Origin of the sequence: Paenibacillus sp. MMO-177, from assembly GCF_037147795.1 — a bacterium.
Lineage (GTDB): Bacteria > Bacillota > Bacilli > Paenibacillales > Paenibacillaceae > Pristimantibacillus.
The window spans coordinates 1-57221 of sequence record NZ_JBBCUR010000009.1 but is presented as its reverse complement, the minus strand read 5'-3'; the positions used below and the strand labels follow the sequence as shown (position 1 = coordinate 57221).

General features: G+C 53.4%; 54 protein-coding genes and 2 riboswitches (1 of these 56 running past the window's edge). Of the genes, 38 read left to right on the top strand and 16 right to left on the bottom strand.

The features are described 5' to 3' along the window. From WFK81_RS23905 to WFK81_RS23895, 3 genes are all read left to right on the top strand, one after another. Positions 1-424: the 3' portion of a TatD family hydrolase gene (locus WFK81_RS23905; RefSeq protein ID WP_336789232.1), read on the top strand. The gene continues 362 nt to the left of window position 1, outside the view; the window shows 424 of its 786 coding nt (coding positions 363-786); its start codon lies beyond the left edge, outside the window; it ends in the stop codon at positions 422-424. A gap of 295 nt (positions 425-719) precedes the next feature. Continuing rightward, a complete protein-coding gene (locus WFK81_RS23900) occupies positions 720-920 on the top strand; it encodes a cold-shock protein (protein WP_127497351.1) in 201 nt (66 codons plus the stop codon). Positions 921-1007: 87 nt separating this feature from the next. Continuing rightward, complete coding sequence (locus WFK81_RS23895) at positions 1008-1214, top strand: cold-shock protein (protein ID WP_132312856.1); 207 nt, start codon at positions 1008-1010, stop codon at positions 1212-1214. A 38-nt stretch (positions 1215-1252) separates the two neighbouring features. Here WFK81_RS23895 and WFK81_RS23890 read toward each other — a convergent pair whose 3' ends face one another. Next, positions 1253-1549 carry a hypothetical protein gene (locus WFK81_RS23890; RefSeq protein ID WP_336789086.1) on the bottom strand — a complete coding sequence of 99 codons (297 nt, stop codon included), beginning with the start codon at positions 1547-1549 and terminating at the stop codon, positions 1253-1255. Positions 1550-1694: 145 nt separating this feature from the next. Here WFK81_RS23890 and WFK81_RS23885 point away from each other — a divergent pair, with 145 nt between their 5' ends. Then, positions 1695-2516 carry a (2Fe-2S)-binding protein gene (locus WFK81_RS23885; RefSeq protein WP_336789085.1) on the top strand — a complete coding sequence of 274 codons (822 nt, stop codon included), beginning with the start codon at positions 1695-1697 and terminating at the stop codon, positions 2514-2516. A gap of 61 nt (positions 2517-2577) precedes the next feature. Here the strand turns inward: WFK81_RS23885 and WFK81_RS23880 are convergent, their stop codons facing one another. Then, on the bottom strand, positions 2578-3507 hold the full coding sequence (locus WFK81_RS23880) for a LysR family transcriptional regulator (RefSeq protein ID WP_336789083.1): 930 nt from the start codon (positions 3505-3507) through the stop codon (positions 2578-2580). Between the two features lie 114 nt (positions 3508-3621). On the opposite strand from WFK81_RS23880, the gene WFK81_RS23875 reads away from it, so the two are divergent. The 3 genes from WFK81_RS23875 (at position 3622) to WFK81_RS23865 (ending at position 5551) form a co-directional block, all read left to right on the top strand. Continuing rightward, the gene (locus WFK81_RS23875; RefSeq protein WP_336789081.1) at positions 3622-4377 is read left to right on the top strand and encodes an SDR family NAD(P)-dependent oxidoreductase; all 756 of its coding nucleotides are present in this window, start codon (positions 3622-3624) and stop codon (positions 4375-4377) included. A 38-nt stretch (positions 4378-4415) separates the two neighbouring features. Beyond that, positions 4416-5159, top strand: coding sequence for an SDR family NAD(P)-dependent oxidoreductase (locus WFK81_RS23870; protein ID WP_336789079.1), 744 nt, complete (start codon positions 4416-4418; stop codon positions 5157-5159). A 113-nt stretch (positions 5160-5272) separates the two neighbouring features. Next, positions 5273-5551 carry a hypothetical protein gene (locus WFK81_RS23865; protein WP_336789077.1) on the top strand — a complete coding sequence of 93 codons (279 nt, stop codon included), beginning with the start codon at positions 5273-5275 and terminating at the stop codon, positions 5549-5551. Positions 5552-5616: 65 nt separating this feature from the next. On the opposite strand, the gene WFK81_RS23860 is transcribed toward WFK81_RS23865, so the two are convergent. Further along, a complete protein-coding gene (locus WFK81_RS23860; protein WP_336789075.1) occupies positions 5617-6870 on the bottom strand; it encodes a YibE/F family protein in 1254 nt (417 codons plus the stop codon). Between the two features lie 160 nt (positions 6871-7030). Between WFK81_RS23860 and WFK81_RS23855 the strand changes: the two genes are divergently transcribed. The 3 genes from WFK81_RS23855 (at position 7031) to WFK81_RS23845 (ending at position 12277) form a co-directional block, all read left to right on the top strand. Next, positions 7031-8140 (top strand): HupE/UreJ family protein, encoded by a 1110-nt coding sequence (locus WFK81_RS23855; RefSeq protein ID WP_336789073.1) that lies wholly within the window; start codon positions 7031-7033, stop codon positions 8138-8140. 171 nt (positions 8141-8311) lie between these two features. Then, a complete protein-coding gene (locus WFK81_RS23850) occupies positions 8312-10504 on the top strand; it encodes a metallophosphoesterase (protein WP_336789072.1) in 2193 nt (730 codons plus the stop codon). A 72-nt stretch (positions 10505-10576) separates the two neighbouring features. Next, entirely contained in the window at positions 10577-12277 is a 1701-nt protein-coding gene (locus WFK81_RS23845; RefSeq protein WP_336789070.1) for an S-layer homology domain-containing protein, read from the top strand. Between the two features lie 499 nt (positions 12278-12776). Here the strand turns inward: WFK81_RS23845 and WFK81_RS23840 are convergent, their stop codons facing one another. From WFK81_RS23840 to WFK81_RS23830, 3 genes are all read right to left on the bottom strand, one after another. After that, a complete protein-coding gene (locus tag WFK81_RS23840; protein ID WP_336789069.1) occupies positions 12777-13892 on the bottom strand; it encodes a PdaC/SigV domain-containing protein in 1116 nt (371 codons plus the stop codon). 94 nt (positions 13893-13986) lie between these two features. Further along, the gene (locus WFK81_RS23835) at positions 13987-14385 is read right to left on the bottom strand and encodes a VOC family protein (protein WP_336789067.1); all 399 of its coding nucleotides are present in this window, start codon (positions 14383-14385) and stop codon (positions 13987-13989) included. 459 nt (positions 14386-14844) lie between these two features. Further along, on the bottom strand, positions 14845-15000 hold the full coding sequence (locus WFK81_RS23830) for a hypothetical protein (protein ID WP_336789066.1): 156 nt from the start codon (positions 14998-15000) through the stop codon (positions 14845-14847). Between the two features lie 26 nt (positions 15001-15026). Between WFK81_RS23830 and bglX the strand changes: the two genes are divergently transcribed. Then, entirely contained in the window at positions 15027-17189 is a 2163-nt protein-coding gene (bglX, locus tag WFK81_RS23825) for a beta-glucosidase BglX (protein ID WP_336789064.1), read from the top strand. A 294-nt stretch (positions 17190-17483) separates the two neighbouring features. Continuing rightward, positions 17484-17671, top strand: a riboswitch (cyclic di-AMP (ydaO/yuaA leader). Between the two features lie 155 nt (positions 17672-17826). Then, on the top strand, positions 17827-19653 hold the full coding sequence (locus tag WFK81_RS23820) for an APC family permease (protein ID WP_336789062.1): 1827 nt from the start codon (positions 17827-17829) through the stop codon (positions 19651-19653). Between the two features lie 44 nt (positions 19654-19697). Here the strand turns inward: WFK81_RS23820 and WFK81_RS23815 are convergent, their stop codons facing one another. Continuing rightward, entirely contained in the window at positions 19698-20156 is a 459-nt protein-coding gene (locus WFK81_RS23815; RefSeq protein WP_127498721.1) for an Lrp/AsnC family transcriptional regulator, read from the bottom strand. Between the two features lie 302 nt (positions 20157-20458). Here WFK81_RS23815 and WFK81_RS23810 point away from each other — a divergent pair, with 302 nt between their 5' ends. The 6 genes from WFK81_RS23810 to WFK81_RS23785 are packed head-to-tail and all read left to right on the top strand — an operon-like array spanning position 20459 to position 27597. Beyond that, entirely contained in the window at positions 20459-21844 is a 1386-nt protein-coding gene (locus WFK81_RS23810; RefSeq protein ID WP_336789060.1) for an amidohydrolase family protein, read from the top strand. 22 nt (positions 21845-21866) lie between these two features. Next, a complete protein-coding gene (locus tag WFK81_RS23805) occupies positions 21867-23039 on the top strand; it encodes an ABC transporter permease (RefSeq protein WP_336789058.1) in 1173 nt (390 codons plus the stop codon). Then, positions 23036-23974: an ABC transporter permease gene (locus tag WFK81_RS23800; protein WP_336789056.1), complete on the top strand. Its 939-nt coding sequence runs from the start codon at positions 23036-23038 to the stop codon at positions 23972-23974. The genes WFK81_RS23805 and WFK81_RS23800 overlap by 4 nt, the downstream gene beginning before the upstream one ends. A gap of 12 nt (positions 23975-23986) precedes the next feature. Beyond that, the gene (locus WFK81_RS23795; RefSeq protein WP_336789054.1) at positions 23987-25510 is read left to right on the top strand and encodes an ABC transporter ATP-binding protein; all 1524 of its coding nucleotides are present in this window, start codon (positions 23987-23989) and stop codon (positions 25508-25510) included. A 34-nt stretch (positions 25511-25544) separates the two neighbouring features. Then, positions 25545-26579, top strand: a complete 1035-nt coding sequence (locus tag WFK81_RS23790) for a BMP family protein (protein WP_336789052.1) — start codon at positions 25545-25547, stop codon at positions 26577-26579. A 19-nt stretch (positions 26580-26598) separates the two neighbouring features. Beyond that, positions 26599-27597, top strand: coding sequence for an aromatic ring-hydroxylating dioxygenase subunit alpha (locus WFK81_RS23785; protein ID WP_336789050.1), 999 nt, complete (start codon positions 26599-26601; stop codon positions 27595-27597). Between the two features lie 198 nt (positions 27598-27795). Here the strand turns inward: WFK81_RS23785 and WFK81_RS23780 are convergent, their stop codons facing one another. The 4 genes from WFK81_RS23780 to WFK81_RS23765 form a co-directional block, all read right to left on the bottom strand. Continuing rightward, positions 27796-30000: an MMPL family transporter gene (locus WFK81_RS23780; RefSeq protein ID WP_336789048.1), complete on the bottom strand. Its 2205-nt coding sequence runs from the start codon at positions 29998-30000 to the stop codon at positions 27796-27798. A gap of 33 nt (positions 30001-30033) precedes the next feature. Beyond that, the gene (locus tag WFK81_RS23775) at positions 30034-30660 is read right to left on the bottom strand and encodes a TetR/AcrR family transcriptional regulator (RefSeq protein WP_336789046.1); all 627 of its coding nucleotides are present in this window, start codon (positions 30658-30660) and stop codon (positions 30034-30036) included. Between the two features lie 179 nt (positions 30661-30839). After that, positions 30840-31688, bottom strand: coding sequence for an aldo/keto reductase (locus WFK81_RS23770; protein WP_336789044.1), 849 nt, complete (start codon positions 31686-31688; stop codon positions 30840-30842). 156 nt (positions 31689-31844) lie between these two features. Beyond that, entirely contained in the window at positions 31845-33053 is a 1209-nt protein-coding gene (locus tag WFK81_RS23765) for an MFS transporter (protein WP_336789042.1), read from the bottom strand. A 160-nt stretch (positions 33054-33213) separates the two neighbouring features. Here WFK81_RS23765 and WFK81_RS23760 point away from each other — a divergent pair, with 160 nt between their 5' ends. The 13 genes from WFK81_RS23760 (at position 33214) to WFK81_RS23700 (ending at position 44558) form a co-directional block, all read left to right on the top strand. Further along, positions 33214-33600 carry a winged helix-turn-helix transcriptional regulator gene (locus WFK81_RS23760; protein WP_336789041.1) on the top strand — a complete coding sequence of 129 codons (387 nt, stop codon included), beginning with the start codon at positions 33214-33216 and terminating at the stop codon, positions 33598-33600. 156 nt (positions 33601-33756) lie between these two features. After that, positions 33757-34239: a DUF6530 family protein gene (locus tag WFK81_RS23755; RefSeq protein ID WP_336789039.1), complete on the top strand. Its 483-nt coding sequence runs from the start codon at positions 33757-33759 to the stop codon at positions 34237-34239. A gap of 112 nt (positions 34240-34351) precedes the next feature. Then, positions 34352-36136: an AAA family ATPase gene (locus tag WFK81_RS23750; RefSeq protein ID WP_336789038.1), complete on the top strand. Its 1785-nt coding sequence runs from the start codon at positions 34352-34354 to the stop codon at positions 36134-36136. A gap of 91 nt (positions 36137-36227) precedes the next feature. Continuing rightward, positions 36228-36959, top strand: a complete 732-nt coding sequence (locus WFK81_RS23745; protein ID WP_336789037.1) for an HAD family hydrolase — start codon at positions 36228-36230, stop codon at positions 36957-36959. A gap of 84 nt (positions 36960-37043) precedes the next feature. Next, a complete protein-coding gene (rbsK, locus tag WFK81_RS23740) occupies positions 37044-37991 on the top strand; it encodes a ribokinase (RefSeq protein WP_336789035.1) in 948 nt (315 codons plus the stop codon). A 66-nt stretch (positions 37992-38057) separates the two neighbouring features. Further along, a complete protein-coding gene (locus WFK81_RS23735) occupies positions 38058-38786 on the top strand; it encodes a polysaccharide deacetylase family protein (protein ID WP_336789034.1) in 729 nt (242 codons plus the stop codon). Between the two features lie 215 nt (positions 38787-39001). Next, positions 39002-39493: a hypothetical protein gene (locus tag WFK81_RS23730; protein ID WP_336789033.1), complete on the top strand. Its 492-nt coding sequence runs from the start codon at positions 39002-39004 to the stop codon at positions 39491-39493. Between the two features lie 225 nt (positions 39494-39718). Continuing rightward, complete coding sequence (locus WFK81_RS23725; RefSeq protein ID WP_336789032.1) at positions 39719-39979, top strand: hypothetical protein; 261 nt, start codon at positions 39719-39721, stop codon at positions 39977-39979. 382 nt (positions 39980-40361) lie between these two features. After that, positions 40362-41063 (top strand): GntR family transcriptional regulator, encoded by a 702-nt coding sequence (locus WFK81_RS23720; RefSeq protein WP_336789030.1) that lies wholly within the window; start codon positions 40362-40364, stop codon positions 41061-41063. Between the two features lie 31 nt (positions 41064-41094). Continuing rightward, a complete protein-coding gene (uxuA, locus tag WFK81_RS23715) occupies positions 41095-42168 on the top strand; it encodes a mannonate dehydratase (protein ID WP_336789028.1) in 1074 nt (357 codons plus the stop codon). Between the two features lie 2 nt (positions 42169-42170). Beyond that, positions 42171-43019, top strand: a complete 849-nt coding sequence (locus WFK81_RS23710; RefSeq protein ID WP_336789026.1) for an SDR family oxidoreductase — start codon at positions 42171-42173, stop codon at positions 43017-43019. Between the two features lie 115 nt (positions 43020-43134). Further along, positions 43135-44064 carry an aldo/keto reductase gene (locus WFK81_RS23705; protein ID WP_336789023.1) on the top strand — a complete coding sequence of 310 codons (930 nt, stop codon included), beginning with the start codon at positions 43135-43137 and terminating at the stop codon, positions 44062-44064. Positions 44065-44138: 74 nt separating this feature from the next. Continuing rightward, the gene (locus WFK81_RS23700; RefSeq protein WP_336789021.1) at positions 44139-44558 is read left to right on the top strand and encodes a hypothetical protein; all 420 of its coding nucleotides are present in this window, start codon (positions 44139-44141) and stop codon (positions 44556-44558) included. Between the two features lie 484 nt (positions 44559-45042). On the opposite strand, the gene WFK81_RS23695 is transcribed toward WFK81_RS23700, so the two are convergent. After that, the gene (locus WFK81_RS23695; RefSeq protein WP_336789019.1) at positions 45043-46029 is read right to left on the bottom strand and encodes a MerR family transcriptional regulator; all 987 of its coding nucleotides are present in this window, start codon (positions 46027-46029) and stop codon (positions 45043-45045) included. Between the two features lie 295 nt (positions 46030-46324). Further along, positions 46325-46424: riboswitch (purine riboswitch) on the top strand. A gap of 124 nt (positions 46425-46548) precedes the next feature. Between WFK81_RS23695 and WFK81_RS23690 the strand changes: the two genes are divergently transcribed. Further along, entirely contained in the window at positions 46549-47847 is a 1299-nt protein-coding gene (locus WFK81_RS23690; RefSeq protein WP_336789017.1) for an NCS2 family permease, read from the top strand. Positions 47848-47946: 99 nt separating this feature from the next. Then, positions 47947-48711 carry a protein-glutamine gamma-glutamyltransferase gene (locus WFK81_RS23685; RefSeq protein ID WP_336789016.1) on the top strand — a complete coding sequence of 255 codons (765 nt, stop codon included), beginning with the start codon at positions 47947-47949 and terminating at the stop codon, positions 48709-48711. Positions 48712-48964: 253 nt separating this feature from the next. Here WFK81_RS23685 and WFK81_RS23680 read toward each other — a convergent pair whose 3' ends face one another. Continuing rightward, the gene (locus WFK81_RS23680; protein WP_336789015.1) at positions 48965-49831 is read right to left on the bottom strand and encodes a helix-turn-helix domain-containing protein; all 867 of its coding nucleotides are present in this window, start codon (positions 49829-49831) and stop codon (positions 48965-48967) included. A gap of 90 nt (positions 49832-49921) precedes the next feature. On the opposite strand from WFK81_RS23680, the gene WFK81_RS23675 reads away from it, so the two are divergent. The 3 genes from WFK81_RS23675 (at position 49922) to WFK81_RS23665 (ending at position 52628) form a co-directional block, all read left to right on the top strand. Then, entirely contained in the window at positions 49922-51028 is a 1107-nt protein-coding gene (locus WFK81_RS23675; RefSeq protein WP_336789014.1) for a Gfo/Idh/MocA family protein, read from the top strand. Between the two features lie 3 nt (positions 51029-51031). Then, positions 51032-51928, top strand: coding sequence for a sugar phosphate isomerase/epimerase family protein (locus tag WFK81_RS23670; RefSeq protein ID WP_336789013.1), 897 nt, complete (start codon positions 51032-51034; stop codon positions 51926-51928). A 436-nt stretch (positions 51929-52364) separates the two neighbouring features. Further along, on the top strand, positions 52365-52628 hold the full coding sequence (locus WFK81_RS23665) for a hypothetical protein (RefSeq protein ID WP_336789012.1): 264 nt from the start codon (positions 52365-52367) through the stop codon (positions 52626-52628). A gap of 24 nt (positions 52629-52652) precedes the next feature. Here the strand turns inward: WFK81_RS23665 and WFK81_RS23660 are convergent, their stop codons facing one another. The 3 genes from WFK81_RS23660 to WFK81_RS23650 all read right to left on the bottom strand — a co-directional run bounded on the left by WFK81_RS23660 (position 52653) and on the right by WFK81_RS23650 (position 54431). Beyond that, positions 52653-53495, bottom strand: coding sequence for a 1,4-dihydroxy-6-naphthoate synthase (locus WFK81_RS23660; RefSeq protein ID WP_336789011.1), 843 nt, complete (start codon positions 53493-53495; stop codon positions 52653-52655). Further along, entirely contained in the window at positions 53492-54154 is a 663-nt protein-coding gene (locus WFK81_RS23655; protein ID WP_336789009.1) for a futalosine hydrolase, read from the bottom strand. The genes WFK81_RS23660 and WFK81_RS23655 overlap by 4 nt, the downstream gene beginning before the upstream one ends. Positions 54155-54215: 61 nt before the next feature. Next, positions 54216-54431, bottom strand: a complete 216-nt coding sequence (locus WFK81_RS23650) for a hypothetical protein (RefSeq protein ID WP_336789008.1) — start codon at positions 54429-54431, stop codon at positions 54216-54218. Positions 54432-54586: 155 nt separating this feature from the next. On the opposite strand from WFK81_RS23650, the gene WFK81_RS23645 reads away from it, so the two are divergent. Next, on the top strand, positions 54587-55657 hold the full coding sequence (locus WFK81_RS23645) for a lactonase family protein (protein ID WP_336789006.1): 1071 nt from the start codon (positions 54587-54589) through the stop codon (positions 55655-55657). A 116-nt stretch (positions 55658-55773) separates the two neighbouring features. After that, positions 55774-56706: an aminoglycoside phosphotransferase family protein gene (locus tag WFK81_RS23640; RefSeq protein WP_336789004.1), complete on the top strand. Its 933-nt coding sequence runs from the start codon at positions 55774-55776 to the stop codon at positions 56704-56706. The last annotated feature ends 515 nt before the right edge of the window (positions 56707-57221 follow it).

Sequence of the window (57221 nt, the reverse complement as noted above, 5' to 3'; positions counted from 1 at the left end):
GGCGCTTGAGCTGGATATGCCGATGTTCCTTCATGAACGGGAGGCGTCGGCGGATTTTATCGGGATGCTGAAGGAGTATGGTGTAAAAAATGCCGTCGTGCATTGCTTTACGGGCACGCTGCAGGAGCTGAAGGCGTATCTGGAGATGGGTTACCATATCGGGATTACGGGCTGGATTTGCGATGAGCGAAGAGGCAAGCATCTCCGGGATCTGGTGCGGATGATTCCGCTGGACCGGCTGATGATCGAGACGGATGCGCCATTCCTGACCCCGCGGGACTTGAAGGAGAAGCCCGCAAACGGAAGGAATGAACCGGCCATCCTGCCGCATATATTAAAGGCGGTGGCGGAATGTTTGGGGAAACCGGCCGATGAAGTGGCTCGGGCAACTACGCAGACGGCAAAAGCCTTTTTCCGCATCTAACGGAAGCTTCGCATCATTTTTTTTGTAGTTTTTTGGGGCGAAAGCCTTCTGCAATGCGGTATTTCTTGTGGCCGTCAGGCAGAATTCATATTTTTTTCCTAATGGGTTCCATTGGAATTAGCTATTTCCATTTAGATGTGCTATAATGAGCTTATACAAAAACGTGACCTGAATTCACATAACGTAGAGGGTTATTTTTTAAACGAAGGAAATAATCCTGCACGATATGTGAATTTTTTATTTTTTGAACAAAATAAGAATGTCATGTAAATCCTATATAAGGTGGTAATTGAACATGGAACAAGGTACAGTGAAATGGTTTAACGCAGAGAAAGGTTTTGGCTTCATCGAAGTTGAAGGCGGCAACGATGTATTCGTACACTTCAGCGCGATCCAAGGCGAAGGCTTCAAATCCCTTGACGAAGGTCAACGCGTTGAGTTCAACATCGTACAAGGCAACCGTGGTCCTCAAGCGGAAAACGTTGTAAAACTGTAGGATTGCCTTACGTTAAAAATGCCCCGGACTTCAAGGTTTGGGGCTTTTTTTCATTATGATTACAGATCAGAGGAAAGAGGGATATGAATGTATTCTCGGAAAAAGACGGCTGAAGAACTGCCTACTGAATTAACAGTGGTATGGTCATGCTCGAGCGAGCAATGCAAGGGATGGATGAGGGATAACTTCTCACTATCCGAAGCTCCCGTATGCTTCCTATGCCAATCCCCGATGATCAAGGAAGAAAGAATGTTGGCCGTAGTAGCGAATACGAGCTATAGCTATCAGAAATAGAAAAGCGAAAGCATCTCCTCATCCGGGAGATGCTTTTTTCATGTCCGCGCTTCTCCTGCCCCAATTCCCATAACCATCCGCGCAATGCCGTACACCATTAAATACCCCGTGCTGATGATAAAAGTCGGCGACTCCAGCACCGAGTGGATCTCGGTCATGTATACGGTATTGTCCATAATTGTCCGGGTAGCGGACGTGGCGATGACGGTGGAGGCCAGGAAGATGGCGATGGCGGCGAGACCGCCCAATACGGATTTGCCCATTTGGCTCCGGTAGCTGATCCAGCCGACAATAGCCGCGGCTATGGCGAGCCCTGCTCCGATGATAAAGATCATAATCATTCACCCCTTTACAGCTTGAGGCAAAAAGCCGGATCTTATGCGGCAAATTGACAGTAATGATGAGAATCTTTATCATATAAGAGGATTCTGTACATAGGATGAAAGAGGCCGTCTGTCGGGCCGGAGGCCTAGGGGAATCATGAAACGGAGGTCGGAGACGTTGTTCGATTTTACGCTCGTAAAGATGTATTATCATATATCGCCCGAGGGGGCGGAGCATCCGATTTACGATATACCGGCAACGGGCTTTTTTGATCCGGCTACTCTGCAAGAGGCTCTTCGGCGGAGCGGGCAGACGGTGCAGGCGATCTCGAATGCGCTGCCGGCTTCGTTCATCGGAACCTCCCTATGCAAGGCGAGCCTCGTACAGCTGTTGTTCGTTTCCATGTATAATCAGTTACTCGATATGTACCCGGATAATATAAACTACCAGGTGGAGATGCATGGCGATCATGCCCATCTTGGCTATAAAATAAAAGAGCTCCGCTCCATCCATGTGCCAACGGAGCCCGAAGAGCGCAAAGCCTTCCTGCTCCAGCACTGGGAGGAGTATTTCACGAATTTCGTTACGCCGGCGATTGAAGCGATCGCTGAAGCCGGCGGCTTGAAGCCGGATGCGATCTGGCAGCAATTCGGCGGTCAGCTCAAGATGACGCAGGATTTCATCGCGGAACATCTGAAGATGCCTCAGATCACGGAGCAATTCCTGGCGGACGGCAAGCTGCTTGCGGAATCCCTTGATCCTGCCTTGTTCAACCGCAGACGCAATCCGTACTACCTCGCGAACCCGCGCTACGTGGAGAACCCGTATAAGCAGGGGGAACAATGGCTGATTCCTTCTTCCTGCTGCATGTACGACCGCCGCGAGAACGGAAGCAAATGCTACACTTGCCCGCGTATGACTAATGACGAGCGTGAAGCGAGAAAATGCGAAATTCTTGCCACGGCGGCAGCGCACTAATCTCTTACACAAAAGAGTATCTCCCGGCCCGGTTATCCCGGAGGAGATGCTCTTTTTTACTTCAAATCAACTGAAGCTTCAGCCGGTTTGTGAACGATGTAAGGATTCGCGAGTGAGACTTGTTCTTCGCCCGGACCCAGCCAAGCGGAACGGGAGAATTGCTCGGATGGCGCAGCTCCAGCACTTTGAAATCCGCAAGATTAGGATCGTTGTCGCGGTTAAGGAAGGTGAAGTCAACGCCTATCGTAATGGCCATCTCTTCGCGCAGCGCCTGCCGGATCGCCGCCGTGTTGTTGGTGGTGAACAAGATGTTCATGGGTCCAACGTTCCCGGCAAGACGGTCGACATACCAGCCGATGTAGTCCTCTTTATACAAAACCAGCGGATAGCGGCGCATTTCCTCGGGCGTGACAAAGTCCCGCAAGGCCAGCGAGCTGCTCTTGCTGACGCAGCACAGCATGGAGGTATCGACGACTTTCGTGAACACGAAGTCTTTTACGCTGGTCTCCAAATCCTCGTATAAAATAATAAGCCCTAGATCAATCTTATCCTGATGCATGCTGTTTAGCATATCAAGCGAGTTCGTCTCTTCGATGACGACCTGCACGTTTGGATAGTCGCGCTTAAACGCCGCGATAGTCTTCACGAGCAGCGACATCGGCCCCGGAATGGTAGCGATGCGAAGCTCGCCGCTGACCGTATTGCTGAAGCTTTGCGCTTCTTCGCGCAGCTCCCGCACTTTTTCGATAATTTCGCTGGCTTTTTCGATCAGGATGATGCCTTCTGCCGTTGGGAAGGTCCCATGCCGGGAGCGGGTGAACAGCTTCACGCCTAGCTCGGTCTCCAGATGGGTAATGGACTGGCTGATCGCGGGAAGCGTGATATGCAGGTTGTTGGAAGCGGCCGAGATCGACTTCACCTTGGCGACTTCCAGGATATATTCCAGCTGGTCAATATTCATGGCGATCGTTCCTTCATTTTTATTTAACATACCGTAATTTTAACTAAATTTATTATTACACTAAACCGGCCTATACTTGAAGGGTAAGTTAATTAATTACTTGGTTCGCGCAACACAATATGCAGACAAGGATGGTGCTTGGTTATGCGTCTGGAAGGCAAAGTAGCGATTATTACAGGTGCAGGTACCGGGATTGGGAAATCAACGGCGCTTCGTTTCGCAAAAGAAGGAGCGAAGGTTGTCGTAACGGATATTAATGAAGCAAGCGTGCAGCAGACGGCTGATGAGGTGAAAAAGCTCGGCGGCGAAGCGCTTGCGATCCGCCATGATGTGGGCAGCGAGGACAACTGGATTCAAGTTGTTGACGAGGCGGTCAAAGCATTCGGAACAATTGACGTGTTGTTCAATAATGCCGGTATTTATGTGATTAAGCCGCTGTTTGATACAACGGTGGAGGATTGGAACCGTCTGATGAACATTAACGTGACCAGCGTCTTCCTCGGCATGAAGCATGTCATTCCGGTCATGCTGAAGCAGCAGCGCGGTTCGGTCATTAATGCTTCTTCCATCGCCGGTATAGGAGGTTCGCCGAACCATGTGCTGTACGGTGCCAGCAAAGGCGCGGTGCGGACCATGACGAAGGACGTAGCGATGGAATTTGCCACGCAGGGCGTACGTGTCAACTCGATTCATCCGGGGTACATTAATACGGCCATGGTTGATTATGCAGCGGCAACGACGCACCGCGACAAGGAAGCGCTTGGACAGGCGGTGTCCCCGCTTGGCCGAGTGGGCAACGTGGATGAGGTATCGAATCTCGTTCTGTTCCTGGCTTCGGACGAATCGTCTTATATAACGGGCGCTGAGATGGTTATCGACGGCGGAGCGATGGCTCGGTAAGCAATTATTTATTCTTTTGATAAGAGGTGGCTATAACGATGCGTTTCGAAAATAAAGTAGCAATCGTAACCGGCGGAGCGAGCGGCATTGGGGAAGCGACCGTTCGCGCATTCGTAGCTGAAGGCGCGAAGGTTGTCATCGCGGACTTCTCGGACCGCGGCAATGCGGTATCCGAAGAGCTGAACAAGCAAGGCTTTGATACCTTGTTCGTAAAAACAAACGTGGCGGATGAAGCAAGCGTCAAAGCGATGGTTGCCGCAACGGTGAAAAAATACGGCAAGCTTGATATCCTGTTCGCGAATGCCGGGATTGGCGCGCAAGGCGTTACTCACGAGCTGTCCATGAAGGACTGGCAGCGCATGATCGATATCAATCTGACAGGCGTATTCCTCTGCGATAAGTACGCGATTGACCAGATGCTGAAGCAGGGTACGGGCGGAGCGGTCGTGAACTGCGGCTCAATCCACAGCCACGTGGCCCGCAACACCATTCCGGCTTATTCGGCGGCAAAAGGCGGCGTGAAGCTGCTGACGCAAAGCACGGCGATTGCTTATGCGCAGCAGAACATCCGCGTGAACGCGGTTTGCCCGGGCTATATTGATACTCCGCTTATCCAAGGTAGCAGCGAAGAGGCGCGTCAATATTTGATTAACCTGCATCCGATGGGCCGACTCGGCAAGCCGGAGGAGATTGCCAAATCCGTTCTCTTCCTCGCTAGCGAGGATGCATCCTTTATTACAGGAACGACACTAACCGTAGACGGCGGTTATACGGCGCAATAATCATCAATCGCGGATATACAGATAGGGGGTTTTCTTATGGACAGGTTTTTGAATCTGACTCCCGGGATGGTACAATAGTCCAAGAATTTGAAATCCGAGGAGTTGTCATAACGATGAGCGAACTGAATGAACAAGAATTGGTGAACTATCTGGCGGAGAAGATCAAGGTTCCGGCTGCAACAATCAGCCTCGTGCTGAAGCATGAGCAGGCTTTTATCGATAAGGCGCAAAGCTCGGCCAAAGGTGAGGTTATCGATATCGACAGCGATGAGCTGGTTGATTATGTGTTGAAGCAGCGCGACGTGAAGCTGGACGAAGTGACGGTCGAGAAAATTCTCGATATGGAGATGGATTATCTTGTTGAGAACGGCTTCGCGGAGCATGAAGACTAATGGAATGAGCTAGATAATAAGGAAGGTCATCTGCCCGATTAGAGAGCAGATGGCCTTTTTTTTCGTTATTGCGATACGGCAGCTTTCTCGCTGTCTACGGCCGTAACGGGGAGGGCCTTTTCTATCTCTACCGTGGAAGTAGCCTTGCGGGCCAGCATCCGGTCGTAATAAGGCATCAGCCTTGATGAGACAAAGGCTACGATAGGCGCGGTGAGAATAACGCCGATACTGCCGGTCATGCCTTGCAGCACTTCGATGGTGACGAGGTTCATATTGACGAGCTGGTCGTACGGCACCTTGTACGCATACAGGACAAGCAGGGACATAAGCGAGGAACCTGTGAAGGCGAGAATCAGGGTGGTTGCCATCGTCCCCATCATATCGCGGCCTACGTTCATGCCGGCAAGGAACAAGGCGCGCGGCCCAAGCTCGCGGTTTGTTGCATAGACTTCATGAACGGCAGACGCGATGGAGATGCCTAAGTCCATAATGGCTCCAAGCGCGGCTATTATAACCCCGGCGAAGAGAAGGCCTTCGACTTTCATGCCGGTATTGTCGGCAATGATGAGGAGCGTCTCGGAATCATTGGTATTAAATCCGGAAATATGAAGCAAATGACCCGCTAAGGTAGCTACTCCTCCAGCCAGGATAACGCCAATCATCGTGCCGATGATGGCGGACAGCGACTTGGAGCTCCAGCCGTCGAGCAGCAGCAGGGTGGCGATAATCGTCGTCGTGACGACGATTATCGCCGCGAGCATCGGCGAATAGCCGCGGTACAGCATCGGCAGGAACAGGAAGACGATGCTGCTGAAGGTAAAGAGGAGGGCAACGGCCGATTTCAGCCCTTTGTTACCCCCAATCGCCCATAGAATAGCCAGAAAAATTGCGATCATGCCGTAGAGATAAGGCGCGCGATAATAGTTATAGACCGTTACATTGAAGTTTGAGGCATCGGCTGTCGAGATGTTCACGACAAGCTTCGTCCCCACCTTCGCATGGACGTTAAACATCGTGCTGAGGTAGTTGGTTACCGGCAGTATTTCACCCTTGTGTTCTCCGGATAATATTTTAATCTTCAGCTGCTGCGTACCCCGGTACAGCCCTTCGATATTCGGATCCTTCTCCAGCTGTTCCTTCGTTATTTCCACGACTCGCGCTTTCTCGTATCGTTCATAGCCGCTGCCTAGCTGCTGATTAAACGAGAATTCATCCATCCGGTTAAACTGATATACCGAAGCCGCAAATATAATCAGCAATGCGATAAATACGCCTGTCCGAAATCGGGGCTGCGCCATTTTTCTCCAAAATACGTTCACTGAAGATTCCCTCCGTGTCGTTCGATCTTGTCCCCATCATAATAATCGATTGTTAATTAGGGATTAATTTACAATTAATTTAAGGAATAAACTATTTGCATTAACAATTGACCTATACGATAGGACAAGATTAGACATTGAACGGGAGGTTATTTCGATTATGAACCGTAAGAGGATCCGCCGGCTGCTTGCGGCAAGTATGCTGGGGCTGTTCCTGCTCGTTGCCATGCTTGGCGGGGGACAGGCCGTATGGGCGCACAGCGGGACCAGCTTGGCTTATTCCGATATTCGGATGGGGGACGAGGCTGTTAATTACGATCTTCGGATCGATATGTATGATCTTCGCGTTGCTGCAGCGCCTAATGATCCAGATGTTGGGGATTTTAGCCCGGAGGCGCTGCAAAAGTTTGTAAAGGTTCATAAGGATGATGTCGAAGCTTACCTGCTGGGTAAAATCCATTTGTATGCGGACAGTCTGCCGCTCAAAGGTGCCTTGCTCTCGCTTGAAGCAACGGAAGCGCTGGACCAGCCTTATGCGGAAGCGAAGCTTCGCTTTAGTCTCCCGGACAAGCCCGAGCATTTCGTTCTTGACTACCAGGCCGTTTATGACGATGTGGATCAATTGCATTTGAGCTATGTCACCGTGGCGCTTAAGGAAGACGGCAGCGATAAGCAAAGCTATGTTCTCAACTATAACAACCGGGAAGTGGAGCTGGGGCGAATCAGTTTGCTCCGCGCAGTGAAGCAGTTCTTCATTCTTGGCATCGAGCATCTCATTACGGGTTATGACCATATCCTGTTCGTGCTTAGCCTATTGATCGGCGCGCGTTCGATTAAGCAGATTCTTGGCGTTGTGACGGCCTTTACGGCGGCCCATACGGTAACGCTCCTGCTGGCCGGCTTTGGCGTTATTAATCTGCCGGGCAAGCTGGTCGAGTCGGTTATCGCGCTAAGCATTATCTATGTTGCCTTGAACAGTATCCTGAACAAAAACGCGAGCAAGCATAACCTGTTCCTGGCCTTTGGCTTTGGCCTGATCCATGGCTGCGGCTTTGCGGCCACGCTGTCGGAGATGAGGCTGGACGGCGGACAGATGGCGGCATCGCTCTTGACGTTTAACGTCGGCATTGAGTTCGGTCAGCTGATGATCGTATTGCTGCTGTATCCGGTTATTCATTATGCCCGCCGGGTCCGTTGGACGATGCCGGCGATGTCGGCGACGATCTCGGTGTTTGGCCTGATCTGGCTGATTCAGCGTGCTTTTCTGTAAGGCGGAAAATGCGCTCTGAAATGTATAGGTTTCATAAAGATATGACAGTATTTTACAAATACTTCACTGCGAGGATAACACTGCCAAAACATTTCACCACTAAGGTTTCTGTGATGCCTTAAATAGACAAGTATTGAGTTCAAGGCAATCAAAAAGTGGGAGGGTATTACATTGTTTAACGTTTTGAAGCAACAAAAAGGCGTGCGCAAAGGACTGTACTCGGTACTGGTCGCCTCTGTTCTCGCCACGTCACTGACGGCAACGCTGGTTAATGCGGCGGATGAGCCGGGCACAGGTGTCAGCACTCAAGCGGTTGATCCTTACACGGTGAGCAACCTTATGCTCAATCCGGGCGCAGACGAATCGCAGGTCAATCTGACTTGGTATTCGGCAGCTACTCAGCCGGTAGGCACGGTTGTTCAGATCGCGAAGAAAGCGGATGTGGTTGACGGCGTATTTCCTGTTGCAACGGCTGCTTCATTTAACGGTACATCCTCGGCTGCGGTGGCGGGCTTTTTCTCCAACAAGGCTACGATCACGGGACTTCAGGAATCGACGGATTATGTATACCGCGTAGGTGACGGTCTGGACGAGCATTGGAGCACGGCTTATAACTTCAGCACGAAAGACTCCCATGATTTCAGCGTGATGTTCGTAGGCGACCCGCAGATCGGCGCAGGCGGCAACGCGGTAACGGATGGTGCCGGTTGGGCAAACACGCTTACCAAAGCGACCCAAATGTTCCCTGATATGAGCTACATCATGTCGGCAGGCGACCAAGTGAACACGGCCTCCAGCGAGACGGAATATACGAACTTCCTGAATCCTTCGCAGCTGCGCAACCTGCCGGTTGCAACCGTTGTCGGCAACCATGACGGCGCGGTAAACTACAAGTACCATTACAATCAGCCGAATGAATCTTCGCAATACGGCATTACGGTTGCCGGCGGCGATTACTACTATACGTACGGCGAGACTTTGTTTATGGTATTGAACTCTAACTCCGCAAACAGTGCAGAGCATGAGACCTTTATGAAAAACGCGATTGACGCCAATCCGAACGCAAGATGGAAAATCGTCACTTTCCACCACTCGATCTACAGCGCGGCTTCGCACGCGACGGACACGCAAATTCTGAATCTTCGCCAAGCCTTGTTCCCGGTATTCGATAAGCTGAAGATCGACCTCGTCTTCATGGGTCATGACCACTCGTACGTGAAGACGTACCAAATGGAAGGCGACCAGGCGATCAAAGGCCAAGCGATGGACAACGGCGTATTCGTTAACCCGAAAGGCATTATGTACCTCACGGCAAACTCCGCTTCCGGCAGTAAGTACTACGATTTGAAAACAACATTTACCGACTATTACTCCGATGTGAAGAGCCAGCTGAAGGTTCCGACCTTCTCGATGATCAACATCGACCACAACACGATCTCCGTGGATACTTACCGCACAGACACGATGGCTAAAGTGGACACTTACACGATGGTTCACACCGATATGACAGGCCTTGACGTAACGGCTCCAACGAAAAAGAACTATGCGTTGGGCGAGCTGCTTGACACAAAGGGAATGACGGTCAGCAAAATCAATCTCGACGGTTCCAAGACGCCATTGCCGCTTGACCAAGTTGCAATCACCGGCTTTGACTCCGCGACAAAAGGCACGAAGCATGTAACGGTTACTTATACCGTAGCAGGTATTCCTTACTCGGGAACCTTTGATGTGCAAGTCGGCACGCTGGTGAAGATTTACGCGAAGAAGGATACGATTATCAAGGAAGAAAGCGCCGGGGCCGAATTCTATTTGGCGCTAGGCAAGGCCGAGAAGGTCAATACGCTTGATGTCACGTTTAAGTACGATGCATCGAAGTTTACGTTTGATTCGGCAACAGGCGCAGAGCTTCTGGACAAAACAAACGGCTTCCTGCAGGCGAATGAAGCCGAACCGGGTACCGTTCGCATTATTGCAGGCTTCCAAGAGCATCCGCTTACGTTAACCGAATTAACGGATCTGATGAAGCTGACGTTCAAACCGGTTAATCCGGACGTTGATAACGTGCAGGCGGATGTTCAAGTGGTGGATGCGGTTGTGAACAGCAGCAACGAGAATACGGACTTTAATGGTGTCTTTGACACGCTGCCTGCCTCTATTATTATTCGTTCTTACAAAGATATTACGGACTTGTTCAAAGACGGCAAGCTGACTTCGGCCGATTTGTCGGTAGCGATTGACCATTACCGTGCAAGCCAGGCGGACGCTGATTGGGCAACTTCGAAGCTGGCGGACGTGAACTTCGACGGCAAGGTGGATTTAACGGACTTCACGATTATTATCCTTCATATTTTCCAAGGCAAGTAAGCACTTATTGCAGCAGGAAAAGGCGCATCGCCGCCTTTTCCTGTATTTTAAACCCATGAGGAGTTCATGATGATGAAAAAGAAATTGTTGGCAGGTCTACTTTTTATCTGCTTCCTGGTTCTCCCGTTTAACGCTTTGGCTTTTGCGGCTGAACCATCTACGGGTACAACGGTTCAATTCTCGAAGCAAACGGTCGAAGTCGCCAAGAATGTCTCCTCCTTCTCGGTCGATCTCGTTCTGGGCTCGCAGGCTCCGTTCAGCAGCGCGGAGTTTGGCATTAAGACGGACAGCCATGTGCAGTTAAAATCGGTTACCTATTCGCAAGCGATCGGCAGTGCCTCGCAAGTATCCGTTAAAGAAAAGAACGGCATCAGCTATTTTGGATTTTTTGATACATCGAACCATTTCTCGGGAAGCTTTACGGCTTGTACGCTTACCTTTACTTATACGGACAGCGCAGCTGCCGTTGTTACCTTGGCAGAGACGACTCTGACCAGATTGACCGGAACGGGCGGGGCCACCAGCGAGAGCCTCACTCCTAATCAAACGTTGCAAATTACGCGTTCTGCAGGCGATTCGAATACACCGGGCGGGGGCACTCCCGATCCGGGCAATGGCGGAAATACAGGCAATACAGGCGGGTCGGATACTTATACGCATGTCATCGACAATACGAAAGCCCTGGAAGCTCTCGAGCACGCGGCTCCGAACAGCCAAAATATTAAAACCATCTCCTTCGAGGTGAAAAGCACCGACGTAGGCAGCGCGAAGGAAATCGCGTTCCAGCTGCCGTATTCGCTGTTTAACTCGGATGAGAAACGGTTGGTTGAGATTAACACGCCGTTTGGTACGGTTACCATTCCGGATCATGTGATCCCGGCCGGCCAGCTTGGCTCGGCGCAAAGCCTGACGCTATATATCAAGCAGGTCAATCCGGCTTCCTTGCCGGCCTCTGCCCAGCAGCAGGTAGGCAGCCGCCCGGTGCTGGAGCTGCATTTTGCGCTGGATGGGAAAGCGATTGAATGGAAGAACGAGCAGGCGCCTGTTCAGGTCGTGCTTCCGTACACATTGTCTGCGACAGAAAAAGTAAACGCGGATCTGATTGTTGCCGCTTATATCGACAGCAACGGTAAGCTGCAGATTGTACCGACAGGACGCTTCCATGCGGAAGACGGAGAAATGCGCTTCTCCACAACGCATTTCAGCTTGTATACGATTGTGAACGGCAGCAGAGTCTTCAAGGACACAACGTCCTCATGGGCGCGCCAGGACATTGAAGCGCTGGCGGTCCGCGGCATTATTAACGGCACAACCGCCGATACGTTCTCGCCAAACGCCAATATTACGAGAGCGGACTTTACGAAGCTGCTGGTAGGCGTACTCGGCAAACATGCGGAGTCAACTGGCACGGGCTTCAAGGACGTTGCGTCCAAAGCTTACTACTATGATGCGGTAATGACCGCTCAAGCGCTTGGACTTGCAAGCGGCTCGGGTGACGGCAAGTTTAATCCGGGGGCATCCATCTCCCGTCAGGATATGATGGTGCTGCTCGACCGTGCCTTTACGGCGGCCGGTCATCCGCTCAAGGAAACGGCATCGCTGTCCGGCTACAAGGATGCCGCCAAGGTATCGGCTTATGCGAAGCCAAGCGTAGAGAAGCTGATTGCTTCGGGCATCATTAACGGCAGCAACGGTTACTTGACTCCCCAGAACAACCTGACTCGCGCTGAGGCGTCTAAGGTTCTTCATTTGTTGTATAACGAGCTGTATTAAACGCAAAGACACCGTGGATAGTCCACGGTGTCTTTGTCGTTAAGACGCAAACCACCCCTGATGATAGTCAGGGGTGGTTTGTCGTCAAGACGCAAACGGCCCCTGAATGAAAGCCAGGGGTGGTTTGTCGTCAAGACACAAACGGCCCCCTGAATGAAAGCTAGGGGTTGTTTGTCGTCAAGACGCAAACCACTCCCATGGAAGTATAAACCTTAGGGGCAACACAACGGAGCATCGCAACGCTGCTACGTTGGATTTTGTACAGCATAGCGGCCTGTTTAGGCTGCTGAACCGATCTACGTTGGATTGCCTCCATTATATTGGTCCATTTGGACGATAATGGGCTCATTCTGGGTTTTATGCTTCTGGAGTGAATTCAACGTAGCGTTAAATGTTTACTTTTTACTCTGATTTTACTGGAGGAAATCCAATGTACGTAAGCTATGAAGAAAGCAAGGGGCTGTCTGGCATGAGACAGCCCCTTGCTTTTCTTTTTAACTTAACCTTTAATCGTTACCGAATTAGTGCTTGTATTGTTCTTCACATCGAGGTGAAGAATTTTGCTGAAGAATTCATCCGGAACGTATAGCGAGCCTTTAATTAACTTAGGCGCGGCAAACAGCTGAATCGGAGCCATTTTGTTAATAATGTAGCTGTTTTTGCCTACGGTTACGGATGTCCATTGCGCGTCGCGGGAAATTTCCGCGCTTTGCGTCTTGTTGCTCCATTTTACCTTGTAGCCCAGCGCTTCAGCTGCTTTGCGAAGCGGAATGTAATGGGCGCCGTTCGGGCCGGCCGTCAGATCCTTGGTGGACAAGGTTAAGATTGGGCCAACCGAAGTGGTGGCATCAACCGGGATATTAATAATGCCGCCGGCATAAGGCGCAATCTCGTATTGCTGGAACACCAGATTGACGATACCCTTGCTGTCCACGAAGTAAGTATGATCGGCATCGATTTTGAACGTTGTCATGGCGTCCGGGAAGAAGTTATCCGGGTTTTTGCTGATGGTGTAGCGCACCGCGCTGTTGGCTGCCGCAAAGCCGCCATCGCCGAGAGCCTGCTCAAGCGTGAGCTCAACGGCTTTCTGGCTGTTTACGATATTGTAGCCCTCAACGGCAGTGCCGCCGTGAGCGCCGCCCGTGTACTCGTAAGTAGATACGGTGAACGAGACAATACCCTTCGCGGCAGTGCTGCCGTCAGCCTTCAGCTCGTAAGTTACATTGAGTTCATAAGCATGGAACGGATAATCGTTTTCTTCCGCGGATTTTTTATCATCGGCCGCAAGAGCCTTGAGCTCGCCGATTTCTTTTGTCGCTTTTGCCTCAATGCTGGCGTTTAATTTATCTTGATAGGAGGTATCGAGCATACCGCTGATGACGGGAACGGAGATTTTTACGGTAAGCAGATCGGATGTTTCCTCAATCACTTTTGTCGTTACTTTAACGGCTTGCGTATCGGGAAGCGATGCGCTGATTGGCACGGCTGTAATCGGTTCGGAAGTTACGGCAACGGGTACGGCAGTGGATTCCGCTGCCATGGCCAATGCAGGAGTAAAGGCAAGCAGGCAGGAGCCGGCAACGGCAATGGTAAGCATTTTGAAAGGTTTTTTCATGATGGGTGGCCTCCTAGTTATAGGTTCGGGAATTGAAGTCACCAAGTAGACGGATGAATGAATCGAAAAGTTTCAGAACTAAACTAATAATTTTTTATTCCGGCCGAGCGGAGACTCCACCTCCAAACGCGATCCGATATCCATCGGCGTCTTTAATGGTAAATTCGTTCCAATGCTCCGAGTAGTTAGGGCCGTTAACAATCTCGACAGCTTTAGCCAGACACTCTTCCGCCAGCAAGTCGACCGCATCCGTATAGACAAAAGCATCAAAGTATAAGCCGCCTTGCACAGCAGAATTTGGCCGCACGTCATCCTTGTTTACGGCAGGGTGCAGAATAAAGGTAATATGTTCTCTTGTTACATGGACATGTCCGCCAATCTCTTCATAGGTAAACCCGAGATTGACGTAGAACGATGAGGCCTCTTGTATATCTTTAACCAGCAAAACGATAGATGAACCCGTAATCTTAGCTCCTGCTATAGCTCCGCTCATTTTACCCTCTCCAGACGCATGGAATATAAATCCAATTTATATCAAAATCATACAATGTGGCTTAAGATGGAGCAATATAAGAAATGGACTGGGTGACGGTTAGTCGGACGAATGGATAGGTTAGTTTGAATTCCGTTTCGTCTACGTTGCACGGAATACAGGATAATTAGCCACGAAGGGTCATTGCTAGGATGTATGCTGCACGGAATGCAGGATAATCGGCCAAATTGGTTCAAAAAGCCTCCTAGGAGGGCCAATATACTGCATTATATACAGCATAACTTGAGCAGGCAGCGCGAAAGCGGCATTTCTCTCTCATTAGATACAATCTGGCCTTGGCAGATTGAACCGGTGAAGAGCGGCAGGACCGGAGCGGAGCAAAAGACATGCTCGCTGAGAAGCGCAGCGCTCGCCTTTGTGCCCGGATTTCAACCGCTATTAGCGGTATATTCGAGGAAATCAGGGTACAACAGCGATCGAAGGAGCATGCCTTTTGCGCAGCGTCCACGCCCGCCAACGGCCAAGCCTGTTCAACAGCCACACAGCCAGATTGTAGAGTTTTTCGGCTATTCCCGACATATTGCTGCCCGGCGGCAATCGGTATAATGGAATCATCCTATTCAAATGGAGGGTTTGTCCACGTGACGAAACGATCAATGACAGCATTACTTGAGCAAATGACGCTGGAGGAAAAGATTTTTCAGCTGATGCAGCTTACCCCTAATTTTCTCAGCGAAGATGACGCTAACCTGACGGGTCCGCTGGCCTGGATGGGCGTTACAGAAAATATGGTGAACAATGCAGGATCCGTGCTGAGCGCCGTTGGCGCGAAGGAAACGATAGCCCTGCAGAAAAAATACATGGAGAACAGCCGCCTCGGCATTCCTCTGCTTCTTATGGCGGATATTATCCACGGCTACCGTACGATTTTCCCGGTGACGCTGGCGATCGGCAGCACTTGGGACCTGGAGCTGGCGGAAAAAAGCGCCGCGATTGCAGCGAAGGAATCGGCCGTTACGGGCATTCACGTGACGTTTGCGCCGATGGTGGACCTTGTCCGCGACCCGCGTTGGGGCCGCGTGATGGAGTCGACGGGCGAAGATCCCTACCTGAACAGCGAGTATGCGCGTGCCTTCGTCCGCGGCTTCCAAGGCGATGACCTGGCAGGCGATATGGACCGCGTTGCCGCATGCGTCAAGCATTTTGCCGCTTATGGCGCAGCGGAAGGCGGACGCGATTACAATACCGTCAACATGTCGGAAAGACAGCTTCGCGAGTCCTATCTGCCGGCTTATAAAGCCGCGCTGGACGAGGGCTGCGAGATGGTGATGACGGCCTTCAACACGGTTGACGGCATTCCGGCCACCGGCAACAAGTGGTTAATGCGCAATCTGCTCCGCGACGAGTGGGGCTTTGACGGCATGCTGATCTCCGATTGGGGCGCAGTAGGCGAGATGATCCCTCATGGCGTTGCGGCGGATGGGGAAGAAGCAGCATTGAAGGCGATTGAAGCCGGCGTCGATATGGAGATGATGACCTCCCACTATGCGAACCATCTCAAGGGGCTTGTGGAAGCGGGGAAAGTGGATATCAAGCTGATTGACGAGTCCGTGCTTCGTATTCTGAAGCTGAAGGACAAGCTGGGTCTCTTCGAGAACCCTTACCGCGCTGCAAACGAAGAAAGGGAGAAGGAAGTTCTGCTGTCGCCCGAGCACCGCGCTGCGGCACGCGAGATTGCGGCCAAGTCCTTCGTGCTGCTGAAGAACGAGCAGGAGACTCTTCCTCTTCGCGGCGGGCAAAAGCTTGCGCTCATCGGACCGTTTGCCGAGAGCGGAGATATTCTGGGTCCTTGGTCGATCTGGGGCAAGCAAGAGGAAACGGTGCAGCTGCATGCCGGTTTATCTGCGCATGCGAACGCGGATATCGTTGCCGTAGCGAAAGGCGCGGGCGTCGACGCTGTAACCGAGGAGCAGCTTCGGGAAGCGGTAGCTGCGGCATCGCAAGCCGATGTGATCGTGCTGGCGCTTGGCGAAAGCTCCGAGATGAGCGGGGAAGCGGGAAGCCGCGGCGACATCCGTCTCCCGCAGGCACAGCTGGAGCTTGTTCAGAAGCTGAAGCCGCTTGGCAAGCCAATCGTGGTTGTGCTGTTCAACGGCAGACCGCTTGATCTGCATGGCGTCATCGAGGAAGCGGACGCGCTCCTCGAGGTTTGGTTCCCGGGTACGGAAGGCGGCAATGCGATCGCGGATGTCCTGTTTGGCGACGTGAATCCTTCCGGGCGTCTGACGATGTCATTCCCATATTCCGTCGGACAAATACCGGTGTATTACAACAACTACAATACCGGACGTCCGCTTACGCCTCAGAATGCGAACGAGCGTTACGTCTCGAAATATTTGGACATGCCGAATGCGCCGCTTCTGCCGTTTGGCTACGGCCTGAGCTACACAAGCTTCTCGTATAGCGAAGCCAGCTTGTCGGCGGACGTTCTGAACGCCGAAGATACGCTTCATGTAACGGTTGACGTGACCAACACGGGAGCCGCTGCCGGCGAAGAGGTTGTCCAGCTGTACGTACGCGATCTTGCCGGCGAGGTTGTCCGTCCGCTGAAGGAGCTGAAGGGCTTCCGCAAGCTGTCTCTCCAGCCCGGCGAGACGCAGACCGTTGCGTTTGCGATTACCGAGGAACAGCTTCGTTATTACCATGCGGATCTACAGCTGAAGAGCGATGCGGGCGAGTTCCACGTCTTTGTGGGTCCCAACAGCCGCGATGCCGAGGCGAAATCGTTCCGTCTTGTGAAATAAAACCAAAAAAAGCGCGGGCCAGCCATAGGCAGGTTCGCGCTTTTTCTGCTGACAACTCCTTTATACGAGCATGCCTATCAGATAATAGCCAAACTCCACTGCTATATCAGGGATTATCTGCCGATTGCACGGTAAAAGAAAGCATGGCGGTTTATTTCGGACATTCCGAGAGCGAACCCATCATGTATCCGCATTCATGAATAAAAAACAAGCGAATCTGCTCCTTTTCGCGTTTTTATCGCGGTTTACAGAAAAGGGGGAAGAGGACTATGATCAAATCTGCAAAACTTCATATGTTCGTATTCGCTGAGTTTCCGTTAGAAACGGAGAGCAGGGGAACCAATTGCGATAGGCAGGAAAGTGCATGCTTGTCGCCGGGGTGAATCGGCATGCCGGCCGCAATGTTGCGGAAGCAGGCTGTAGGGCGACTCTAGACGCCCGAATCCGTCAGCTAACCTTGTAAGCGTTGATAGAGAGGGTGAACTTCGGTTATTTTTACGGGCCGCGGGAGGATGCTCTGCGGTCTTTTTTCTGTGCGTAGAAAAAAGCAAAGGTGGTTACATTAGCACTGATAAGTGTTTGAGTAGCCAAGTATCCAGGTATTAGATGTTTAACTTCAACGTTGGCGGTGACCTGTGTGTTTACTCTTATCAAAAGATTACTGATCGGGCGTCCCCTCAAGTCCACGGAATTAGGGGAACAGAAGCTCATTAAAACGAAGGCGCTTGCGATCCTGTCCTCGGATGCCTTATCATCCGTTGCTTACGGGCCAGAGCAGATTTTGCTCGTCTTGATGACCGTTAGCGCAGCGGCGTTTTGGTATTCGATTCCGATTGGTGTCGGGGTGCTGGTCTTATTAACGGCACTTATCCTGTCTTACCGGCAAATCATATTTGCCTACCCGCATGGCGGGGGAGCTTATGTCGTATCGAAGGAAAATCTCGGTGTATTCCCGGGCCTCATATCCGGCGGCGCCCTGCTGGTCGATTATATATTGACCGTAGCGGTAAGCGTCTCGGCGGGTACGGACGCGATCACATCGGCTTTTCCAAGCCTTCATGAGCATTCCGTACTGATCTCTATTGTGTTTGTCCTTTTTATTACGATCTTAAACCTGCGGGGCGTGACGGAATCGGCGTCTATCCTTGCTTATCCCGTTTACCTATTTGTGCTTGCGATTGTTATCATGGTCATTGTAGGCTTGTACAAAATCGCCACAGGCGACGTATCGCCTGCGCTTCACACCTCGTTAGGAACGCCGGTTGCGGGCATCAGTCTGTTCTTGCTGCTCCGTGCGTTTGCATCCGGCAGCTCGGCTTTGACCGGGGTTGAAGCTATTTCGAACGCGATTCCGAACTTCAAGGACCCTGCGCCGAACAATGCGGCCAAGACGTTATTAGCGATGGGCGGTCTGCTCTCGATCCTGTTCTCTGGCATCGTGTTCCTGGCGTATTACTACGGTATAGCGCCGAAAGAAGAAGTGACGGTTGTGTCGCAGATCGCCGAAGGGATATTCGGACGCCATACGATGTATTATTTTATCCAGGGTACTACGGCTCTTATCTTGATCCTGGCAGCCAACACCGGCTATTCGGCCTTCCCGCTGCTGGCCGTTAACCTGGCAAAGGATAAGTTTATTCCGAGAATGTTTACGGCACGCGGCGACCGTCTCGGTTACTCAAACGGCATCATCAGCCTAGGTGTTCTGTCCATCATCCTGATCGTTGCGTTTCAGGGCAAGACTGAGCATCTGATTCCGTTGTACGCGGTTGGCGTATTTATACCGTTTACGCTGTCGCAGACGGGGATGTTGGTCAAATGGTTCCGCCAAAGGCCGAAGGGCTGGGTTGGCAAGTTCATCATTAACTCGATTGGGGCCCTGATCAGCTTTATCGTCTCGATGATGTTTTTCCTGACGAAGTTCGCGCAGGTATGGTCGATTCTGATTTTCCTGCCGCTTATTATTTTCGTGTTCCACCGGATCAAGAAGCATTATGAGGCGGTGGGCGAGCAGCTTCGGCTTGCGACTTGCGAGCCTGTGATGCCGATTGAGGGCAACGTGATGATTTTGCCGGTATCGGGGATCACGCATGTCGTCGAACATTCGATTCTATATGCCAAGTCGCTGAAGCCGGAACAGATCATTGCCGTGTATGTTCCTTTTGAGAAAGAAGATGAAGCCGTCTTTGAGGAGAAGTGGAAGAAGTTTCAGCCGGATGTCCGGCTTGTAACCTTGCATTCGCCTTACCGCTCGATTACGAATCCGCTCTTCAAGTTTATCGATACCGTGCAGCGCAAGGCGAGCGAGAACAATTACCAGGTAACCGTCATTATTCCGCAGTTTATTCCGAAGAAGGGCTGGCACAACATTTTGCATAACCAAACGAGCTTGATGCTCCGTACCCAGCTTCTTTACCGAAAGGATGTTATCATCACCACCGTGCCTTACCATTTGAAAAAATAGCGAGAAGCCTCGGTCCCGTCGGGACTGGGGCTTTTTTTTGCCTGCTACAGCTCAAGCCCCGTGCCTTGCTTGAAGCGTTTGATAACCATATGAGTGTTGACGTTTACGATCCCTTCAAGCACATAGATTTTTTTGAACAAAAAGTGCTCCAGCGCCTCCTCGTCCTTCAGCAGCGCATGCATATGCAGCGAGCTTGGTCCCGTCATTTGATAGATGCTGATTACTTCCGGTTCCTCCGATAACAGCGCCCCGGCTTGCTCTACGAATCGAGGCTCAACCTCAACTTCGAAAAAAGCGGAGATGGATTTGCCGAGCTTGGTTGTGTTTAACCGTACGGTGAAGTTCTCGATAATCCCGTTGTTCACCATCGCATCCACGCGCTTCTGGATCGCGACTCTAGATAAATTGAGAAGCTCGCCGATCTTGGCGTACGACATCCGTCCGTTATCGTGCAGCAGGCGGATAATTTCCTGATCTGTGTCATCCAAGTGCAGTAAATGCATGGGGCCACTCCTCTTCGATAAAATTTCACGTTAAGCTACTTTGTGCGAGATAAATGTTAGGTATTGGTTTCGAATTTGTTTATTTTTATGTCAGTTAATATAACATTAGTAACCAAATTGGTCTATAGAAAATGACAAAACGGTCCAAAAAAGCCCTTTTTTAGTTACGATATGGTTGACGCTCTGCCGGGCCGCTCTTATACTGATGTCATAAAACATTACATAAGAAACCAAAAGCATACGAAATGGTTGCGAAAACTTCAAATTGCGGGTTAATCAACTTACATGAGGGTGTGATCGGTGTGAAAAAGCAGCTGATTCGTAACGGGACCGTCATCACGATGAATGAGGAGATGCGGGTGATCCCTAATGGTTATGTTCTCATGGAGGGGGATCTTATTTCGGAGGTTGGGGAGTGGCCGTCGGACGGCTCCAAGGATGAGCTTCTCCGGCAGGCGGATATCTTGATGGATGCGCAGGGGAAGGCGGTCATTCCAGGATTGGTGAACGGACACACCCATTTGTTTCAGACCTTTATTAGGGGCGTGTCCGATGATTTGCCGCTGGCGCAATGGCTTCGGCAAATCATATGGCCGGCTTCCCTTGCCATGGAGGAAGAGGACTTCTATCTGGCGGCCATGATCGGCTGCATTGAGAATTTGAAGTCCGGCGCGACCTATATTATGGACCACCACTATGTTCATACCCACCCCGGCAATGATGACGGTGTTCTAAAGGCCATGCAGGAGTCGGGCATCCGCGGTCATATGGCCAGGGGAGGCGTTGACCTCAGCTACGAGCCAAGGCTCAGCGAAACGATTGAGCAAATATTCGGCAATACGGATGTCCTGCTTGATCGCTGGCAAGGAGCGGCCGAAGGCCGGATCTCCATTGCGCTTGGCCCGCTTAATTTATACGGCTGCTCGGAGAGCTTCCTGAGGCAGGCGGCTGATTACAGCCAGCGGAACAATCTGATTACGCACCTTCACGTCGCGGAAACGAAGGATCAGATTGACAACACGATGGAACGTTTCGGGCTTCGGAATCTGGAGCTGGTTGAAGCGGTGGGCCTGCTCGGCAAGCATACGCAGGTCGTCCACGGCGTCTGGCTGGATGATAAGGAGCTGGATCTGCTGAAGAAAAATGATGCGACCGTTATCCATTGCCCGGTTTCCAATATGTATCTGGCTTCCGGCGTAGCGCGCGTGCCCGAGATGCTGGAGCGAGGCATTAATGTGGCCTTGGGAACGGACGGTCCCGGCAGCAATAACTGCCAGGATAATCTCGAAGTGCTGAAGTTCACGGCCTGCCTGCATAAGGTTGATCAGCTGGATTCAACGCTGCTGCCGCCCATGCAGGTGCTGAAGATGGGGACAATCAACGGGGCCAAGGCCGTTGGGAGAGAGCGGGAGCTCGGCAGTCTGGAGCCGGGGAAAAAAGCGGATGTCGTGATCATTGATCTGCAGAAGGCGCATATCGCGCCCATTCACCGGGTCAGCTCGGCCATTGTATATAATGCAAACGGCAATGACGTGGATTCGGTCTTCGTGAACGGTCAGCTTGTCGTTCATCGCGGCAAATGCACGCTGGTGGATGAAGAAGAGATTATCCGCAGGGCGCAGGCAAGGGTCGATGTGCTGCGGCAGAGGCTAGCCACGGCTTATCCGGTATTCAGCGTAGTGGAATAAAGAAGGCGGAGGAGCGGTCTTCATGAGTGAAGCAAGGAGTGTTAATGAAAAGGCGGAGCGATGGGTGAAAGCCGTGGTCGAGGTTCTGTTTTACGCCGGAGCAGTGCTTGTCGCTCTGCTCGCCGGGGGTCTGGTCATGGCGGCAGCGGGCGTATCGCCGCTGGAGGCGTACCGTCTTATCTGGGACGGCGCAGCCGGCGACGCGAACAGCGTGAAGGAAACGCTGGTCAAGGCGACTCCGCTCTTGTTCGCCGGTCTATGCTACACGTTTGCTTACCGGAGCGGCTTGTTCAACATCGGCGCCGAAGGCCAGATCTATATCGGAGCGATGACTGGCACGATGGCCGCGCTGTATATCCCGGGTCTTCCGGGCTTTGCGCATCTGCCTCTCTGCATTGCAGCCGGTGCGGCTGGAGGCGCGGTCTGGGCGGGTATTGCCGGAACGCTCAAAATATTCAAAGGCGCCAGCGAGATTATCAACACCATCATGCTCAATTATATGGGGATCTATTTGGTCAGCTACATGGTGACCGGTCCGATGAAGGATCCGGCCGGTACGCTGCCGCAGTCCGCGAGGCTCCCGGAATCGGCGCTGCTTGCGAGGCTGCTCGACTCCAGGCTGCATTACGGCTTTGTGCTGGCGGTTGCGCTGGCGGTCATTCTGTACGTTGTCTTGAACCGGACGGTCTGGGGCTATGAGATTCGGTCGGTCGGCTTCAATAAGCAGGCAACGAGGGTTATGGGCATTCCGGTCAGCCGCAATATGCTGCTCGTCATGATGGTCAGCGGTGCGATTGCCGGAATCGGGGGTTACGTGGAAATAGCCGGCGTGCAGAACCGTCTCTTCCAGAACTTTTCGCCCGGCTACGGCTATGACGGCATCGCTGTCGCGCTGGTCGGCGGGGCGCATCCGCTTGGCAATATTGGCTCGGCCATTCTGTTTGGCGGATTGCGGAGTGGTGCCAATGCCATGCAGCGGATGACGGGGACCTCGACCTCGCTTGTATACGTTATTCAAGCCACGATTATCGTGCTGGTTGTGTGCAACCGGTATTGGTTCGGCGGCTGGAAGCGGCGGCTCATCGCTTCGCTTGCAGCCCGATTCGGCGGGGACAGCCGCCCGGAAGAGTTGAAAGCTGTGCAAACGGCGCCGGAGACGGCTCTCAGCCTGAACAAAGGGGAGGGATCGAGATGAGCGAGGAAGTAATTGTCAGCTACTTGGCTTCCGCCGTTCGGTTGTCGGTTCCGCTGCTGCTCGCCGCGCTTGGCATTCTGTTCATGTCGAGGAGCGGGATTCTGAACATCGGGATGGAGGGGATGGTTCTGGCAGGCGCATTGTCCGGTGTCGTCGGCGCGCATTATTTCGGCAGTGCGGCTGCAGGCGTAGGGTTTGCCATTGTCGTCACCGGGCTGCTCGGTCTGATGTTTGGTTTTCTCGTCATTACGACGGGAGCCGATCAAGTTGTGATCGGGACGGCGCTTAATCTGTTCGGGTTAGGCATAACAACGGTGTTTGGCCGGAGTCTACTCGGCATGGGGCAGGAAGCGGTGCGGGTAAACGGTATTTCAAGCCTGCGGATTCCGCTGCTGAGCGACATTCCGTATATCGGGGAAGCATTGTTTGATCAGAATGTGCTTGCCTATGCCTCTTACTTGCTGGTGCCGGCTGCGGCGTTTGTTTTCTACCGGACCAATTGGGGGCTCCAGGTTAGAGCGGTAGGGGAGAATCCGCTGGCCGCTGACTCGCTTGGCGTACGCGTTCACCGCATCCGATATATCTGCTGCCTTATTGGCGGGATGCTGGCCGGCATAGCTGGCTGCTCGTTATCGCTTGGCATCCTGAATCAATTTACGGAAAACATGGTGGCAGGCCGTGGTTTTATAGCCTTGTCGGCAGTCATCTTCGGCAAATGGACGCCGCTTGGCACGATGGGTGCTTCTCTCTTGTTTGGCGGGGCGGATGCTCTGCAGTTAAGGTTCCAGTCGTTTGGAATCAAGATTCCGTATCAGTTCATGCTAATGTTTCCTTATTTGCTCACGATGGTGACGCTCGCTTGGTTCTCGGGCAAGAGCAAGCAGCCTGCCGCGACGTCCGCTTCTTATAACAGTCTCGCAGACCGGAACGGTTAGGAGGGAAGGATTATGGAGCCGATTTTGGAAATACGCGGTTTAGTAAAGCGCTTTGGTTCCTTTTTGGCAAATGACCGGTTGAATCTGGCCATTCGGCAGGGCGAGATTCATGCTCTTCTCGGCGAGAACGGTGCCGGGAAAAGCACGCTTATGAACATGCTCTCGGGCATGCTGGAGCCCGACGATGGCGAGATTCTGTACAAGGGCAAGCCTGTCCGGTTTGCATCGCCCCGTGAGGCGGGCAGCGCGGGTATTGGGATGGTGCATCAGCATTTTATGCTCATTCCGGCGTTGACGGTCGCGGAAAACGTACTGCTTGGATTGAAGCAGGATCGCAGCCCGTTCTTTCGCTTTAAGAAGGCTTGCGCGGAGATTCGGGAGCTATCGGACCGCTTTGGTCTGGATGTTCGGCCGGAAGCGAGAGTAAGCGAGCTCTCGGTCGGTCAGCAGCAGCGCGTGGAAATCGTCAAGACGCTGTTCCGGGGCGCCGAGTTCATAATTCTGGATGAGCCGACTGCCGTGCTGACACCCTCGGAGGTGAAGGATTTGTTCCGGGTGCTGCGGACGCTTAAGGAGCAGGGGAAGACGATTATTTTCATCAGCCACAAGCTTCAGGAGATTCTGGAGATTTGCGACCGCGTGACCGTGCTTCGGCTCGGGAGGCTGATCGGTACGCATAGCCTTGACGGCATAACGCCGGCCGATCTCGCCCGCATGATGGTGGGGCGCGATGTTGTCGCTCCGGTCCGGAAGGCAGGCGTCGTGAGCCGGACGGACCGTCTGAAGGTGACGGGGCTCCACGCCAGCGAAAGCGGCGTACCGGTCCTTAAGGATATTTCTTTTCGCATCCGTGAGGGAGAGATTCTTGGCATAGCCGGCGTAGACGGCAACGGGCAGCGCGAGCTGAGCGAGGTGCTGTTCGGGCTTCGTCCCAAGGATGCGGGAATCATCGAGCTGGATGGAGAGGTTCTGCAGCGCCAGCAGCCTCGAAGCATGAAGGAGAAGGGGGTCGCTTATATCCCCGAGGACCGGCATAAGGAAGGGCTTATGCTTCAGATGAGCGTGGAGGAGAATCTGATTGCGAAGGAATACCGGAAGCGCAGATTCAGCAAGGGCGGCATCATCAGCCGAAGGAGAATGCGGGAATGCGCGGAGGAACAGATCAAGAGCTTTGCAATTAAGACCCTAGGCGCCTCGGTTCCGGTCGGCAGGCTGTCCGGAGGCAATCAGCAGAAGGTGATTTTGGCCCGTGAGCTGATGCTGAATCCAAAGGTTATCGTTGCTATGCAGCCTACGCGCGGAATGGATGTCGGCGCGGCGGAATATGTCCACAAGCGGCTGCTTGAAGCTAGTGAGCAAGGCTGCTCCATTCTGCTTATCTCGACGGAGCTGGAGGAAGTGATGGCGCTGTCGGACCGCATTGCGGTGCTGTACAAGGGTGAGCTGCTAGGCACGATGGATAGAGAAAGCGCGGATAGGGATCGCATTGGCCAGCTGATGGCGGGGATCCGTCCGAATGCTTCTTTTGCCATATAGAGGGAACATATCATTTCGATTTGGAGGGGTTAGGATGAGAATGGGGAAATTGGCGAAATCGATGGCGGTATTATGCGTGTGCGTACTGATGATTGTGTTGGCGGCCTGCGGAAGCGATAAAGCGGAGAACAGCGGTGAATCGGGGGCGGCCGGGAAATCGGACAGCGGCGGCAAAAGCCTGAAGGTGGCGTTGCTCACCCCGGGTCCGGTAAATGACAACGGCTGGAACGCAACGGCATATGCCGGGCTTATGAAGATTAAGGAAGAGCTTGGGGCGGAGACGGCTTATTCCGAGAAAGTAAGCAACTCCGATGCGGCTGAGTTCATCCGCGGTTATGCCGATGACGGTTACGACGTTATTATAGGACACGGCTTCGAGTACGGCGACATTATGAAAGAGATCGCTCCCGATTACAAGGATACTTGGTTTCTCGTCAACAGCGCGACTATTTCGCAGGAGCCTAATCTTACTTCCCTCAGCTTGAACAACAGCGAGCAAGGCTACCTGATGGGCTCGATTGCGGCCCTGATGTCGAAGTCCGGCACCGTTGCGGCTATTGGCGGCTCCGATATCCCTCCAATCACAAACTCGGTAAAAGGCTTTGAGCTTGGCGCGAAGGAGACGGTTCCTTCTATAAAAGTGTTGTCTACGATGATGGGCGGCGACAGCGATGTCGCCAAAGCGAAGGAAACCGCGATTTCCTTTATCGAGAAAGGCGCCGATGTCGTTATGACGAATGCGAACCAGGCCGGACTCGGGGGAATTGAGGCGGCGCAGCAAAAAGGCGTATTGGCCATCGGCTCGAACCAGGACCAGAACCCTACGGCTCCGGATACGGTCGTCACCAGCGTTATTCAGGATTATCCGGAAGCGATGAAGGTCGTTGTGGAGCGTATTCAAAAAGGCGAGATGAAGGCTGAATCCCAGCTCCTTGGCGTAAAGGACGGCGCGATTTATCTGGCTCCATTCCATAGCTTCGAGGATAAGGTTTCGAAGGACGTCATGGACAAGATTAATGCCATTGTCGAATCTCTGAAATCCGGCGAGAAAGTCATCGGCAACCAATAACAAAGGGAGAGTGGCTCATATGCTGACAGCAACCGTAAAAGATACCGTACTGCTTAACGAATGGCATCCCGTGTTTATTGCGAAAGACCTCAAGGAAGAACCTGTCTCCGTCATCGTATTGGGCGAGCGGGTAGCCGTATTCCGTACGGCAAGCGGTCAGGTCTATGCGCTGCGCGACTTGTGCATCCACCGCGGCGCCATGCTGTCGAAGGGGAGAGTGGAGGGGGAGACGCTTGTCTGTCCTTACCACGGCTGGAAGTACGATGGCAGCGGCGCATGCGTATGTATCCCGGCCCAGGCGAAGACGGACAAAATTCCGCTGCGGGCGAAAGCGACCAAATACCATGCCGTTGAAAAGTATGGTCTCGTATGGGTTTGCCTAGGAGAGCCGGCAAGCGAGCTGCCGTATCTGGAGGAGTTCGAAAATCCGGAATACCGTCCGCTTCCATGCGGTCCTTACGCGGTACATGCGGCGGGGACCCGCGTTATCGAGAATTTTACGGATTTTGCCCATCTGATGTTTGTTCACGGCGGCCTGCTTGGTCACCCGGATTATGCGGAGCTTCCCGACTTTAAGGTGTATAAGGAGCCTGGACGCGTCTATACCGGGGATGTTCCGATCTTCCAGCCCGTAGCCCATTCCGGCTCCGAGATGGAGGAAGGCACGACGTATGTGTACGTGAAGGAAGTGTTCCGGCCGCTTGCGGCCCGGCTGTCCAAACGGGATGCGGCAACAGGGCAGACGCTGTGGATTCTGTTGACGGTGCTCCCGGTCGAGGAGAAGGAATGTCTCGTCTACATGTCCGTCTCCCGGAATTACGGCTTCGACGTGCCGGATGAGCAGTTCATCAACTTCCAAGACACCGTCTTCGAGCAGGACAAGTGGATTATCGAAACGCAGAAACCGGAGCTGCTGCCGCTCGACCTTCAGCTCGAGCTGAATCATAAGGCGGACTCGCTGTCCGTCGCCTACCGCCGCTGGCTCATCGAGCTTGGCGTCACGTTTGGCACAACGTAGCGGCAATGAGAAAAGAGACGACTCTTCCAGCCGGAAGGCATGGCGAGTCGTCTCTTTTTTGTTTTATTCATGAGCTTAATGATGCGGCGCATCGTTAAGCTTGAAAAATGGCCGAAATAGCTCGAAATGGTGCTGCCTGGGGTAGCTTAACGATGCCTCGCATCGTTAAGCAAAACGGCACCAGCCCGGCACATGGAGTTACAACTCCACTTCCTTAACGGAAGCGGCTCTTTGCTTCGACGGCCAGAATACCCATTTGCCGATCCATACCGTCAGTGCCGGTACGAGGAAGGAGCGTACGATAAACGTATCGAGCAGGACGCCGATGGCCGTGACGGTGCCGAACTGGACGAGCACCTGAATCGGCAGCGTCGCGAGTACCGCGAAGGTGCCTGCGAGAATGATGCCTGCGGAAGTAATGACGCCGCCGGTCTGTGCAACGCCCTCTACGATAGCGCGATTAAGCGGCATCGTTTTGCTCTTTTTCCAGATGCTCGACACCATAAAGATGTTGTAGTCCTCGCCCAAGGCAACCAGGAAGACGAAGGCGTACAGCGGAATCAGACCTTGTATCGCTTCGGCGCCAAACAGGTAATGGACGACCAACCAGCCTATGCCTAAGGCGCTAAAGTAGGAGAGAAGCACGGTGCCCATCAAGTAAAGCATCGCCACGAACGAACGCAGGTAGAGCAGCAGGAGCAAGGCGATCATCCCAATTATAACGGGAATAATGATATAGGCATCATTCGTTGTTTCATGCCGCGTATCATATTGCTCGGCAGTCGCTCCCGCAATCCATACTTTATCTGCCGCGTCGGCAATGCCTGCATCCGAAAGCGATTGTTCCGCGGCGGAACGGATCACCGGTATCATATCAAGCGCTTCAATCGAGTACGGGTTCATCGCAAGCTCAACGTTGTAGGATACAATGCTTGAATCCTTCGTATTCGCTGCAGGTTCGGAAACGCTGCTGATATTCGCCAGCTCTCCTAGCTTCTGATCAAGCGGAAGGTTCTTGCCATCGGTCTTCACGAGTACCTGTACCTTCGCCAGGCTTCCCTTGGAGAAGTGGTCGCCGATTAAATCGAAGCCTTCGCGCGAAGGCATATCCTTCGGGAAGGAGGACAGCGTGTCGTACGTAAATTTGATTTGTGTCGAAAAAGCCGCCGTTATGCCAAGCACGATCAATGTGGAAATCGCGATTGTCTTCGGACGTTTCACAATAGCTTCGCCCAGCCGGATGCCAAAGCTTGCTTTGGTCTTCGGCGCGGGAAGCGGCTTGTTTTTGCGCGCGGCGCGGGCAGCCTGCATTTCCGGCGTACGCGGTACGAACGGAAAGAAGGAAGCGCGGCCGAGAATCGCCAGCAATGCGGGTACAAGCGTCAGGCTTGCAATCATCATAATGAGGATCGACAAGCTGAACGGCACCGCGAAGCGATGAATTGCGCCGTACTCGGCCAGCAGCAAAGCCAGCAAAGACATCACTACCGTCAAGCCGCTCATCGTAATGGCGCCGCCGGAGTCGCTTAAGGCTTTGAGCAGGGCTTGTTTCTTATTGGATTCCTCCGTCAGCACGCTGCGGAAGCGCGCAATAAGGAAGAGGCAGTAGTCCGTTCCTGCGCCAAAGAGCAATACGGTCATAATGGATAAGCCTTGCGAATCATAGGTGATCCAGCCTTCATCTGCCATCCAGCCGAGAATCGGGCCGGTCAAGCCATAAGCGAAGCCAACCGCAACCAGCGGGATGAGTGCGAGAATAGGCGAGCGGTAAATGAATAAAAGAATAACGAGCACAAGCAGCGTTGTTGCGATTAACAGGGACACGTCCGCGTCCTTGAACAGCGAGGTGGCGTCCACGCCGATACCGGCGGGTCCGGTAATCCGGCCGACAAGGCCTTCCTCGTTCAAGGCGGCGTCAAACGGCTTGGATGGAAAAATGCCATTCGCATCGGCTTGCAGCTGCTCCAGGCTGATCTTCAGATCGTCGGAAGAAGCGTTCTTGTCAAATACAACGGTCTGCAGGAAGGTCGTACCGTCTTCGGATGCCATGCCTTTTAACGCCGGAAGCGGCATTTCGTGAAGCGGCGGCAGCTCCGTCTGCTGTGGCAGCGGTTCATCCGCCAGCTTCTTGGATAAAGCCTGGATCTGGCCAAGATCCTCGTCGGTGAGACCGGCGTCTCTATGCCAGGCGATAATAGCCGGAATGCCATTATGCTCGTTTAAGGCATCGGCCTGCACGGACGGGGCGCTGCTCACAAGATTGGCTGCGGCATCGTCTTTATGATCGCTCGACGACGGCAGGAAGGCATTGGCAAGACCAACAATAACAATCCACAGCACCAAAGTGATCCATCGTCCCCGTTTGCCGCTCACGGCATCCGCTATACGTTTCAATCCATTCATATTTTCTCATCTCCCTATCAATAAACATAAACCTTATATCTTTTCTTCTCTTCCCTGATCGGAGGCAAGCCCGTACAGCAAAATATCGACGGTTCGCGTCGCCCGTGCTTCCGCCGGTATGGGGATGCTGGCGCCTCCGCGCGGCTTGCGTTGAACCATGCTTAGCAGCGTAAAGGCTGAAGGAATCGGATCAAGTCCGAGCTGCTCCGCCCCTTTCAAATGGCCTTTCTGCTGTCCTTCCTCGAACAAGGAGGCAATGGGTATCAAATAGCATTCCTGCCACCATTGATTGATGAGCTGCCGGTTTTCCGGGCGGAGCTCCTGGCGGATGTCCCGTTCCATCTGGCTCAGATCATCGGGCATGTTGTTCAAAATATAAACGACGAGCTTGATGAGTCGTTCTCTTACCGAGCCTTCGCTTGCGACAAGCTCGTTCATCGCGATTTTCGTCTCTTCCGTAACGGCTCGCAGCACCTCGGTATAGAGAGCTTCTTTATCCGCGAAATAATGGTACATGGCGGGCTGCGTCAGGCTGCAGGCTTCAGCGATCTGGCGAGTCGTAACCGAGCGGTAGCCATGCTCCATGAACAGGTCATGCGCGGTATGGATAATCATCGAGCGGGTTGCTTCGTCAAGGGGTTGTTTTTTTCGGCGTGCCATCGTTTAAATACTCCTTCTGATTGAAATACGGTTTCCTCCTTTTATTTTATCACATGATAAATAAACTGATTCGAAAATTATTTTATCGCTTGATAAATTAATTGGCAAGATAAAAAAAAGCCAGATGAACCAAAAAAGGTTCGTCTGGCTTGTCTTGTTCAAAACCCGTTCACAAATGATTAGAAATCGAAGTTGTCCGGGTCAGGACCAACGCGGCGGTCTTCGTTCAGAGCGTCGATTGCGGCCATATCGTCGGAGGACAACTCGAAATCAAACACGTGGGCGTTCTCGATGATGCGGGATTCCTTGATCGATTTCGGAATCGTTACGACACCGTTTTGCAGATCCCAGCGCAGAATGACTTGGGCTACCGACTTGCCGTGTTTGGCTGCGATTTCGCCCAGTACCGGATGATCAAGCAGCTGGCCTTGCATCAACGGGGACCATGCCTCCAGTTGGATGTTATGCTCGCGGGTGAAGGAGCGGAGCTCATTCTGGGCAAGCATCGGATGGTATTCGACTTGGTCAACCATCGGCATAACCTCGGCATCCTTCATTAAGTCTTGCAGATGATGCACGTGGAAGTTGCTTACGCCAATCGCTTTCACGCGGCCTTGCTTGTAAAGCGTCTCGAGAGCGCGCCATGCGTCTTTGTATTTGCCTTCAACCGGCCAGTGAATCAGGTACAGATCCAGATAGTCCAGGCCAAGCTTGTTCAGGCTTGTCTCGAAAGCCGCAAGCGTCGACTCGTAACCGAGATCGGCGTTCCATACCTTCGAAGTGATAAACAGATCTTCTCTTTCAATGCCATGCTCGGCCATCGATTCGCGGACAGCTTGGCCAACGCCGGTTTCATTATCGTAGATAGCCGCCGTATCGATGCTGCGGTAGCCGTTCTTGATCGCGTCTTTTACAGATTGAATCACGACGCTGCCGTCCTCCACTTTGAATACGCCAAGGCCAAGCCAAGGCATAGCTACGCCGTTTTGCAGAATAACTTTATCGTTTAGATGTTTTGCTGTTGTCATGTTGGGAATCCTCCTAAAATGAATTATCACCTTAGCGGCCTCGTATGGCCGCTAGTGATCATTCATGCTTCGTAAGCATGGACCTAATGAATTATCACCCTAGTGGCCTCGAAAGGCCGCTAGTGAGGATTCATGCTTCGTAAGCATGAGCTTAATTTAAGCCGAAGCTTTCAGTTCTTTGCCTTTTGCATCTTTGTTTTCCATGGAGCGGCTCCATGCCGTCAGGGCAACGGCGCCAAGCACCATAATCGCGCCAATCCAAGGGGTATGAATCAGGCCAAGCTCATCGGTAATAACGCCGCCGACGTAAGCGCCAATGGCGATGCCGGCGTTAAAGGCCGAGATGTTCAAGGCAGACACGACATCAATGGATTTGGGCATATACCGTTCCGCAAGCAGAACGACGTACATTTGAAGACCCGGGACGTTCATGAAGGCCAGAAGGCCCATCAAGGTAATCGTCACTAACGCGGCGGCCGCGTAAGGCGCCGTAAACGTCAGTACCAGCAGGATAACCGCCTGCAAAATAAACATCACAAGCAGAGCCGACAACGGCTTCTTGTTAGCCGCTTTGCCGCCGATGATATTGCCTACCGCAATCGCGACGCCGTACAGAACCAGAATGCCCGCAATCGTACTCTCTTTAAACCCGGTGATATCATGAAGCAGCGGCGACAGGTAGGTAAAGACGACAAACGTACCGCCGTACCCAAGCATCGTAATGGCAAAAGCGAGAAGCAGCCGGCCGTTCTTCAGTACTTTGAAAGGCTCGCTCAGCTTCGTCCGGTTACCCTTGCGCAAGGTATTCGGGATAAGCAGCAGATTGGAAATAAGCGCGATGACGCCAATCACGGCAATGGCGATAAAAGCGGTGCGCCAGCCCATATGCTGTCCAAGCAGCGTGCCAAGCGGCACACCGGTCACGGTAGCGACCGTAAGGCCCGAGAACATCATCGCAATCGCGCTCGCCCGGCGGTCCTCAGGGACAAGATCCGCGGCGATCGTCGAGCCGATTGACATAAACACGCCATGCGAGAAGGATGAGATCACACGGGCAATGAGCAGCACTGCAATACTTCCCGCGCTGGCCGCAAGGCTGTTGCCGAGAATAAAGATGATCATAATCGCAATCAGCAGCGTTTTGCGCGGTACCCTTGAGGTCAGGGCGGTAAGCAGCGGCGCCCCTACGGTAACGCCTACCGCATATAAAGTAACGGATAAACCCGCTGTCGTAACGGTTATGTCCAGATCTTCCGAGATTAAAGGCAGGAGTCCAACACTGATGAACTCCGTCGTTCCGATGGCAAAAGAGCTGATGGCAAGCGCGAGCAGCGCCAGCGCCGAGCGGCTCTGTTTTGTAACCATATCGCTAACACTCTCCGTTTCGTAATGTTGTATTGTTCGGCCGGTAAGTGCTATTATGGAGGCAATCGGTCGGTGTGACTAGTACGCACTATTTTGTAATATAGATACTAAAAAGTAATATAGGCACTAAAAAGTACCTATGGAACTGGAGGGATCAGCAATGGAAACAACAATGGTACCGCCGAAGAAATACAACATTTCCGTGGAAGCAACGCTTGAAGTGATCGGGGGCAAGTGGAAATGCGTGATTTTATGCCATCTGACGCATGGCAAGAAAAGAACCAGCGACTTCAAGCGGCTTATGCCTTCTATCACGCAAAAAATGCTGACCCAGCAGCTAAGGGAGCTGGAGGACGACGGAATCGTGAATCGGATTGTCTACAATCAGGTGCCTCCAAAGGTTGAATACGAGCTTACGCCGTACGGAGATAGTCTGCGCCCGATCCTGGATTCCTTATGCAATTGGGGAGAGCAGCACATCATTAAGGAATACGGCAGCAAAGCGGCGGTGCTTGAAGATAACATCTTAAATAATTTACATGATTAATGAACAAGAAGTCCTTCCGTCTAACTGGCGGAGGGGCTTTTGCTTTGTTGTCCGTTTGACGCTGGGGAGACGGATACCGTATAATTGGATCACTAATTTAGTAATTTAGTAAATATTAATGGTATAAATAATTTTTTCAAAAACGGAGGAATTCCCATGAAAATCCCTACAACTCTAAAGCATAAACCGGTGATCGTCTCTGAAAATTACGAGCAGGTGGATGGACGTTACGCCGAGCATACGGACGCAAAAGGGCTGTCGCTTGGGCTTGCCCAATGGAACGACAGAGGCAAGGTCGAAATCTCGGCGAAGGTATGGCGTTACACCGGCGAGAAATGGTCGCGCCAATCCGAAGAGCTGCCGCTTCACCGCGTGCTGGATCTGGCGATTCTGATCACCCGGTCGATGCAGCATTTCCGCGAGGAGTCTTACCGGTACGCTAATCTGTATGATCCGGAGAAGCCCGTTATTGACCGCATTGGCCTGCAAGGAGATGCGATGACCGTCGAGGTGTGTACGGATAACGAGAAAATCAATCAGGATATCAAGCTGTTCAGCCAGGCGCTGAGCGACGACGATGAGCTGAACGGGGAACGTCTGCGCACGTTGTCCCGCATTTTGAAAGAGCTTGGCTATTAAGAATCGTGTTCGTCCTTCCGACAGCCGGCGTTAATCTTCCTCCCCGCAATGGCAGTCATGGGGCGGTATGCCATTTCATAGAATAAGGCATACCTTAAAAGGAAGTGAAGCCATGAGGAGTTATCAGTGGATCAAGTGGCGTAGATTCCTCCTCAGGCTAGTAGTCCTCGTCATCCTTGTTTCGCTTGTCTGGTCAGGAGGACCAACGGCTTGGAATGCTGCGCTTGTTGTTTCCAGCTATTTGTTTCAGCTGCTGTTCGCCGTCTTGTTCATGATTATTCAGTTTGCCGCTTTGTTCTGGTTCCTGTCCAGAGGGCGGACGTACTGGGTATTGCCGGGGGAGACGGGCGCCACTTGGGATGATTACCGGGGCAACCCGGAAATCGTGGAGAACGCCAAGCGGATCGTCAGCCTGCTGAGGGGCGTGAAGGACTTCAAGAAGATGGGCGGCGAGGCCATACGGGGTCTCCTGCTGTGCGGACCGCCGGGAACGGGCAAGTCCTATCTGGCCCAAGTCATTGCCAACGAAGCGCAAGTGCCGTTTGCGTACGCCTCCGCTCCGAGTTTCCAGAACATGTTTTTTGGCGTCGGCAATCTGAGGGTGATGCGGATCTACAAAAAAGCCCGGAAGCTGGCGCGCATGTACGGAGCCTGCATTATTTTCATCGACGAAGTAGATGCCATCGGCATGTCGAGACAAAGCGGCGGCGGTGGCGGAGGCATGTTCGGCATGGGCGGCGGCACCGGGCTTCTGAACGAGCTGCTCCTGCAGATGGACCCTCCGAACCTCGACAGCTCGAGGTTTAAGAAATTCCTGCGCCAGCTAGGCCTGCTGCGGAAGAAAGCGGAACGCCCGCCCGTGCTGACCATTGCCGCAACCAACCTGCCGGATGTACTGGATCAGGCTTTGCTCCGACCGGGGCGGTTCGACCGCCAGCTATGGGTGGACTCGCCGGATTACGACGGACGCGTTGACGTGTTCGGATACTATCTCCGGAAGATAAAAACCGACTCGACGCTTACTCCGGAGAAGGCCGCGATGGATACGATCGGATACAGTCCTGCCCAAATCAAGCATATCGTCAACGAAGCCGTCGTTATCGCGCATCAGCGGGGCGCGCAGGAAGCGGGTTACGAGGACTTCCGCGCCGCGATGGAGACGTATGAATGGGGCCTCAAGCAGCCTCTTCGTTCCATGAAGGACGACGAGAAGAGGAACGTCGCGTACCACGAAGCAGGGCATGCGGTGGCGCAATTCCTGCTCAAGCCGCATGAACGGGTATGGAAGGTGACCATAATCCGGCGCGGCGGATCGCTTGGGCTTGCGGCTACGAAGCCGACGCACGAGCGGTATAACCGGAGCGACAGCGAGATATTGGCTCATATCCAAGTTTGCCTCGCGGCCCGCGCCGTAGAGGAGGAGTTCCTCGGCAAGAAGCTGAACGGCGTAACCTCCGACCTGCGCCAGGCAACGGAAAGCGCAGGCGCTTATCTGGGCATGGTCGGGATGGGCGACGAGCTGTACAGCTTCCTGGCGGCCGGATCCAGAATGGATGCATTGAAGTCTCTGCGTCCGCAGATTAACGAGCTGCTGAAGGATCAGATGCAGCAGGTGAAGAAGCTTGTCCGCGATCATTCCGATTTCGTGCATAAGATTGCGGAAGAGCTGCTGCTGCACGGCGATCTGACCGGCGAGGAAATCGAGCGGATCTATCGAGATCTGTACGGCAGGCCGCGTCCGGAGCCGTCCGAGGTGAAAGTGACCGTTACGCCGGCTGCTCCGGTGCCGGTCAAGGAGCCAGCCCCGCCTGTGACGGAACCAGCCGGGGAAACGGCGGAGCAGGACGATAAAAAAGAAACGGAATCCGATCCCGACCGCGGTGAACCGGAATCCTGATGATAGAAGGCCCGGCCGTTATGGCTGGGTCTTTTGCCGTTCCGGTGGTACAATAAAAGGCAAAGCAAGAGAGGAGCGGAATTCTTAAAGCATGGTACAAGAGAGAAGCATGGAGAGAAAAGGCGTCTTTTTTGATGTGGACGATACGCTGTACGATCATTTATCCCCCTTCCGTCAGGCGCTTATCGCCATTGTTGGCGACCGGGAGGGTTTTCCTTACGAAGAGGCCTATCACCGGATGCGGTACTATAGCGACATGCTGTCGCTGGAGATGGGCGGAGCAGGCGCGATGGAGAGCGGCTCAAGCACGGAGTTGATGCGCCGGCGGCGGTTCGAGCTGGCTCTTGCGGAGTTCGGAATCGCGCTCAGCGAGGAGCAGGCGGCGGCTATGCAGGCTGCTTATATTGGCTGCCAGTTCAATATTACGATGTTCGAAGGAGCCAAGGAGCTGATTGAACAGCTGGTCAATGCCGGTTATGTGGTTGGTCTGCTGACGAATGGCGCCGAGAATCATCAGCTCCGGAAAATCCGGGCGATGGAGCTCGATCATCTTATTCCGCCGGAGCGGCAGTTCATCTCGGGCAAGATTGGCTGGGACAAGCCGGATATACGGGTATTTAATCATGTGAACGAAGCAACCGGAACAAGGCCGGAGAACAGCATTTATATCGGCGACTCGTGGCGCAATGACGTCATTGGCGCACTCGAAGCGGGCTGGACGGTGATCTGGTTCAACCATCGGGAGGCAAGCCCGGAATCCGGCGAGCATACGCCGAATCATACGGCAGCCAGCTACGGGGAATTAGCCAAGCTGTTGTTATAGAAAAAGATCCGGCTCGGGATTTCATTGCTATTTGCCCATATGCTGTGATATATTCGCCGCAATTACGGATGAAGGAAGGAATCAATGATGAACCAACATCGACCGAAGCTTGTCGTTATCGGCAGCTTGAATATGGATATCGTGGTGGAGACGAATGCGTATCCTCAGGTAGGAGAGACGATAACCGGCCAGCGCGTCCGCTTTATCCCGGGCGGCAAAGGGGCTAATCAGGCGGTAGCCGGAGCGCGCCTTGGCGCCGAGACGGTTATGATCGGCGCGGTAGGCGACGATGCCTTTGGGGAAGAGCTGCTCGGCAGTCTTCGGAAGGACGGCGTGGACATTACCGGCGTGAAGCGGGTAGAGGGGACAGCGTCGGGAATTGCCTCGATCTATGTCGCGGAAGGAGACAATAGCATTGTTGTCGTTCCGGGGGCTAACGGTCTTGTTGAACCGGCCGATATCGACCGCAACGAGGACAAGCTGAAGGAAGCGGATCTCGTGCTTCTGCAGCTCGAGATTCCGATTGCGACCGTGCTGCATGCCGCCCGTAAAGCAAAAGCGCTGGGCAAGCTGGTGGTGTTGAATCCTGCGCCTGCGCAGCAGCTGCCGGAGGAGCTGTTTGGGCTGGTGGATTATTTTACGCCGAATCGGACCGAGCTTAGCGGTTATGCGGATATGAGCGCGGACGGAGATTCCCTGGAGCCGGCAATACGCCGGATGATGGAACTCGGAGCCGCTCATGTGGTCACGACGCTGGGCGCCGGCGGTTCGGCTTATTTGGATGAAGAGGGTAAGCTTGTTCGGATCAACGGTTATAAAATGCAGGTTGTCGATACGACGGGTGCCGGTGACTGCTACAACGCCGCATTGGCCGTGGCGCTTGCATCCGGACGGGATTTGCAGGGCGCGGTGGATTATGCCTCGATGGCTTCCGCGCTGGCCGTTACCAAATTTGGGGCGCAGACCGGAATGCCCACGGAAGAAGAAGTAGCAAGGTTTGCGAAGGAACAAGGGAAGGATTTCGCCGGTTAGGGATATGGCGGGGCAATTGCGGAATAATACCTATGATGCCATCCAGGGAGGAGTAACTTCATAGGTATGAAACGATTCGTATTGGGTGTAACGGTCACTGCGCTTTTATGCGGTTTTTCAGCGCCAGTGGCAACCAAGGATAGAGCCTATTATGAAAAACGAGGCGAGATCATTTGGGAAGTACCGGGCGAGAACAAGAGAATCGCGTTAACGTTTGATGACGGGCCTTATCCGAAGACAACGGAACCGATCCTGGACCTGTTGAAGGAATATCATGCGAAGGCGACCTTTTTTGTTGTGGGCAACCGCGTAGAGAGCTTCCCGGAAACGATCAAGCGGGAAATCGCCGAAGGGCATGAGGTTGCGAACCATACGTTTAACCACTATTTCCTGCAGAAAAAGAACTACGCAACGGTGCAAAACGAGATCATGAAGACAGAGCAGGCTTTAGAGAAGGTGACCGGCAAAAAGCCCTTATTGTTCCGCCCGCCGGGCGGCTTTTATAACGATCAGATGCTCGCAATCGCCAAGAAAAACGGCTACACCACCGTCTTATGGTCCTGGCATCAGGATACGAATGACTGGCGCAGCCCCGGCGTACAAAAGATTGTGAACAAAGTGCTGAACAATGCCCGCAACGGGGATATTATTCTGCTTCACGATTATGTGCCGCGTTCGGTACAGACGGTAGAAGCGCTTAAGATCATCCTGCCGGAGCTTCAGCGAAGAGGCTACGAAATGGTAACGGTCTCCGATCTGATCAATAACCGCGACACTGTATTAAATCCATATTGATAGTCAGAAGGGAAAGGGGAGGCGAATGTCGAACCTTTCCCTTACCTATAGACGCGGTCGCTCATCTTTACGGGCCTCGGATAAAGGCGCGTTCGTTTTCCGCTTTGCTTGAACCATTCCGCATGCGGTGGAATAGTTTGAACGGGAAGCCATACAATATTGTAAGCGCTGTCAACGTGTTGAGAGGCCAATTTACACGAAAAGGTGGTATTGCGATGGGAACTCGTCTTTGGTGGGAGCAGGCAGTCAGACAACGTTTTCCGCATATTCGATATGTCACCATTCGCAGCTGTGGACATCATAAGGCGACGATCTATGCATGGGACGACCAGCTTGAGTTGTCCGAAGCGGATGCAGCCAAGCTGCATCGCTATGCGATGGAATGGATGTCACCGGATATTTGCGTATCGGTGAAGCCGTACAATGAAGCGGCTGCGGATCAAGTATTATCCGTGCAGCCTGACGAGGAGCTTGCGAAGACGGCGCTGCGGGGCAGATTGGATCAGTCGGCCGTGTTCGCGGTGCTGAACAATTTGTTTGCCGGTGTTGTTGTCTCCTTCAACCGGTACGATGTCCGTACCGGAACGGTCCATCTGGCCGCGTACAGCCACTCCCCCTTCACAGAGACGGCCAAGAGCAAAATCCGCCACTACGCCGAGGAGCTGATGCCGATCGGTTCGACGGTAAACGTTACGTATTACGGCTAATGCATTACAAAATCAGAGGATCAGCGGAATTTCGGTTACGACGGACAGACTAACCTGAGAAGAGACCCGATGGCAGCAGCTTGCCAGGGCAGGTCGCTCATGTTAAACGTCTGAATCGAACCGTCCGCTGTTCCTTTTTTTGTCGCCGAACCCTTCCACATCCTGTATAATCGTTAGTACGAGCTGGCGATGTGGAATCCGGACAAAAGGGGATCTGATTGCGGGATGAGACTGAAACGATGGCGAAGTACGAAATACGCGGCCACTGTGGCCTATCTGGTACTGATTGTTCTGGGCGTAACGGGAATGATCCCGAGCCGGTTATCGACAAGCCTGGTTGTTATTTTGCTGGGCATTGTCCTGTTTATTCAAAGCTACGAAGACGCGAAGCGGGGAAGAACGGCCAGCATGCTGTTCTCGGCTATCGGCGGCATTATTTGCATATCGGCGCTGACGCTGATCTTGATCCTGACGGAGTTCAGTTAGATAAAAGCGGACAAGCCTTAACGATGAACTGCAATCGTCGTTAGGGCTTTTTGCATAGATTGCGGCGGATGGCATGATGGACTGGTCAGAACCGCCCAAAGTGGGCGTAAGGAGCGAAAAAGGCTTTGCTTAACGATACGCGGCATCGTTAAGGCGATGAAATAGGGGGGCGAGCGGATAGCTTAACGCTGCGGGACATCGTTAAGGTTGGCTGGAACCGCCCAAAGAGGGCAAAAGGACGCCGTCGGAGCCGACTGCGAATAGGGCAACAAATACCCTTTGCGGGCGCATCCATCCCCCTTTTAAAATTAGGACTTTACTTGTATACAAGAATACAAGTAAAGTAAGGATAAGAAATTAACGTGGAAGGAGGGGCAGGTAGATGACCATTATTTCTTCGCTGCAGCCGCAGCAGCGCAAAACGTTAGGCGATCAGATCTACGAATCGATCCGGGAGAGCATCGTTTCGTTCAAGCTGCCGCCGGGTACGATGATTTACGAGAATGAGCTGGCAGAGACGATGAAGGTAAGCCGTACGCCGGTAAGGGAAGCTATCCGGCTGCTTGTAAGCGAACAGCTGCTGGAGGTGCTTCCGCAGCGGGGGACGCGAATCGCGCTTATCTCGGCGCGCAAGGTGAGCGAGGCCCGTTTCATCCGCGAGCAGCTTGAGCTTGGCGCGTTCCGCCTGGCAGCTGTCAAATGGGGCGAGCTTGACCGCTCCGCCGAAAGCGCTGCATTCGAAGCGCTGCTGGAGCAGCAGCGCGCCGCAGCAGAAGCGAAAGACATTGCGCTGTTCATGCAGCTCGATGAGGCCTTTCATCGCGCGGTCCTGGAGATTGCCGGCAACGAAACGCTGATGCAGATGATCTATTACATGCGCGCGCATCTAAACCGCGCCCGTTACCTGGCTATTGACCAGTTCGGCCATATGGATCGCGTCATTGAAGAACACCGGCAACTATTCGAGGCGGTTCGAAGCGGGGACGAGCAGCTTGCCGCGGTGCGGCTGGAGCAGCATATCCGCAAGCTGGACCAGGAGCTTCCGCAGCTGAGAGAAGCGAATCCGGATTATTTCGCAGATTAAATTCAAATTTCCTTGGGAGAGGACAACTATCATGAGAATGACTTTTCGTTGGTACGGGGAAGGCAATGATTCGGTAAGTCTGAAGCAGATCAAGCAAATTCCGGGAGTAGAAGGCCTCGTATGGGCGCTGCATGACGTTCCGGCAGGCGAAGAATGGCCGATGGACAAAATCATGGAGTACAAACGCCTGGCCGACGAGCACGGCTTCCATCTGGAAGTGGTAGAAAGCGTAAACGTGCACGATGACATCAAGCTGGGCCTGCCTTCGCGCGACCGTTACATTGAGAACTACAAGCGGACGATCGAGAAGCTGGCAACGGTAGGCGTAAAAGTCATCTGCTATAACTTCATGCCGATCTTCGACTGGATGCGTACGGATCTGTACAAAGAGATGGAAGACGGCTCAACCGCGCTGTTCTTCGATAAAGCCAAAATCCAAAGCATGAGCGCGGAAGAGCTGGTGGCCAACATCGCGGGCAATTCCTCTTACTCGATGCCGGGCTGGGAGCCGGAGCGTCTGAAGCGCCTTGCTCCGCTGTTCGAAGCGTACAAGGACGTGACGGAAGAGGATCTGTTCAACAACCTGAAATATTTCCTCGAGCAGATCATCCCGGTGTGCGAAAAGCATGACATCAAAATGGCGATCCACCCCGACGATCCTCCATACTCGGTATTTGGCCTGCCGCGGATCGTGACCAGCCGCGATAACCTGGCAAGACTGCTGAAGCTGGTGGACAGCCCGTACAATGGGCTGACGCTGTGCAGCGGTTCGCTTGGCGCGAATCCGGACAACGATATTCCGGCGATGGTGCGTGAATTTGCGGACCGGATTCCTTTTGCCCATATCCGCAACGTACGCGTGTATGAGAATGGCGATTTCATTGAAACTTCCCACAAATCGAGCGACGGCACGGTAGATATTGCGGAGGTTGTCCGCGCGTACCACGAGAGCGGGTTTACGGGATATGCGCGTCCTGACCACGGCCGCCATATTTGGGATGAGGAATGCCGTCCGGGCTACGGTCTGTATGACCGCGCGCTAGGCATCATGTATCTGTGGGGCGTTTGGGACGGACTTGAGCGAATTCGAAAGGGGAATGCATAAAGATGGTACCGAATCATGAGAATTTAGCAGGCAAGGTTGCGGTTATTACCGGAGGAAGCGGCGTGCTGTGCGCCGAGATGGCCAGAGAGCTGGGCCGCCAGGGCGTAAAGGTAGCGATTCTGAACCGCACGGCGGAAAAAGGCGAGTCCGTGGCGCGCGAAATCCGCGAAGCGGGCGGCGTGGCCATTGCGGTCGCGTGCAATGTAGTGGATGCGGAGAGCGTGAAGGGAGCAAGCACGGTTGTGCTTGAACAGCTCGGCAGCTGCGATATTCTGATCAACGGCGCCGGCGGCAACCATCCGGACGGCATCACGACGAAAGAGACGTTCCACCCGGACGATCTGGCGAAGCCTGATGTGACGAGCTTTTTTGATCTGAAAAAAGAAGGCTTTGGCTTTGTTTTCGATCTAAACCTTCTTGGCACTCTGATCCCTACGCAAGTATTCGCGCAGCAAATGATCAACAAACCGGGAGCAACGGTGATCAATATGTCTTCGATGAGTGCACCGAGTCCGATGACGAAGGTGCCTGCCTATAGCGCGGCTAAGGCTGCGATCAACAACTTTACGCAATGGCTGGCGGTTCATATGGCGGATGTCGGCATTCGCGTAAATGCGATTGCGCCGGGTTTTTTCCTGACGGAGCAGAACCGGAAGCTTCTTACGAACGAAGACGGCTCCTTGACTGAGCGTTCGAACAAAATCATTACCCATACGCCGATGCGCCGTTTCGGCAAACCGGAGGATCTGCTGGGCACTCTCGTATGGCTTGCGGATGACAGCGTATCCGGCTTCGTAACCGGCATTACCGTTCCGGTCGACGGCGGTTTTATGGCTTACTCCGGCGTATAGGACTAGGCGGGAAGTGAACCGCTGTGCTGAGCTTTCCGTAACTCGAAACTTGCAAGCCTGATATGGTAGTATAAGGATGCAGTATAGTTCGTGAAAATCGGAAGGAGTGGCGATTGTGAAATACCGGAGACTCGGAAGTACGGATCTTAACGTATCGGTCATTGGGATCGGAACGTGGCAGTTCGGAGGAGAATGGGGCCGCGAGTATACGCAAGGCGAGGCGGATGCGATTCTCGACAAAGGGCATGAGCTTGGCATCAATCTGATTGATACCGCGGAATGCTACGGCGATCATCTGTCTGAATCGCTTATTGGGGATTATATCAGCCGCCGCAATCGCGAGGACTGGATTATCGCAACGAAATTCGGCCATCACTTCCATGAGCGGTTTACGCGTACGGATTCTTTTGACCCGGCGGGTGTGATCGAACAGCTGGATGCATCTTTAAAGGCATTAAAAGTGGACTACATTGATCTTTATCAGTTCCATTCCGGACCTGACCAAGTGTTTGATAACGATGACTTGTGGACGACGCTGGACAAGCAGGTGCAGGCGGGCAAGATCCGTTTCCTTGGCACTTCGATCGGCAGCAACGCCAACATTCATCAAACGGAAGCTTCGACGAGAGTAGGCTCCCGTGCGATCCAAGTCGTGTACAACCGTCTGGACCGCGTGCCGGAGGAGCAGGTCTTCCCGTCCTGTCAGCGGCAGGACCTCGGCGTGCTTGCGCGCGTACCGCTTGCGAGCGGATATCTCAGCGGCAAGTACAAGCCGGGAGCCGTGTTCAGCAGCACGGATGTGCGCCATCGTCATAACGCGGAAAGCACATTGGAAAAGCTGAAGGAAGTCGAGCGCATTCAGCGCGAGGAAGTGCCGCAGGGCGTGGACATGGCCAGCTGGGCGCTGGCATGGTGCCTCAAGCATCCGGCCGTAACTGCTGTTATCCCGGGCTGCAAGGATCCGGAGCAGGTCGCATCCAATGCGCTTGCCGCGCAGCTTGCGAGCGAGCCTCATCCGCAGGACGTAAAGCTTTCGAAGGAATAGGAATGTGTGAAGGGCCGGCCCATTCAGGGGGCTGGCTCTTTTCTATTTGGAGGACGGGAAGGCGGTTGAATGATGTGTTTAGATGGTGGGTATCAGCAGCGCTTGTTGCGCTGGTGCTGGTTATAGCGGCTGGCTGCAGTCAGAAAAAAGAGCCGGATACAGCCGCTGTACCGGACTATGCGCCGTTCCTCACGGAACAGGCCGGGGAGCTGCGGGTCGTTGTGCTGGTGAAGGATAAGGTGCAGGAAGAGACGCGGGCCGTCAACGATATGGTGGCCGCAATGGCAGGCCGCTTCACACCTGTCATCTACGATGTGAATACGGAAGAAGGAAAGAAAGTAGAGGAGCAGCTCGGAGCAGATAGCGGCGGGTATCCCGCGTACTATTTGTTCGATGACCGGCAGCTTTTAACGCAAGGTCATGATCTCCCGCAGATTGCGCAAGCCGCTATGGACTATAAAGACAGGCTGTCCATTGGCGGGACGGGTGGGTGAGTGTCCACTGTAAGCAGCTGTAAGCTCCATAAGCCGCTAACGGAAGCAAATTTGTGTGAGTAAGTGTGCTGTAAGCGCCAAAGGCGGTTAACAGGGGGAGAAATAGAGCGTTCAGGCTTTGAGGGGGCAGTTGTAAGCTCCATAAGCCGCTAACGGAAGCAAATTCGTGTGAGTAAGCGTGCTGTAAGCGATAAAGGCGGCTAACAGAGGGCTAGTTCTGTATGTAAAGACTATTTCTGATTTAGCGAAGAGCCAAAAACCGCCTTTCGGCAGAAAAAAGCACTTCGCGGACGGCGTGAAAGGCTGAAAATCGCCTTACAGATGGTTCATCCGAGAAAACTGGGCCAGTTCACCATGCTGAAAGGCTGGAACCGCCTAACTGCAGCAGCAAGTTCATCAAACGCCAATAGGACCTAACCCGGCCTCACTCGGTTGTCGGGGGACACGGGAGTGGAGGGAGCTAGGCCCTGCGATGAACTGGCGTTTAGAAGAAAAAGAACGAGCGCAGGCCGCGTTTTTTGCGTTTGCCTTCATTCTCGGCGGCAGTTTTGGCACCTTCGCCGAAAGCGAGGAGCTCTTGCTGCGGACTGCGAAGAGCTTCGATGGTAGCGGCAAGTTCGGTCAGCGATTTGCGGAGCTCCTCAAGCTCTTTGCGATGATGGAGCAGCTGGACGGTTACGACTTCATCGGCCTTCTGGGACAGGGCAGCTTCTATGGCATTGAGACGTTCGAGCATCGGATCTGGTTCGTCGGTTACGGAGGATGAAGAATGGACAGAGGCAGAAGGGACGACTTGCGAAGCTTCAGACGATTGGGAAGCAGGCTCCACCGGCGATGGAGCAGCTGGGTTCATCCTATCACTAGCTGCAACATCAACGGCTGCGGCAGCATGCTGAAGGCCGGTTGTTATCTCAGCCGATGCTTGGGCTCCTTGAGGTCCTGCTTCTCCGCCTGCCGCGTATACGTTGCCGGCACTATCCACTACCAGCGCGCCAACGCTGCTTCTCATAACTCCCGGGCTTACAGAAGAGTTGCTGCCAACCGCATGAAGGTTGCCGGCATTATCCACTACGCCGCCAGCTCGGCCTACACCCGCAGCTGCACCAACCATGCCATCGGCTGCATGAACATTACCCGCCGCATCAACCACCAGCTTGCCGGAATCATCGGACTTGCCCGCAGGGTTTTCCACCGCAGGCTGAGCGGCTCCGGCCGTTCCCATTACCTCAGCGGCGACCGCCGCCAATGTCTCTTCTTCCGCCAGCGAGAGAAGCCGGATGTCGTACAGGGCTGTTCCGGAATCCAGCTGGCCTTTTATTTTCCGAAGCTTCTCCATAGCCGGGGTATCAAAAATATAATGTCCAAACATATCCTTCCGGAAGGAAGCCGGGAAGGTCGACACCCAACGCCTGACGGTTGTTTCACTGACAGCCAGCTGATGGGCCGCCTCTTTCGTTTTGAGCAACGTCATTTCATCACCTCATTCATTTGTCACTTACGAGACTTATTCGTCCTCGAAAACGATCTCCCTGCCCGCCTGACAAAGGTAGTGGTATATCGCTAAAAGAAGTGTTCATCCGATTCGATTCGCAAAAACCGGGATGTTCGACAACTTTCAGCAAAGCTCTTTGACAGGCAGCTCCACTTCTAGAAAACGAACATTAATTATTTCCATCAAAGAATAGTTCGTAAATAGATCGTATTTTTCGCGAAAAAAGGATTGACAGCGCCCTGGGTTGTCCAGTAACCTTATGAAGGTTAATTGAACAGCTAACATCACTATCATTCGTATATCCTCATTATATATGGCGTGAGGGTCTCTACAAGGAGCCAAAAATCCTAACTACGAATAAGGGATACGTGTACCATCTTCCCTTCATTCGCGGCGCGGGATTTTTTTTGTTTTTCCAGATTTACTAATCCGGCGTTTTCAAGGGGACAATAGGTAACACGCATCCGGACATTAAGGACAACCTGGAGGGAACAAGCAATGGATCGCCTGTTTAAACTGAAGGAGCGGGGCACTACGTTAACAACGGAGCTGCTCGCGGGAATTACGACCTTTCTTACGATGGTCTATATCGTAATCGTTAACCCCGGCGTGCTAAGCGAAGCGGGAATGGACTTCCACGGCGTCTTTATCGCAACCGTCCTCGCAAGTATCGTGGCAACGCTGATTATGGGACTTTTCTCGAATTACCCGATTGCGCTGGCGCCCGGCATGGGGCTTAACGCTTATTTCGCGTTTTCTGTCGTTGGGGGAGAGGGTGTATCTTGGCAGACGGCGCTTGGCGCGGTTTTTGTCGCCGGGGTTATCTTCATTCTGCTGTCTCTGACTTCCTTCCGCTACATGCTGCTTGATGCCATCCCATCAAGTCTGAAGCATGCCATTACGGCGGGTATCGGCTTATTCATTACGTTTATCGGTCTGCAAAATGCCAAAATCGTCGTTGCTTCGCCAGCGACCCTTATCACGATGGGGGATCTGTCGCAGCCGATGACGCTGCTTACGATTGTAGGACTTGTCATCTCGCTTATTCTGATGGCCTACCGGGTGAAAGGCTTCCTGTTCATCGGGATGATCATTACCGCGATTATCGCGGTCATCACAGGTCAAATGCATTTGCCGGCAAAATGGGCTGCGCTGCCTACCGGTCTAAACATGACCGCTTTCCAGCTGGATATTGGCGGCGTGTTCCAAAATGGCCTTTATGCCGTTATCTTCACTTTCCTGCTGATTACGCTGTTTGACACCACCGGCACGATGCTTGGCGTGGCGGAGCAGGCGGGCCTGCTGAGGGACAATAAGTTTCCGCGTTCGCGCGGCGCGCTGCTTGCGGATGCCATCGGTACAACAACGGGCGCATTGCTTGGCACAAGCCCAACCTCCGCATACGTCGAGTCGAGCTCGGGGGTAGCCGTTGGCGGCAGAACCGGTCTGACGGCTATCACGGTAAGCGTGCTGCTGGCGCTGACGCTCTTTTTCTCCCCGACGGTATCGGTTCTCGCGGGTATCCCGGCCATTACGGCTCCGGCGCTTATTATCGTGGGCTTCCTGATGATGAACGTTCTGCGCAAAATCGATTGGAGCGATATTGAAGAAGCGTTCCCGGCGTTCTTGATCGTTGTTCTTATGCCGCTTACGTACAGCATTGCAACGGGTATCGGCATCGGCTTTATCGTGTATCCGATTCTGAAGCTGATCCGCGGCAAGGGCAAAGAGGTTCATCCGATTTTCTACGTATTTGCGGTTCTGTTCTTTATTCAGATCGGATTCTTCAGCCACTAACATTCGCCCATAATACCTGAGGCGCAGCCTTGGAAACAGCACCAATCCCTGCCCCTATACGTACAATAACCCATGGCAAGATCATGGGAGGGGTAGGGAATGCTTCAAATTTCGGGCAATGACGCCGGGCAGATTAACCCGATTGCGTTAACGCCGGTAGAGCGGGAAGTGCTGCAGGGCAAGCAGAACAGCCCTGTCGTCTACCAGTATGATTCAATGGACTCGCTCCGGTTCGAGCTGCGACTGCGTGACCGTACGGTTAATGCCGCGAGAATGCTGCAGGACAGCCGGGCGGACTTCGCGGTATTCCGCCATTCCAGATGCAATCCGCAATATTGGACGCGGACGGAGAACGGCGGCTTCCAGATGAATCCGGATGTCCGGCCTTCGGATGCGATTAACGATATTTTTCAAAATGGCGAGGCTTACGGGTTCGAATGCGCGACCGCGATTGTAATCGTGCTGTACAAAGCGGTGCTGGATACGATCGGGGAGCAAGCGTTCAACAGGCTGTTTTATCCGCTGTATCTGCGGGATTGGAACCATGACGGCGACTTATGGTTCATTACGACACATAACAAGAATGAATCGTACCCGGGCGACGTGATGTACTTCCGCAATCCGGATTTCGACCATGAGACGCCGGAATGGCAAGGGGAAAACGTCGTGAAGATGTCGGATAATCTCTTCTTCGGGCACGGCATCGGCATCGAGTCGGGAGAACAGATCGTTAGCGCATTGAATAGAATGCGCGAGCCGCTCAGCACGGAATCGGCTTATCTCGACGATCTGGTCGTTCATCCGAACTTCAAGCATCTGCAGCAGATCGCGGCTCGAGGCAGCCGCTTTGCGGTAAGGTTGTAAAATACTAGGCGTCCCAGGTGCGCATAGACGCAATAAGACCCTGCAGGGGTCTATTCACTTGCAAGGACCCCGAAACTGGCCAATCTTTGGTGCGCGTAAGTGAAATAAGACCCTCGCAGGGTCTTATTGCGTACCAGTGGAGTAACGTGCGTTGAGATAAGACCCTGGAAGGGTCTTATTAACTTGGAGCAGTACTTAAGCTGGCCCATCTCTGGTGTGCGTAGGCGAAATAAGACCCTCGCGGGGACTTATTTCATTTCGAACGCATGTTGCGGCGGAACAGCTGGGGCGCTTCGCCGGTGATCTTCTTGAACAGCCGCGAAAAATAAAACACGTCGCCGTAGCCTAGCGCTGCGGCGATTTCCTTGACCGTCTGCTCGGTATTGAGCAGGCGGTTTTTGGCTTCGGCCATTTTTAGCCGATGGACGTATTCATGCAGGGCGAACCCGGTATACTCGCTGACCGTACGGCGCAGCGTCGATAACGCCCAATGATGGCGCTCGGCAAAAGCCGCCGCGTCAAACGGCTCATGCAAAGTGCCGGACAAGGCTTCGAGCAGCTGGGCAAGGCGGGCCGTCTTGCCTTGAGCGGCGGGCGAGGACTGGCAGCTTTGCACCCAGTCGTAGAGGAGGGATTCCAGCGTCAGCGCTGAGCGGTCGGCATCGGCCGGGGTGCCGCTGTCCATCAGCGCGAAGATACGGTCGATCCGGTTCTGCGAAGAAGCGTCCTCGCCCGGATGCATGACCGTGTTCGGGAGGATCGGCCAATGCTCTAACCACTCCCTGTACCGCGTCCCCTCGATGGTAAAGTAATATTCGTCCCAATAACCGCCCGGGTCCGGCCCGTAATCATAATGAAAGCCGGGCTGGAACAAGAAAAGGCTGCCGGCCGTCACCTGCTGCGCTTCCCCATGGTCGACGCGGTAAGTTCCCGAACCTCCCGCAATATAGACGATCGCCCAATATTGAAAAACCGCCCCTTGCCGGTAATGCGTCCGACCGGGTAAATAGCCTACGTTTCGAATAACAAGAGAACGAACGGACAGCTTGGCGGGATCCACCGTTAAATCGATCATGCGAAGGGGCTGCGAACTGATCATATAATCCATGATTTGAGCCATGCTGTTCATTCCTCTCTTTTTATACTCATGATAAATTGAACATAGTGCAGGTTGCAACTGATTATAGGAAACATGGAGGAGATGCTGGCAATGACGAAATTAAAGGTTGGAGTTATTGGAGCAGGATCGATATCGGGCTCGCATTTGCATGGCTATTCGGTTCACCCGGAGGTGGAACTTGCGGCAATCGCGGATTTGAACGGGGAACGCGCGCGGGAGAAGGCCGAAGCTTACGGCATCCCTCATGTTTACGATAACTATAAAGATTTGCTGGCGAATCCGGAGATTGATGCGGTAAGCATCTGTACCTGGAATAACAGCCATGCCGAGATTGCGGTGGCCGCGCTGGATGCCGGCAAGCATGTGCTTTGCGAGAAGCCGCTTGCGAAGACGGTTGAGCAGGCGCTTACCGTACAGGAGGCTGTAGAGCGTTCCGGCAAGCAGCTGCTTGTAGGTTTTGTCCGCAGATATGCCGACCAGGCGCAGCTTGTGAAGCAGTATGCGGAGAGCGGACAGCTCGGGGATATCTATTACGCCAAAGCATCGGCAATCCGGCGGTTAGGCAACCCGGGCGGATGGTTTGCGGATTCCGAACGCTCGGGCGGCGGTCCGCTCATTGATGTCGGCGTACATATGATTGATTTGTGCTGGTATCTGATGGGCAAGCCAAAGCCGGTTTCGGTCAGCGGGAATACGTACCGGAAGCTGGGCAACCGGTCGCATATTGAAGGCTTAAGCTTCTATAAAGCGGCGGACTACGACGCTTCGCTTAACGATGTGGAGGATATGGCGAATGCTCTCATCCGTTTCGAGAACGGCGCTTCGCTGTATGTCGATATCAGCTACACGCTGCATGCCGCGCAGAACGAAATGAGCAGCAAAATTTACGGAACCAAAGGCGGAGCCGAGATTGATCCGAAGCTGGTGATCGTAACCGAGCAGTTCAATAAAATCGTGAACATCGAGCCGCAGCTGGATCATCTGGCGTTCCAGTTCCAGGACAGCTTTGACTTGGAGGTTGCTCACTTTGTTGATTGCTGCTTCGGCAAAGCCGAGCCGATCAGCCCGGTAGAGGATGGCGTGGAGCTGATGCGGATGCTTCAGGCCATTTATGAATCGGCGTCGCTTGGCGCGGAAGTGGTCTTGAATAAGGATGCTGCGGCTGCAACTGTCGCTGCATCGAAGGAGGGTGTTTAATCCATGGCTGATCTGGCGAATACAAAGATTAGCAATCCGATTGGCGTTATTGTAGAGAGCTTTGGGATTGGCTTAAATGAGGGCTTGAATAAGGCGGTTGAGGTTGGAGCGGAAGGCGTGCAGATCTACGCGGTAAGCGGCGAGACCGATCCTGCCAATCTGTCCGCGTCGGCTCGCCGCGAGCTGAAGGACCGCATTGCGTCGCTTGGCCTTACCATTTCGGCTTTGTGCGGCGATCTTGGGGGACATGGTTTCCAGGATGCGGAGGCTAATCCGGCCAAAATCGAAAAGTCCAAGCGAATTCTCGAGCTCGCGCTTGATCTGGGAACCAATATCGTAACGACGCATATCGGTATCGTCCCCGACGATACGAATTCGCCAATCTACGCTGCGATGCAGTCTTCCTGCGAAGAATTAAGCAGCTACGCAAGCAGCATGGGGGCCTATTTTGCCATCGAGACGGGACCGGAGCCTGCTGCGCGATTAAAGACTTTCCTTGATTCGCTGACGACAAACGGGGTATCGGTTAACTTCGACCCGGCCAATATGGTTATGGTAACTGGCGATGATCCGGTTCAGGGCGTCTATCTGCTGAAGGATTATATCGTGCATACGCATGCGAAGGACGGAATTAAGCTGGCGGCCGAGATTGACCCGCGCGTCGTGTACGGCTACCTGGGCTTTGCGGGAATGAGCCATGACATTATCGCCGATATGGCGAGCGAAGGCGCTTTATTCCGCGAGGTTCCGCTTGGGGAAGGCAGCGTTCCGTTTGACCGTTATTTGAAGGCGCTGCAGGATATCGGGTACAACGGCTATTTGACGATTGAGCGGGAAGTCGGGCAGCGTCCGGAGGAGGATATCCGCAAGGCGGTGGAATTCCTTCGCGCTTTCCGGTAAGGGATTTAGCGGTAGTGTGCCCTTATGCAGGAGGCGTAATGCCTCCAAATGACAGATTCCGGTGTAAACCGTTGAAAAATGTTAATATTTAGCCTGTATATGCTCCCGTATTGTCCGTTAATATAGTAGTAATAGGCGAGAAGGGGGTAGTTGCAGATGAACGTTCCTGTTGGGGTTTGGATTATTGCTGCCATCATTGTTGTTTTGCTCACCTGGATGACCCTTTGGGTCACTAAGAAAGCATATTCGAAAAAATGGGACGACTCCGACGTATAGTCGGATCGTTAAGGAAATAGATAAGAGCTGCCCGATTGCGGGCAGCTCTTTTTCGTTATGGCTCACACGCGGGATGTCCAAGGACCTGAGGAGAAACGAAGTCAAGAAAATTGTTGTTATTTTGTAAAATTATGTAATATAATTCAACGGAGGTGTGGTTATGATTCCGCTGTTTCTAGTATTTATCGAGTTACTAATCTTTATGGTTATCACAAGCTTGACCTTAGCGGCGGTGTGGGATAAGAAAGATTGGATTGTGGGTCTGCTATCTTTGATAATCACTATTATCGGCATTGGTGTCGTTCTGAAGTATCATGTTTTTATTGCTTCACTGGCTGGTTATTTATTAATGGCATTTGGTTTTATCCTCATCATCAGCTTATTCTTCAATAAAGAAAAAAAAAGGGAGTCCTCTTCGCCATAACGGTTAAAAGGGACTCCCTTAAGTTTAACCGGGGAACTCGAGAAGAGCCGGGTCGATCGCAGGTACGAGACCTTCGTCGGCTGCGCGGTTCAGCAGGGTTGAGATAGCGGCATAACCGCTGCTGCCCAGGTTGCCCGTGAAGTCGTTTACGTACAAGTTGATATGCTGCTGGGCAACGGAAGGATCCATTTCCTGCGCATGCTGCATGACATAGTCTTTCGATGCCTCAGGATGCTTCCAGGCATACTCCACGGATTGTTCGATCCAGCTGGTGATGGCTCCGAGGTCAAGCGAGCGGCGGGCGATAATAGCGCCAAGCGGAATCGGCAGGCCGGTATCGGATTCCCACCAGCTGCCAAGGTCAACCAGCATGGAGAGGTCATAATTCTGGTAAGTGAAGCGGGCTTCGTGGATGACAAGGCCGGCATCGATCTTGCCGTCGCGCACGGCAGGCATGATCTCGTGGAACGGCATTACGATAATTTCGCCTACGCCGCCGGGAACATTTTGCGCTGCCCATAGACGGAACAGCAGATAGGCAGTTGAGCGTTCGCTGGGAACGGCCACCCGTTTGCCGCTGAGGTAGGATGCGTCCTCCAGCTTGTCTTTTGTGAGAACAAGCGGGCCGCAGCCCCGGCCAAGAGCGCCGCCGCATGGCAGAAGCGCGTAGTCTTTTAATACCCAAGGCAGAGCAGCATAGGAAATCTTGAGCACATCGAGATCGCTGTCGCCGCTTGCCGCCAAATGGTTCGTAATGTCGATATCGGCATACATCACATCAAAATCCGGCGCACCGGGAACAAGTCCATGCGTCAGGGCATGGAATACAAACGTGTCGTTCGGACACGGGGAAAAAGCGATTTTCATACCATAACCTCCCGTAATACGGAGCTTGCAGCTTCGAGAGACTGCAGAGCGTCCTTAATCCGCCAAGCGCTGCGGTCACGCGGACCAACCGGATTCGAAATCGCGCGCAGCTCCAGCACCGGCAGTCCCGCGCGGCGGGCAGCGGCGGCTACGCCAAAGCCCTCCATCGCTTCCGCGGCCGCGCCGGGAATTCGTTCGGCAAGCGCGGCCGCAGTCTCGGCAGAGCCGGTAACCGTAGATAAGGTAAGGACGGGACCAAGAGCGGTCTGCAGTCCGGCAGCCTGAAGTGCTGAAGTCAGACGCTCGGCAAGCTCCGCATCCACGTCGATATAAGCGGAACCGAAACCAAGCTTGTCCACGCTATGGAAGCCTTCCGGCGTCTCGGCGCCAAGATCGGCGGCAATGATTGCGCTTGAGACAACCAGCGTGCCTACCTCGGCGCGTTCCTTAAACCCGCCCGCGATGCCTGCGGAAATAACAAGGCGATAGGCGCCGGTTCCTGCCAAAGCCAGGACCGTTGCGGTGCTGACGGCGGCTTCCGCCGGACCAACGCCGGCTTCCATCACCTCGAAGCGGTCGTCGCCGTTAAGGCCGCGCAGGACGGCATCCCGTTCAACCGCAACGGCGGTCATGACGAGTATTTTTCCATTTTCGCTCATGCTGCAAACTCCTTTAATATCTCAGTACTAAAACAATTATATCGCTAAATAAAGGCGGTTGTCATTTTTTCCGGACTTCGAAAAACTCGCATTCCGCCCTTGTATAGTAGACAAGGTCGCTCACGCTGGATTGAATGACAACGATACTGTCGTCAAAACGAATGACCGTGCCGCCGTTGTTCACAATAAAATCGTCCTTGAATACGCGTACCGGATATTTGCGCTGAACCGCTTCTTCAAAATCCGGATCGGTCAACAATTTACGGTTGATAGCCACTTTTTTGTTTTCGCCCCTTTCGTAAATAACGGATTCGTTAAAAACAGTGTAGGCTTATTTCGGGCTGTTGTCCATGCGGAGCGAAAGGCTTGGTTTATGCCGGATGAGAGGGTACAATATAAGGAACATAGCATAGAAGCAGGAGGATATTATTCATGACCTTACATAATGACAAATTGACAGTATTCATCGGCTCTTACGCTGAAGCGGAGAACAGCGGCGTATACCGTTACGAATTCGATTCGGCAGAAGGGACTCTGACCCTCAAGGATCAGGTATCCGGATTAAAAAACCCAACCTTCCTTAACGTGGATGCGGCCAAGAACAGACTGTATGCCATTGCCGAAGGCGCGGATGCGGAAGGGGCGAAGGTTGGCGATGCGGTGGCTTTTTCGATCGAAGGCAGCGGCCTTGCGCAATTGAACCGTAAGCTTGCCATTACGGCACCGTCCTGCCATATTCAGCGTGATGCGGACAGCGAATTTGTACTGCTGTGCAGCTACCATGGCGGCCGGATCAGCCTTGTGTCGCTTTCGGATAACGGGGAGATCGGCGAGATTCTCGATATTCAGCAGCATGAAGGAAGCGGTCCTCACCCGAACCAGAAAACGCCGCATCCGCACAGCACGAACTTCAGCCCGGACGGCAAATATATTTTTGTGCCGGATCTTGGGATCGACCGGATTGTCGCTTACACGTTGGATAAGGAAAACCGCAAGCTGGTCCGTCACGGCGAGACCGTGGTGCAGCCTGGCGCAGGTCCGCGTCATATGACGTTCCATCCGAACGGACAGTTTGCTTTTGTGATCAACGAGCTGGATTCGACCATTATTTCCTTCCGTTATGATGCGGAAAAGGGTGCGCTTGAGGCCGTGCAGACGGTATCGACTTTACCGGAAGGGTATGCCGAAGCGAATGGCACCGCGGAAATCGCGATTTCCGAGGACGGCCGTTTCCTCTATGGCTCGAACCGCGGTCATGACAGCCTTGCCGTATTTGCGGTGGACGCGCAGAGCGGACAGCTGACGCTGGTTGGACATGTGTCGACGGAAGGAAAGCATCCGCGGCATTTTGCCCTGGTACCGGGCGGTCAATTCGCAATTACGGCGAACAAGGATACCAATAATGTAGCGGTATTCCGCATTAGCGAGTCGGGTATGCCGGTGTATACGGGCTATTCGATCGAGATTTCCCAGCCGGTATGCGTGATTCCGGTTCATCTGTAGTTAGAGAGCGATAGGGAGAGTGTACGCGAAGCAGATTCCGAGCGTTTATGCGAGGGTGCTGCTCGTAGGTCCGTACATAGTGAAATAGCGAGAGTAAGAATGCCGGGGGAGAGTGCATGATGCAGATTCCAGAGCATTTGTGTCAGACGATCAGATCGGTTCACGGCGAAAAAGGCGAGCGGTGGCTTGCGGGCTTCGATATGCTGCTGCAGGGCTGCGAGGAAAAATGGGGGATGACGGTGGAGCTGCCGTCTCCTTTTGTTTTGTCGTATAACTTTGTGGCCCCGGCCGTGCTGCGGAACGGAACTCCCGCCGTGCTGAAGCTTGGCGTGCCAAGCCGGGAATTCCGCACGGAGCTGGCGGCTTTGCGGTTGTACGACGGCCGCGGTGCCGTGCGCGTGTTGGCCGCGGACGAGGAGCGGGGCGCGCTATTGATTGAGCGCGTCCAGCCCGGGGTGATGCTGTCGGCGTCGGGGCTGAGCGACGACGATGCTGTGCTGGCGGCCGCCGAGGTGATGCGGCGGTTGGCGGTTCCCGCGCCGGACGGGGGAGAATTCCCGTCCGTAGCGGACTGGGCCGCGGGCCTTGCCCGGCTGCGCCAGCGGCATGGCGGCGGCACGGGGCCGCTGCCGGAGCGCGTGGTCGGCCGCGCGGAGGCGGTTTTTCGCCGCCTGCTCGGAGAGGGCGGCCGCGGGTTGTTGTTGCTCCATGGTGACTTGCACCATGGGAATATTTTGTCTTCGGGTCATGGCGGGCCGGGATGGCTGGCCATTGACCCGAAGGGTGTGGTTGGGGAAGCGGAATACGGAACGATTCCGCTGCTCTTGAACCAGCTGCCGCCGAAGGGGCAGCGGGAAGTGATCCGGCGCCGCGTGGAGCTGTTATGCGGCGCCCTTGGTTTGGACCACGCCAGGTTACTGGCGTGGGGTTTCGCTCATGCGGTGCTGTCCACCGCATGGTGCGACGAAGACGGCGTCGGCGATATCCCCGCCGCGCTGGAGCGAGCCGCTTGGTTCGAGGAGCTGCTCGACGAGCTGCCAAATGACTAATCTGCTTTTTCTCTAGTTGATGTTCCAAGCCCTAATAAGAGGAAAAAGCCGTCTTATAGCAGGGTAAACTTGCGAGCACGAGAGTAAAGCAGCCAAATAAGAGGAAAAAACCGTGCTACAGTGGAGCAGATGCTCGATTGTGGGGCGGAAGTAGCTAAATAAGACGGAAAAACCGTCTTACAGCAAGACGAACAAGCGAGCACGAGAGTAAAGCAGCCAAATAAGAGGAAAAAACCGTGCTACAGTGGAGCAGATGCTCGAGTGTGGAGCAGGGGTGGCCCAATAAGATGGAAAAACCGTCTTACAGCGGGAAGAACACGCGAGCACGAGAGTAAAGTAGCCGAATAAGAGGAAAAAACCGTGCTACAGTGGAGCAGATGCTCGATTGTGGGGCGGAAGTAGCCAAATAAGACGGAAAAACCGTCTTACAGCAAGACGAACAAGCGAGCACGAGAGTAAAGCAGCCAAATAAGAGGAAAAAACCGTGCTACAGTGGAGCAGATGCTCGAGTGTGG

Excerpts from the sequence above, each read along its gene's own strand:
- WFK81_RS23655 (WP_336789009.1), bottom strand. The coding sequence starts at position 54,154 with ATGAGCGAAAATGGAAAAATACTCGTCATGACCGCCGTTGCGGTTGAA.
- WFK81_RS23890 (WP_336789086.1), bottom strand. The coding sequence starts at position 1,549 with ATGATCTTTATCATCGGAGCAGGGCTCGCCATAGCCGCGGCTATTGTC.
- WFK81_RS23895 (WP_132312856.1), top strand. The coding sequence starts at position 1,008 with ATGTATTCTCGGAAAAAGACGGCTGAAGAACTGCCTACTGAATTAACA.
- WFK81_RS23770 (WP_336789044.1), bottom strand. The coding sequence starts at position 31,688 with ATGACAACAGCAAAACATCTAAACGATAAAGTTATTCTGCAAAACGGC.
- WFK81_RS23855 (WP_336789073.1), top strand. The coding sequence starts at position 7,031 with ATGAACCGTAAGAGGATCCGCCGGCTGCTTGCGGCAAGTATGCTGGGG.
- rbsK (WP_336789035.1), top strand. The coding sequence starts at position 37,044 with ATGATGAACCAACATCGACCGAAGCTTGTCGTTATCGGCAGCTTGAAT.
- WFK81_RS23880 (WP_336789083.1), bottom strand. The coding sequence starts at position 3,507 with ATGTTAAATAAAAATGAAGGAACGATCGCCATGAATATTGACCAGCTG.
- WFK81_RS23780 (WP_336789048.1), bottom strand. The coding sequence starts at position 30,000 with ATGAATGGATTGAAACGTATAGCGGATGCCGTGAGCGGCAAACGGGGA.
- WFK81_RS23845 (WP_336789070.1), top strand. The coding sequence starts at position 10,577 with ATGAAAAAGAAATTGTTGGCAGGTCTACTTTTTATCTGCTTCCTGGTT.
- WFK81_RS23885 (WP_336789085.1), top strand. The coding sequence starts at position 1,695 with ATGAAACGGAGGTCGGAGACGTTGTTCGATTTTACGCTCGTAAAGATG.
- WFK81_RS23875 (WP_336789081.1), top strand. The coding sequence starts at position 3,622 with ATGCGTCTGGAAGGCAAAGTAGCGATTATTACAGGTGCAGGTACCGGG.
- WFK81_RS23720 (WP_336789030.1), top strand. The coding sequence starts at position 40,362 with ATGACCATTATTTCTTCGCTGCAGCCGCAGCAGCGCAAAACGTTAGGC.
- WFK81_RS23785 (WP_336789050.1), top strand. The coding sequence starts at position 26,599 with ATGCTGACAGCAACCGTAAAAGATACCGTACTGCTTAACGAATGGCAT.
- WFK81_RS23640 (WP_336789004.1), top strand. The coding sequence starts at position 55,774 with ATGATGCAGATTCCAGAGCATTTGTGTCAGACGATCAGATCGGTTCAC.
- WFK81_RS23900 (WP_127497351.1), top strand. The coding sequence starts at position 720 with ATGGAACAAGGTACAGTGAAATGGTTTAACGCAGAGAAAGGTTTTGGC.
- WFK81_RS23795 (WP_336789054.1), top strand. The coding sequence starts at position 23,987 with ATGGAGCCGATTTTGGAAATACGCGGTTTAGTAAAGCGCTTTGGTTCC.
- WFK81_RS23830 (WP_336789066.1), bottom strand. The coding sequence starts at position 15,000 with ATGATTCCATTATACCGATTGCCGCCGGGCAGCAATATGTCGGGAATA.
- WFK81_RS23790 (WP_336789052.1), top strand. The coding sequence starts at position 25,545 with ATGAGAATGGGGAAATTGGCGAAATCGATGGCGGTATTATGCGTGTGC.
- WFK81_RS23815 (WP_127498721.1), bottom strand. The coding sequence starts at position 20,156 with ATGCATTTACTGCACTTGGATGACACAGATCAGGAAATTATCCGCCTG.
- WFK81_RS23695 (WP_336789019.1), bottom strand. The coding sequence starts at position 46,029 with ATGACGTTGCTCAAAACGAAAGAGGCGGCCCATCAGCTGGCTGTCAGT.
- WFK81_RS23870 (WP_336789079.1), top strand. The coding sequence starts at position 4,416 with ATGCGTTTCGAAAATAAAGTAGCAATCGTAACCGGCGGAGCGAGCGGC.
- WFK81_RS23800 (WP_336789056.1), top strand. The coding sequence starts at position 23,036 with ATGAGCGAGGAAGTAATTGTCAGCTACTTGGCTTCCGCCGTTCGGTTG.
- WFK81_RS23690 (WP_336789017.1), top strand. The coding sequence starts at position 46,549 with ATGGATCGCCTGTTTAAACTGAAGGAGCGGGGCACTACGTTAACAACG.
- uxuA (WP_336789028.1), top strand. The coding sequence starts at position 41,095 with ATGAGAATGACTTTTCGTTGGTACGGGGAAGGCAATGATTCGGTAAGT.
- WFK81_RS23725 (WP_336789032.1), top strand. The coding sequence starts at position 39,719 with ATGAGACTGAAACGATGGCGAAGTACGAAATACGCGGCCACTGTGGCC.
- WFK81_RS23805 (WP_336789058.1), top strand. The coding sequence starts at position 21,867 with ATGAGTGAAGCAAGGAGTGTTAATGAAAAGGCGGAGCGATGGGTGAAA.
- WFK81_RS23735 (WP_336789034.1), top strand. The coding sequence starts at position 38,058 with ATGAAACGATTCGTATTGGGTGTAACGGTCACTGCGCTTTTATGCGGT.
- WFK81_RS23645 (WP_336789006.1), top strand. The coding sequence starts at position 54,587 with ATGACCTTACATAATGACAAATTGACAGTATTCATCGGCTCTTACGCT.
- WFK81_RS23730 (WP_336789033.1), top strand. The coding sequence starts at position 39,002 with ATGGGAACTCGTCTTTGGTGGGAGCAGGCAGTCAGACAACGTTTTCCG.
- WFK81_RS23670 (WP_336789013.1), top strand. The coding sequence starts at position 51,032 with ATGGCTGATCTGGCGAATACAAAGATTAGCAATCCGATTGGCGTTATT.
- WFK81_RS23745 (WP_336789037.1), top strand. The coding sequence starts at position 36,228 with ATGGTACAAGAGAGAAGCATGGAGAGAAAAGGCGTCTTTTTTGATGTG.
- WFK81_RS23775 (WP_336789046.1), bottom strand. The coding sequence starts at position 30,660 with ATGGCACGCCGAAAAAAACAACCCCTTGACGAAGCAACCCGCTCGATG.
- WFK81_RS23760 (WP_336789041.1), top strand. The coding sequence starts at position 33,214 with ATGGAAACAACAATGGTACCGCCGAAGAAATACAACATTTCCGTGGAA.
- WFK81_RS23660 (WP_336789011.1), bottom strand. The coding sequence starts at position 53,495 with ATGAAAATCGCTTTTTCCCCGTGTCCGAACGACACGTTTGTATTCCAT.
- WFK81_RS23675 (WP_336789014.1), top strand. The coding sequence starts at position 49,922 with ATGACGAAATTAAAGGTTGGAGTTATTGGAGCAGGATCGATATCGGGC.
- WFK81_RS23865 (WP_336789077.1), top strand. The coding sequence starts at position 5,273 with ATGAGCGAACTGAATGAACAAGAATTGGTGAACTATCTGGCGGAGAAG.
- WFK81_RS23840 (WP_336789069.1), bottom strand. The coding sequence starts at position 13,892 with ATGAAAAAACCTTTCAAAATGCTTACCATTGCCGTTGCCGGCTCCTGC.
- WFK81_RS23710 (WP_336789026.1), top strand. The coding sequence starts at position 42,171 with ATGGTACCGAATCATGAGAATTTAGCAGGCAAGGTTGCGGTTATTACC.
- WFK81_RS23665 (WP_336789012.1), top strand. The coding sequence starts at position 52,365 with ATGATTCCGCTGTTTCTAGTATTTATCGAGTTACTAATCTTTATGGTT.
- WFK81_RS23685 (WP_336789016.1), top strand. The coding sequence starts at position 47,947 with ATGCTTCAAATTTCGGGCAATGACGCCGGGCAGATTAACCCGATTGCG.
- WFK81_RS23835 (WP_336789067.1), bottom strand. The coding sequence starts at position 14,385 with ATGAGCGGAGCTATAGCAGGAGCTAAGATTACGGGTTCATCTATCGTT.
- WFK81_RS23680 (WP_336789015.1), bottom strand. The coding sequence starts at position 49,831 with ATGGCTCAAATCATGGATTATATGATCAGTTCGCAGCCCCTTCGCATG.
- WFK81_RS23755 (WP_336789039.1), top strand. The coding sequence starts at position 33,757 with ATGAAAATCCCTACAACTCTAAAGCATAAACCGGTGATCGTCTCTGAA.
- WFK81_RS23765 (WP_336789042.1), bottom strand. The coding sequence starts at position 33,053 with ATGGTTACAAAACAGAGCCGCTCGGCGCTGGCGCTGCTCGCGCTTGCC.
- WFK81_RS23750 (WP_336789038.1), top strand. The coding sequence starts at position 34,352 with ATGAGGAGTTATCAGTGGATCAAGTGGCGTAGATTCCTCCTCAGGCTA.